Source organism: Halobacillus halophilus, assembly GCF_020171985.1.
GTDB lineage: Bacteria > Bacillota > Bacilli > Bacillales > Halobacillaceae > Halobacillus > Halobacillus halophilus_A.
Genome location: NZ_JAIVAL010000007.1, coordinates 1 through 57,671, shown reverse-complemented (window position 1 = coordinate 57,671; position 57,671 = coordinate 1). Strand labels below are relative to the sequence as shown.

Below are 57,671 nucleotides of genomic sequence, written 5' to 3'. Positions count from 1 at the left end.
AATAGCCGGCAGGGACGGAAGATCTCTCCAGAAGCCTATATGATAGGCCCCGAGTACCGATCCGCCGATAAATCCAAGCAGCGTAATGAACATGGAAGATTTACCTCCGCCAACTGTATAGAGCGTACCAGATGCGCAGCCGGAGCCCATCTGCATGCCGATTCCAAACATGAAGGAACCAGCAACGACACTTAATCCAGCTGGAAAGACATACCCTTGCGGTGCAGCGCCTGTAAAGCTGAAGCCAGTTGCCAAAATGATGGCAAACAATGTAGTAGCAACGGCTAGCATAAGCATGTGAGCCTGAAGACCCTGCACATTTCCTACAGAAATTAACCGTCTAAAAGCGGAAGTAAAACCAAAACGTGCGTATAACAAGGCGAGACCAAAGGCTAACCCTATAACGAAAAGAACGCCCTGAGTCCAGGTTGTGACTTGTACAATGGTGATAAATAGTAGTGCAGATATAAGAACACCCAGCCATACGAACGGTTTTTGAACTGGTTCCAGTTCTCCTACAGCCGTGGAAGACTGCCGGTTTTCGTAGCTGGTTTGAGAAACGGCTTGAGCCATACGTTAAAACCTCCTAATTCCTATTTGTTTACTTTGTTTTAGAACTTTCATTATTGTAAGGGATTGTCCTTCTAAATGTAAATCGTTGTGCATAAAATGAGATAAGTAAAAAGAAATACAGTCTTAACGAAGACTTAACACTTTCAGTTTTGGACAAGTGGTACACTATGAGTGAAGACAGGACAGCTGATTAATAATAAAATTTGGAGGGATGTCTTATACCTGTCGCTTGCCTAACTTTCAGTCGTTGGTTTTTCCTTGGGTCCATTAAATCAAGTCGAAGAACTTCCTGGCGAACATCTGGCGCACCTCCCCCAACGTAATTACATATAAAGCCGTGTCCTTTAGAGGCACGGCTTCTTTTGCATATTTCACGATTAAAGCAGAAGTGGGGAGGGTAAAGAGTAAATATCTTACATAAAGGAGTGGTACGATGGCAAGTAAGAAAGAATGGCAGGTAGTCTTTTTACTCGATAGTAAACGAGTCATTACTCATGATTTGGATTTAAGTGAGGCGATGGATCAGAGGGAAGCTTCTGAATTCATTGTGAAACAATTGGACCGCGGTTCCTGGTGGTTCCTTGAGGACGGAGTCGTGCTGCATACGAACGCTGTCGAAGGCTTCTATTTAGAAGAAGGTGCCGACCGAACTGATTTTTCCAGAGAATAAGGAAAGCCCAGCTTCATAACAAATGGAGTTGGGCTTTTTTTAAAAAAAATTATATGGGGAGAATAAGCGACCATACATAGACTGTGATTTACAAGAATTATACGATTCAATAGTTTACAGAAAAAAATGCCCCCTGGTTTTCTAACCAGGGGGTTGTTAAATACTATGGTAAGCTTTCTATGATTGAAGAATTTCTACCTGAACGTCGCGGCGTCCAAAATCGAACGCTTCGTCTTTTTCAGGAAGGAAAACATCGATACGGCGTCCTTCGATGTCAGCCCCAATATCGCCGGCAATGGCTACGCCGTAACCCGGCACTCTTACCTTAGATCCCAGGGGAATCACGTCTGGATCGACGGCAATCACTTTTTTGTCCGGATTCTCACGAAGATCAATTCCTGTAGACGTTTTGCCGCTGCATCCGTCACAAAAGGCTGTATAAGCGGTAGCCTCTACGGTCACGGTACGTTTTACTTCGGACTTGGTTTTCTTTTCTTCAGCTTTTGAGTTGGAGGATTTCTTTTCTTCTTTTTCAAATCGTTTATGAGTAGTAGATTTATTATTTAGTGCAGATGATTTCTTATTAACTTCCTGCGCTGTCTCGGCTGGCTTGTCCAGTTCTTCGGCAGCAATCGTTGATGGGGAATGAGGACTGAAACTTAAGATTCCTAAGGTGTAAAAAGCAATAGAAAAAAGTAGAATCCAGGATTTTTTCATGACAATACTCCCCTTCCAAAAGTTTTACTGTTTGGAGTATAGCAGTTGGAAGGATGTATATACAAGACAATTAGTGAGACATTTGTATTACATTTATGTAACAGAAAAATAGAGATTTTATCAGTCAAATGGAAGAGCCGCATCTCACCGTTGCGACTCTCAATATGATTATTTGGACGTGCCTCTTCTTTTCTTTCCGCAACAGGAAGGACGTGAGGGTTTTCTTTTTGGCTGATTGTTGTCAGGTCGATTACTCATACAATCACTCCTCTCGCTTATGAGATACTTTTAGTCTATGCAGCACCCCTATGGTCTGGCCGTGCTCCTCTCACGATTCTTTTTGTGCAGGGAATAATTTTAGGGGTGCCCACATGAAATAATAGTAGACCATGTTAGGGAAAGGTGGACTCCATACATGAACAGTCTTTCTTATCAGGGACTGATGCGGGATCATCAGGAAGGGCGCACCATTACGGTCCACGGAACGGGGCAGGTACTCACGCGGCCGGACGCAGCCAGTGCACAAATAGGGTTTGTTAATCAGGATACGGATATTAGGAAGGCTCAAGGGTTAAACAGTTCGACGATCCAGAAGATTACCAATGCGCTTATCCAGGCAGGTATTCCACAGGAGAATATTCAAACGGCTGAGTATTCCGTAACCCCTCAGTATGAGTATATTGACGGGAAGCAAGTATTCAGAGGATATGAAGTGAGTCATATTCTGGCTGTGACGATCGATGATGTAGATCAAACCGGTTATGTGATCGATACGGCTGTATCGCAGGGAGCGAATCGGATTAACAGGATCCAGTTCACGCTTAAGCGGCCACAGGCTGCTTATCAGAAAGCTTTGCAAATAGCCCTTGGGAACGCTTTGGCAAGTGCTCAGACGATCGCTAACTCGATGAATCTTAAGCTGGACCAAACCCCGGTTCGGATCATAGAAAAAAATGGAGGAAGGGCCGTTCCGCGTTCATTTGCTCAAGCCGAAATGGTAAGCAGTGGAGCTGCTCCCATTGAACCGGGAGAATTAAAGACATCGGCGCAGGTAGAGGTAAAGTTTCAATATTATTCATAATGCTTTTTATTAACAATAACTTAATTATGTAAACCCAGGGCGAACCTTGTCCTGGTTTTTTTATGTAGAGCAGGTTAGTTGACACACGGGCATCCCATCCTTACTATGAACAATGTGAACTGGACAGTTTTAATAATACTATTCAGTTTTATTTAAGGGGGTGCTTCTATGGATGAAAAACGGGTGAAAATACTGGAATCAGCCGCTCAGTTGTTCTCCAAGAATGGCTATGAAGCTACTTCCGTTCAAGATGTAGCAGAGGTCTGCGGGATGTCGAAAGCCACGCTTTATAAATATTTCTCATCCAAACAGACGCTTCTTATCGAAGTGATTGAATATAACCATCAGCGAATGTCTCAGCGTACGGAAGAGGTCAAAGACGATGAGTCTCTTGGGCCGCTGGAAGCTCTGGAACAGAAAGTGGTTGTCCTGCTGGAAGAGTTTAAGGAAAATCATTATTTTATTCAGCTTCTTTTCAGATCAATGCCTGAAAAAGAAGACAAACAGGTCCGGCAGCTGATGGATCGTGGATATCGGCGAATGTTCTTATGGCACAAACAGAGTCTGAGGGATGCGTTTAGGATAAGTGATGAAACCAGAATGAACGACCTTGTTCTATTATTCCAGGGCATGATGAAGGAATACTTGTTTATCCTTTCAGAAAAGAATGATGAACTGTTTCTGCCATCCATTGCCTCTTACATCAGACAAGTCCTGCAAATGGTCATAGAAAATAAAGGGGAATTGACTCATGTCCTTCCGGAAGACTGGGTTGCGGAGGTCAACATAGAGGACGATGTAACGCCACTCTCAAGGGAAGAAAGAATGGAACGTCTGCTCCATGAAATGAAAATGAGACTGCAGGCTATAGGACTTAGCAAGCACCATGATACTTTTCAAGTTCTTGAGGCCGTGGAAGAGGAATGCGGAAGAAGTCCTGTAAGGCAAGCAGTAGTAACAGCTCTTCTGCCCGTATTAAAGAAAGAACAAAGCATTGCTACAAAAGCTGATGCGTTAGAAAGACTATTGATCAAGAATCCATGAGGAAAGGAGCGAGCTTATGACCTCACATGATCAGGACGGAAAACCGATCAATCGGACATCGATTGTTGCGATACTTATAGTCGGTGCTTTCGTAGCTATTTTAAACCAGACGCTTTTAGCGACAGCCTTGCCGCACATTATGGCCGATCTCGATTTAACGGCGAATACGGTACAATGGCTGACAACTGTATTTATGCTCGTGAACGGAATTATGATTCCAATTACAGCTTTTTTAATCGAAACATTTACCACCCGGCGTCTCTTTCTGGGCGCGATGGGGATATTTGTTATAGGTACCCTCACGGCTGGCCTCGCTCCGAATTTCCCGATCCTCATGGCAGGACGAGTTATTCAGGCAGGAGGAGCCGGCATTATGATGCCCCTGATGCAGACCGTCTTTCTGGTTATCTTTCCAGTTGAGAAAAGAGGTTCCATCATGGGACTGGTCGGGCTGGTCATCTCCTTCGCTCCAGCCATCGGACCAACCTTATCAGGCTATTTAATCGGGCACTTTCCATGGCGATCGTTATTTTTCGTCGTATTGCCCATTGCCTTGATCGATATGATTATTGCGTATTTCTTACTTAAGAATGTGACCAATCGTACTTTTCCAAAAGTGGACGTTTCGTCTATTATCCTTTCTTCCTTCGGTTTCGGAGGCTTGCTGTACGGATTCAGTGTAGCCGGAGCAGGTGGATGGGGAAGCTTAGAAGTTATAGGATCTATTCTCATCGGGATAGTGATGCTGACTCTGTTCATTGTAAGGCAGTTCCGCTTGAAACAGCCGATCCTAGAGTTTAGAGTTTTCAAATCAAAAATCTTCACCCTTTCCACGATTATAGCGATGCTTGTATTCGCTGCTATGATTGGGGCCGAAACGATTCTTCCGTTATATATGCAGAACATGTTAGGATTCAGCGCACTTGAATCTGGTCTCGTGCTGTTGCCGGGAGCGGTGGTCATGGGTATTATGTCGCCAATTACCGGCCGGATTTTTGACAAAGTCGGTGCCCGCTGGCTGTCTGTGATCGGTCTTTCAATCGTTACCATCACTACAATATTCTTTACTCAGTTATCGACGGCCACTTCGTTTACGTTCTTAGCGGTGGTTTATGGAATTCGCATGTTCGGCGTATCGATGGTTATGATGCCTGTACAAACGGCAGGATTGAACCAGTTAAGTTTAAAAATGATTCCGCATGGAACAGCTATGGGAAGCACAATGAGGCAGATTTCAGGCTCGATCGGAACCGCGATTCTCGTTACGATTATGACGAACGCCGCGGTTTCAAGTTCTACGAGTGGACAAATCGAAGGTGTAAATACAGCCTTCTGGGCAGCAACCATTATGGCATTCATCGGCGCCATCCTATCCTTCTTCATTACAAATTCAAAACCAGAACAATCGTAAATTAGAGCAAAGCACAGTCCACTGAGGCTGTGCTTTATTTTTATTTTATGGAACCAGTTCGAGCTAGGCGAATAATGTACATCAGAAGAAAGATAATTAAAGTATCATTTTTTAAATAGGCACATAAAATATTACTACAACTAAAAAAGTTGCATTAAGGAAAAACTTGATTTACAATGATTCTAGATTAGACAGAGAAGAAAGGGAGAGAGAAATGGAAAATTTATTATTAGCCTTTGGATTAACCCTGCTTGCCGGGTTAGCCACTGGTATCGGAAGCGTACTAGCGTTTTTTACCAAAACGACTAATACTAGATTTCTTTCATTGGCACTTGGATTCTCAGCAGGAGTCATGATTTACGTATCGATGGTAGAAATCTTTTTTAAAGCACAGGATTCTCTTGTTAATGCCATGGGGGAAGTACCTGGTAAGTGGATTACGGTTGCCGGTTTCTTCGGTGGCATGGTTGTCATTGCTATTATTGATCGATTGATACCAAAAGCCGGAAATCCGCATGAAGTGAAAAAAGTAGAGGATATGTCCACGTCTGAGCCAGCTGTCGATCAATCCCATTTATTGAAAATGGGAACGTTCACAGCACTTGCAATTGCGATTCACAACTTCCCAGAAGGAATTGCGACCTTTACAGCGGCACTCAACGACCCAAGCCTCGGGATTGCGATTGCAGCGGCAATTGCCATTCATAACATCCCGGAAGGAATCGCTGTATCCGTACCGGTCTATTTTGCGACAGGGGATAAGAAAAAAGCCTTCAAGCTTTCTTTCCTTAGTGGACTTTCCGAGCCGGTCGGCGCTTTGCTTGCGTATTTAGTCCTGATGCCATTCTTGAATGACGTAATGTTCGGGGTTTTATTCGCAGGAGTGGCCGGAATCATGGTGTTTATTTCACTGGATGAACTGCTTCCGGCCTCCCGCCGTTATGGCGAAGCTCATTTATCCATCTATGGAGTAGTAGCCGGTATGGCGGTCATGGCATTGAGTTTACTTCTATTTATCTAAATATAAATTACGCTGCTGTTAAATGTGAGGACCGGGGTCTGTTGGCCCGATTAAGATGGAGCACGGCCCAATATTAAGGTCGATTATGCCCAATTGAGGCATTTAATCGGATGGAATTCGATCCACCATTTTTTCCGAAAAAGCATCGAAGCCGAGTCTTCCAAAATAAAATTCTAAAGAAACCGTCCAGTCGATAGTTGATTGGACGGTTTTTCGTATGCTCTATTAGGTAAAGCTTCTTCCTTTTCAATCCCCCCAATTCCAGAGAGACCGTCATAGTGTCAATTTGGTCGGATATTCATTTGACATTTCGTCCATTGATGTTGGAATTTTCTGAATTTATAATAAATCTGAGCAAATTAGAACAGAATCTACCAATTGAGGTGAAAAGATGGAGACAACTTTCTCGAAGTCGAATCAGGTGGTCATTCAGAATTTTATTAATGGAGAATGGGTTTCGTCTGAAAGTGGGCAAGTGGAGAATGTGCCTAACCCTGCTACAGGAGAAATCATCGCAAGTGTTCCTATTTCATCAAAAGAGGACGTAAATAAAGCCGTACAATCGGCAAGACAGGCATTTAACAGCTGGAAAAAGACGCCTGTTCCTAAGCGGGCCCGTATTATGTTCAAATACCAGCAGCTTCTCACGGAAAATCGAGATGAGCTAGCCAAAGTGCTCACCCAGGAAAACGGAAAAACGAAAAAAGATGCGACGGGTGAAGTTCAGCGGGGCATCGAGTGTGTAGAATTCGCTGCCGGAGCGCCGAGTTTAATGATGGGGGATGTGCTGCCAGATATTGCGGAAGGCATTGATTCCGGGATGTACCGATATCCAGTTGGTGTAGTCGGAGGCATTACTCCTTTTAACTTCCCGATGATGGTTCCTTTATGGATGTTCCCACTTGCACTGGTGTGCGGCAACACTTTTGTGCTGAAGCCTTCCGAGCGTACTCCGATTCTTGCAAAAATGCTAGTCGAGCTTATGCATGAAGCGGGTCTTCCAAAAGGAGTCCTGAACCTGGTGAATGGGGCTCATGATGTCGTGAATGGTCTGCTTGAGCATGAAGAGATTGATGCGATATCTTTTGTCGGATCTCAGCCCGTAGCGGAATACGTATATAAAACGGCTGCGAATCATGGTAAACGCGTGCAGGCTCTTGCCGGTGCCAAGAATCACTCCATCGTACTTCCGGACTGCAATCTTGATAAGTCTGTCGAAGGAATTGTGAATGCAGCTTTCGGGAGCGCAGGGGAACGCTGTATGGCGTGTTCTGTAGTCGTAGCGGTCGGCGATGTTGCTGATCCACTGGTCGCCAAATTGAAAGAGGCTGCCGATCAGTTAAATGTAGGAGATGGATTAGCTGAGGAAACGAATTTAGGACCGTTAATTCGTGAGTCGCATAGAGACCGGGTGCTTGGTTATATTGAAGCCGGAGAAGAAGAAAACGCGAAGCTTGTTCGTGACGGCCGGGTAGAACTCCGGGAAAATGAATTAGGCTATTTCTTAGGAGCGACGATTTTCGACTATGTGACCGAGGATATGAAAATTTGGAAAGATGAAATCTTCGCACCGGTTCTAAGCATTGTTCGCGCCGATACGCTGGATGAAGCCATCGATACGGCTAATAAATCCGAATTTGCGAATGGCGCTGTTATCTATACGTCAAGCGGTAAGGCTGTGCAGCAGTTCAGAGAAGAAATGGACGCGGGCATGCTTGGCGTCAATGTAAACGTTCCTGCCCCTATGGCTTTCTTTCCTTTTTCCGGTAATAAAAAATCATTCTACGGAGATCTTCATGCCAATGGAAAAGACGGGCTGAATTTCTATACGAAGCGGAAGATGCTGACTCAGCGCTGGTATTAATGGACTCAAAAAGCGGAAGACGTAAAGACTTCCGCTTTTTTCAATTTCTTTTGATTTTCTTAATTAATCCTTTCTTTAAATAGATCCTTATCTGCATCTATCCCACCCTTTATTTTTACAAAACGCAACGTTGACCCAAAATAACATTTTACAGTATGTATAATGGCAAATTTATAAACTTACGGTAAAGTATATTTAAATTACAAAATATTCAGTAAATAAAGAAAAATTAAAATGATTTTAGGGAGGTGAAGCAGCGCGGAGCTTAACAAGGAAGGTTTCGACGGCTGAAAGCATTTAAAAAATGAGGGATCTTATTACATAAGGAGGAATTTACGTGTCCGATAAAGTCCAAATTGGATTAATACAAGCTTCTCATGATGTTGATGGAAATGAACCTGTGGAAGTTCACAAACAGGAGTCAATCGAAAAACATATTAAATTGGTTCGGGAAGCGGCAGAAAAAGGAGCGCAGATCATTTGTCTGCAGGAAATTTTCTATGGTCCTTATTTCTGCTCAGAACAAAACTCCAAGTGGTACGATGCAGCAGAAGAGATTCCAAATGGTCCGACAACCGTTCAATTTCAGGAGCTTGCTAAAGAACTTGGAGTCGTTATTATTCTTCCCATCTATGAACGAGAAGGGATTGCGACGTACTACAATACCGCGGCTGTCATCGATGCAGATGGCTCGTATCTAGGTAAGTACCGCAAACATCACATTCCACAGGTGGGGGTAGGGGACAAAGGATATGGATTCTGGGAGAAGTATTACTTCAAGCCTGGAAACCTGGGGTATCCTGTGTTCGATACGGCCTTTGCTAAAGTCGGCGTCTATATTTGCTATGATCGCCATTTCCCTGAAGGGGCAAGAGTGCTTGGCTTAAATGGGGCGGAAGTCGTTTTTAACCCGTCAGCTACGGTCGCTGGATTGTCCGAATATTTATGGAAGCTGGAGCAGCCGGCTCATGCGGTGGCAAATGGTTATTACTTAGGAGCTATTAACCGTGTCGGTTATGAAGGTCCGTGGAATATGGGCGAATTTTATGGTCAGTCCTACCTTGTGGATCCAAGAGGAGAATTTGTCGCGACCGGCAGCCGTGATCAGGATGAAGTCATCATTGGTGAAATGAATAAGAAATTTATTCGGGAAGTTCGAGATACGTGGCAGTTTTACCGGGATCGTCGTCCAGAGACGTACGAGAAGATGGGACAGCTTCTGCCGTAACAGAGAATTCCAGAACCCTAGAAGAAGTTCTTCATAGAGCACAGGAAAATAGATCACTTTTCCCTATGTAGAACTTCTTTTGTTTAACCATGCATCTGAATTAGATGGCAAGTATCTATAAAAGGAGGTTCATTGCATTGACTCAGTTAAAAAGCAAAGGAATATCTCTAGAGAACTTGAAATCAAATTTCGAGGAAGTTCACCAAGGTCTCAACAATCAGGAGGCCATGGAGGAAGCGAATCGCTGCTTATACTGCTATGATGCTCCCTGTATTAAGGCGTGTCCGACAAGCATTGATATTCCGAAGTTTATCAAAAAGATTGCTTCCGGGAATCTAAAGGGCTCGGCTACAACGATCATGTCCTCGAATCCTGTCGGTGCTACGTGTGCTCGCGTCTGCCCGACCGAAGAGCTTTGTGAAGGAGCGTGTGTATTAAATCATTCCACGCAGCCGATTTTGATTGGTGATCTGCAGCGGTTTGCGACCGACTGGGCCATCAAGAACGAACAACTTTTATTCAAACCCGGCGAAAAGAACGGCATGAAGGTGGCTGTTGTCGGAGGAGGACCAGCTGGTTTATCGGCAGCCCGGGAACTTGCTCGTTTTGGCTATGAGGTTACGATCTTTGAAGCGGAAGCTGAGGCAGGAGGACTGGATACATACGGCATTGTGTCATTCCGGCTGCCGCAGGATATTTCCCGCTGGGAAGTCGATCAGGTCAGGCAAATGGATGTTGAAATCAGGACGAACACAAGAGTCGGAACCGATGTCACATTTCAGGAACTATCCGATCAATACGATTCCATTGTCCTGACCATCGGTATGGGGAATGTTCCTATGCTTGGAATTGAAGGGGAAGACTTAAACGGCGTTCATGACGCCATTGAATTTGTGAAAAGTACAAAATCAGGCCCCGTAACGGAGGAACTGCTTGGTAAAAACGTTGTAGTGATCGGGGCAGGCAACACGGCGATTGATGCGGCCACTTGTGCAGCTCGAAAAGGGGCGGCAGATGTGAAAATTGTGTACCGCCGTACCGTGAAAGAAATGACCGCTTATGATTTTGAGTACGATTTTGCCAAACAGGATAATGTGGAATTCAACTGGCTTACGCAGCCCATCGAAATCATCGGGGATGAGACGAATCAGGTGACGCACCTGAAATGTGTAAAAATGGCGCTGGGCGAACCGGACGCGGATGGTCGAAGAAGGCCGGCTCCTGTTGAAGGTTCAGAATTTGTCATGGAAGCTGATGCCGTTATTAAGGCAATCGGGCAGACACGCTATTCCGATTTAATTGAGAACTTCGGTCTGGATCATGAAGACGGAGTCGTGAAAGTTAACCCTGAATCCCTGCAAACGTCCAATCCTAAGGTATTCGCCGCAGGAGACGTGATTTTTGCAAAAGGACAAGGAGAAGCCATGGTGGTTACAGCCGCCCAGCAGGGCAAAGAAGTAGCTATGGCCATTCATAAACAGTTAGCTCCCGCACCCACAGCCGCGATGTAAAACTACTATTCAGGAGGCGTAATGATATGGCTGATTTGAGTTTAAATCTTGCAGGAATAAAATCTCCCAATCCCTTTTGGCTGGCTTCGGCACCGCCGACCAACTCTGGGTACCAGGTGCAGCGTGCATTCGAAGCCGGGTGGGGTGGAGCCGTTTGGAAAACGTTAGGGGAACCGATCCTGAACGTTACGTCACGCTTCGCTGCTGTCGGTTTTAACGGGCAGAAAGTAGCAGGATTCAACAATATTGAATTGATTACCGATCGACCGCTTGAAGTGAATCTACGGGAAATCTATGAAACGAAAAAAAGGTTTCCGAATCATGCGATCATTGCTTCGCTAATGGTCGAACCTACTCAGGAAAAATGGCATGAAATTGTGAAGCGTGTGGAAGAAGTCGGCGTAGACGGCCTGGAGCTGAACTTCGGATGTCCGCATGGAATGGCAGAACGGGGGATGGGAGCGGCTTCCGGTCAGGTACCTGAGCTCGTGGAGAAACAAACGATGTGGGCGAAAGAAGTAGCTGAAACCCCGGTTATTGTAAAGCTCACTCCTAATATTACGGATATTACCTTTACAGCACAGGCGGCCGTGAATGGCGGGGCTGATGCGGTCAGTATGATCAACACCATTAACAGTCTTGCCGGCGTGGATATTGATACGTGGGATACGATTCCAAACGTAGCCGGTAAAGGGGCTCATGGAGGCTACTGCGGTCCAGCCGTGAAGCCGATTGCGCTGAATATGGTAGCGGAGTGCGCACGCCATCCGAAAATCAACGTTCCGATTTCCGGGATGGGCGGGGTTTCAAGCTGGCGGGAAGCCGTCGAGTTTATGCTTATGGGAGCGACAGGCGTACAGGTTTGCACAGCCGCCATGCACCATGGCTTCAGTATTGTCGAGGATATGAAAGACGGGTTGAACAACTACCTGGATGAAAAAGGTATCGATTCAGTGATGGACCTTGTAGGTAAGTCGGTAGAGAAGTACTCCGACTGGGGCAACTTGGATTTGAACCACCAGATTGTTGCCAAAATCAATAATGATGTGTGCATCAACTGTAATAAGTGCCATATCGCCTGTGAAGACACTTCCCACCAGTGTATAGACATGCTGAAAGATGAGAATGGCAACGACATCCTCAGGGTGCGCGAGGAAGATTGTGTTGGCTGTAACTTGTGTTCGATCGTCTGCCCGGTTGATGGGGCAATCGATATGATGGATTATGCAAATGGTAAACCGCCGATGACTTGGAATGAAAGGCAGGCAGCAATTGGCGCAGCCTCATCCTGTGAAGTGGATTTGATTAAATAAACATAATGGAGGGTTACGATGAAGAAAATTATTAAGAATGGAATCATTGTCACGGCAGCCGATACGTATAAAGCGGACATTATGGTGGAAAATGAAAAAATCGTACTGATTGGACAGGATCTGTCCGATTCTTCAGCAGAAGTAATTGATGCGAAAGGCAACTACGTCTTTCCAGGAGGGGTGGATCCTCATACCCATTTAGAAATGCCGTTTGGCGGCACGGTCAGTAAGGATGATTTTGAGACCGGGACGATTGCGGCCGCCCATGGCGGCACAACGACCGTAATTGATTTCTGCCTGACGAATAAAGGAAAGCCGCTTCAGGATTCGATTGATCAATGGCACGCCAAATCACGCGATAAATCCGTGATTGATTACAGCTTCCATTTAATGATCAGTGAAATGAATGACAGCGTCCTGGAGCAGCTTCCAAGTGTTATTGAGGATGAAGGGATTACTTCTTTTAAAGTATTCATGGCTTACAAAAACGTCTTCCAGGCCGATGACGAGACATTATTCCGCACACTGGAAGAAGCAAAAAGACTAGGCGCGCTCGTGATGGTGCATGCCGAGAACGGGGATGTCATCGATCACTTAGTTAAAAAAGCCCTTGAGAAAGGACAGACCGACCCCATCTATCATGCACTAACCCGTCCACCTGAAGCAGAAGGAGAAGCGACTGGACGTGCTGCTCAACTAACCGGTCTCGCGAACTCGCAGCTTTATGTGGTACACGTCTCGTGTGAAAACGCGGTCGAAGAAATTTCAAAAGCGAGGAAGAAAGGCTATCAGGTAATTGGAGAAACGTGTCCACAGTACTTAGTGCTCGACCAAAGCTACTTAGAAAAACCAAATTTTGAAGGAGCCAAATACGTATGGTCTCCGCCTTTACGTGAGAAGAAGCACCAGGACGTGCTATGGAATGCTTTGAAGACAGGTGAACTGCAGACATTAGGATCCGATCAGTGCTCCTTTGATTTCAAAGGGCAGAAGGATTTAGGGAAAGGTGACTTTACGAAGATTCCAAACGGCGGGCCTATTATTGAAGACCGGGTCAGCCTGCTGTTCTCTGAAGGGGTGAAGAAAGGAAGAATCAGTTTAAACCAGTTTGTAGACATAACTTCCACGCGCATTGCGAAGACATTCGGGCTCTTCCCTCAGAAAGGAACGATCAGTGTGGGAGCCGATGCAGACCTGGTCATCTTTGATCCGAATATCGAACGTACGATATCGGTTGAAACGAGTCACATGGCCGCTGATTACAATCCTTTTGAAGGTATAAAAGTAACCGGTCAGCCAATCAGCGTGCTTTCACGGGGAGAGTTCGTTATTCGGGATAAGGAATTTGTCGGAAAAATCGGATCCGGCAACTACCTGAAGCGTGCCCGATTCGGCGAACTCAAACAGTCCCAGGAAGAACTCTACCAAAACTAGTCCCGCCTTCCCGATAACAAGAATCAAGCGACCCGACTTTCAACTATTAGACTTTGTTAAACCTGATTACTGATCTTACAGAAAAGCTTCCTATACAGGAAGCCTCGATTTCGAGATATTGGTTTGTGATGAAGGTCCTACGGGGGACGATTTCGCTTTCCGTGGGCATGTGCTGAGCCTCCTCAGGCTAAAGCCTTCCGGGGTCTCACCGATCATGTTTATCCCACAGGAGTCTTCACCGTCCCCCTGCGTACCTTGCGAAATAGGGAGCTCGAAATCATGTTCGAAACGCCCTGGTTTATGACGGAGATAGAACCATGAATGGTTCCATATGGGTCCATCACCGCTATAGAAGCATTTGGCACGGATCAAGCATCCCCTATCGTTTATAGAAGGGTCCGTTATTCTCATGAGGCTGGGGTGGCGAAGGAAACGACGAGACTCCCACGGGAGAAGGAGCTAGGCGAGACCCCACAGGGAGTGAAACGACTGAGGAGGCTTGCCAGTTCCCCCGTAGGAAAGCGAGTTGTTTCCGTAGCCAGCCTCTCTCTTTATAAGCAACGGACCAAAGATATCTCGAAACTACGTCTTCCACTATAAAGCCGGGTGGCTGCTTTACAATTTCCATGTATCATTATAGGAGGATTCCATATCTATGGATAAAAAAGATAATCATTTAAAGTCTCCGGACCTCATGCCTATTCCTCACCATGAAAAGAAAATCGGTACCCTCGGATTTACGTTTATGTGGATCGGGATGGCTGTGGTATTAGCCGCCTTTGCCATTGGCGGAGCAGGTGTTCAATCCATTTCCCTCATCTGGGTGGTACTCGGAACGCTGCTTGGGACCCTGTTAATAGGGTTCGCGATCACGCTGACCGCAGATATCGGCATTGAACACGGTATATCCTTTCCAGTCTACATGAGAGCTCCTTTTGGAACACTTGGAACTCACTTCCCTTCCGTAGTCCGAGGACTGGCTGCATCGATGTGGTTTGGGATCAACACGTTTTTTGGATCAACAGCTATTAATGGAATCTTAAATATTTTAACAGGCTTTGATAATTGGTTTGTCTGTTACGTCCTTTTTGCCTTATTTCAATTATTTAATACAGCGCTTGGAATTAAAGCCGTAGAGAAGTTCGCCGATCTGGCGGCTCCAATTATTATTCTGATTGGTGTCTGGATGTATTTTAATCTGGCTGGTGAAGCTTCAGCTCAGAACAAGGATATCTGGGGGTGGGTCGAGAGCCCTGTTACAGGTAGTGCAGCCTTCACGGCTTTTGTCGTGGTTGTTGTGAGTAACATGGGATACTGGGCAACACTTGCGGCCGATATTTCATCCATTTCCCGGTTTATTAAAGCGCCCAAGCATGAAAGAAACTGGGTGAAACGAAACAAGGGAGCTCTGGTTGGAAGTCTGGTGGGGCTTCCGCTGACACAGACCTTCATTGTCGTTCTTGGTGCCGTATCGTATATCGCCGTATCGAACTTCGATCCGGTTGTTGCCCTTCAGGAGTCGGCCAGCGGCCTAGTTCTCGGAATACTGCTTTTAATGATAGTCCTGGCTCAGTGGTCTACGAACGTATCGGCTAATATCGTGCCAGCGGCCACTATCTTCTCCAACGTTGGCGGACCGAAGCTTCCTTTCTGGGCCGGTGTGTTTATTGCCGGTTTGATTGGAACAGTCATTCAGCCGTGGAGTGTATTCAATCTGCTGATTCCGGTCTTGCTTATTGCGGCTGCTATCTTATCGGTGATCGTCGGAATTATTTTCGCCGATTATTATCTTTTGAGAAAACGGAGAATGAATGTCCACGATTTATATAAGAGTGGAGGGCAGTACCGCTACGATGGAGGCATTAATTGGGCGGGCGTCATTTCCTGGGCAATAGGCAGTGCAGCTGCTTACACGTTCAGTACCTATTCCTTCTTTGTAGGGTTCGGAGTTGGGGCTCTTCTTTATTACTTGCTTGCTAAACACTGGTATTTCAAAAAACATCCACAGGCAGAGATTGAAAACCCGAGTGATGAAGAATACCTGGGCATAACGGTCGGACGGGACTGGAATGTCGGGGGAGGCTTTGCGGAAGAGAAAATTGGCCGGAAAACAGGCACAGAAGCAGCTCCGGCTAAAGTCGATGTTTAAGGAGGAGGAGAAGGATGTCTACTTATCAGGAGTTTGAGATCGAGCGTGAGAAAATAGATTTTTTATTGGAGAAAGGTTACACCATTAAAGGTGTGACAGAGAATTTGAGCGGTGCATTTGTAGAGTTTGAGTACAAGGGAAACGATCCGGAAAAAAGTGAAAAAGAGCGGCTGCATATTCTTCATCCAGACGCACGTAAATACTTTTCTACTATTTTAGTTCAGCAGCAACGACAAAAAGAAGTTCAATAGAAGGACTGTTAGAGGATAAGCTTAGGCTTATCCTCTTATATTTGTTAAATTTTCTCACAATTAGTTAGATTTTTCTGGTGCTTTGTAGTACGTTTGAAGAGGGGTATTTCTATGAAGTATCGCGTATCACTAGAGAACATATTGGATCGAAAACTGTTTGCTTCAGCGAAAGTTGTGGCTGGTCAAAAGGGGATGGACCGGCTAGTGAAGTGGGTTCACGTGTTTGAAATGATCGAAGTCCGTGGCAATTTAAAGGGCGGCGAATTAGTGTTAGCAACGGGATTTGGGTGGAAAGATGATGAAAGCCTGTTTCTGAAATTATTGGAACAAATGATTCAGCGGAATGTAGCGGGGATCTGCATCGAACTGGGAAGCTTTATCGATCACATACCGGAAGAAGCGATTCAGCTTGCTGATGAGAACAACTTTCCGATTATTATTTTTGAAGAGGAAGTTTCATTCGTGGACATTACCCAGGACATTCATGCGCACCTGATTAATCAGCAGTATGAATTAATTACAAACTTAGAAGATTACTCTCAACGCTTAAATAAGCGTCTGTTAAAGATTGATAACTATTTCGAAATACTAAAAAACTTACAGCAGTATGTGAACTGCCAGTTAATTTACATCGCTAAGGATCACAGGGTCGTTACAATTCCAGCAATGAGAGAAAAAGAAAGAGAGGCAATGCTTGCCCGTATCCATGATACCTCATCGAAGCAATTGGTCAAACAGCCCGTGCAAGTATTTGAACGGGAGTTTGCGACCATTTATTTAGTTTCCAGTTGCCGGGAATTCACCGAATTTGAATCGCTTCTCCTGGATCGTACAGCAACGGCTTTAGCTCAGTATTTGTTGCGGGAACTCTATACAGAGGAAAAACGGAAGGCCAGGGAAACCGAATGGCTTCTTGAATGGCTGCAAGGCGAGCATAGTCCTGAAGAGATTAAAGACCACTTATCCTTTTACAAAATCCATCAGCCGGTCTCAGGAGCCGTCGTCCTGACGGTAAAATTAAAAATGGCCGAGGGCCGTGACAATAATTTAGACCTGGCGTACTTGAATATGCTGATTCATAACATCTTCGATCAGAATGGATATTTCGTGTTTGCCGTCGAAAAACGTCATTTATTAACCTTTATTCTGCTCAATAAAAAAGGGGAAGAAGATTGGAAGATTAGAATTAAACGAGGAATTGAGCGATTGAAGAAAATCAGTCTTCTTAATGATGCAAGCATTGCTTCGTTTCAAATAGCCGGAGGCAAATTTGTAAGGCAATTAAACCTTCTGCATGAAAGTTTCCAAACGGCTCAGGAAACCTTGTCGATTCAGGATAAAATGCCGGCCGGCCATTTTAAATATTTTTATGAAGATATGCACATGTATCGGCTCATCTCGCTCGTACATAAACATAGCAACTTGAACGGACTGGTGGAGGAGTATTTAGAGCCGATTATTCAATATGATGAGAAACACAATGCGAACTTATTAGAAACGTTAAGGGTGTATTTATCCTGCAATGGGTCCAAAAAAGAAACAGCGGACCGAGTTTTTGTGGTGCGACAAACCTTATACCACAGACTTGAGAAATTGGAGAAACTGCTAGGCTCTGACTTCATGGAATCGGAAAAGAGACAGGTCCTTGAGTTCGCACTGCTCGCAAATGAGTATCAAAAAACCATTTCCAGCTGACTACTTCATGTAGCCAAGCCTATAGACAGTTCACTTATTCTGACATGGAATAAGTGTTTTTTTATGGACAAAAACGTGAGTGGAGAGGGATAAAGCCACTATATAATAGAAGAAACTCGGTTTACTCCGATGTGTAGTCAATGTGTGAAAGGATCGTTTTAACCATTTGACACTATGTCTAATGAAAGTTCTTTGTATATGTTAGATAATTAAGACAATTCAAAATATTACCTTATATTTCTAATTCAAGGGGGTTCCTCCGTTGACAAAAGCTGATGTGAAGAGCGATTTGCTGGCCAAAGACGAAAAATATGTATGGCATTCAATGAAACCTTATAAACCTGAAGATACGATGGTAGCCAAGAGTGCGAAAGGATCCTGGATTACGGATGTTGAAGGGAACCGTTATCTGGACGCTATGTCGGGGTTGTGGTGCGTCAATATAGGATATGGAAGAGAAGAATTAGCTCAGGCTGCTTTCGAGCAAATGAAAGAATTATCCTATATGCCAATGACCCAGAGCCATGAATCCGCGATTAAATTAGGAGAGAAGATTAATCAGCTCTTAGGTGATGACTATGTAATTTTCTTTTCCAACAGCGGGTCGGAAGCGAATGAAGCGGCTTTTAAAATGGTCAGACAGTACCACCAGCAAAAAGGGGATTATTACCGGACTAAATTTATATCGAGATACCGGGCGTATCATGGCAACTCTACCAGCTCGCTCGCCGCGACAGGTCAGGCTCAGCGCAAGTATAAGTATGAGCCGCTGGGTCCCGGATTCCTGCATGTAGCACCGCCTGACGAATATCGAAATGATCATAGCGAGAAGGATCAGTGGGGAGCACAGGATATCGACCGGGTGATGACGTGGGAACATAGTGAATCGATCGCCGGAGTCATTATGGAACCGATTATTACAGGTGGAGGCGTAATCGTGCCGCCAGAGCAATATATGAAAGAAGTAAAAGCTGTTTGTGAACGGCACGGTGCCTTAATGATCGTGGATGAAGTCATCTGCGGGTTCGGCCGGACAGGCAAGCCATTTGGATTTATGAATTATGACGTCAAACCGGATATCATCACGATGGCTAAAGGAATAACAAGTGCATACCTGCCCCTTTCGGCAACTGCCGTTAAAAGAGAGGTTTATGAAGCTTTTTGCGGAAGCGAACCGTATGATTTTTTCCGTCATATTAATACCTTTGGCGGTCATCCGGCATCCTGCGCCGTTGCGCTTAAAAATATCGAGATCATGGAAAAAGAGAATCTGTTCGACCGATCAAGAGCACTTGGAGAAGCGGCAAAAAATGAGCTGCGTCACCGTCTGGGCACTCATAAGTATGTAGGAGATATCCGCGGCAAAGGGCTTCTAATAGGGATTGAACTCGTGGAGGATAAAGAAACGAAAGAGCCGCTTGAAGTGAGCAAAGTGAACCAGGTGATTGGCTATTGCAAAGACCAGGGTATATTAATAGGTAAGAACGGGATGACGGTGGCCGGTTATAATAATGTTCTCACTCTGTCGCCCCCGCTCACCATCGAGGAAGAAGATATGCAATTACTGCTTAACACGCTGGTCGATGCACTCCATCAGCTCTAGATAGAAAAGGAGAGAGACCGGATGAAGATTGGGATTCCAAGAGAATTAAAGAATCATGAAAATCGGGTGGCCATGACTCCTGCGGGGACTGCGAATCTCGTAAAGGAAGGTCACGAAGTAGTGCTTGAAAAAGGCGCTGGGGAAGGCTCGGGTTTTACGGATCATGATTACTCTCAAGCAGGCGCGACTATTGTAGATACAGCGGCTGAAGCCTGGACGTCTGCCATGGTGATGAAAGTGAAAGAACCAATTCCAGAAGAGTATCACTACTTTTTTGAAGGGTTGATCCTATTTACCTTTCTTCACCTGGCGGCTGACGAGAAGCTTACGCGAGCCCTAAGCGATAAAAAGGTCGCAGCCATCGCTTATGAGACAGTTCAACTAACCGACGGCACGCTGCCCCTTTTGACTCCCATGAGTGAAGTAGCTGGACGCATGGCGACGCAAAAAGGCGCTCAATATTTAGAGAAGCCAAGCAGCGGTAAAGGCATCCTGCTGGGGAGTGTTCCGGGAGTAAGAAGAGGTAAGGTGACGATTATTGGCGGTGGAGTCGTAGGAACCAATGCTGCTAAAATTGCAGTCGGCTTAGGGGCCGATGTAACCATGATTGACCTAAGTCCAGAGCGGCTCCGTCAGCTGGATGATTTGTTTGGTTCTTCAATCAATACATTAATGTCCAATCCATTAAACATAGAGGAAGCGGTTCAAGAAGCAGACCTGGTCGTCGGCGCGGTCCTGCTTCCCGGTGCAAAGGCCCCGCGCCTTGTTACAAAAGAGATGGTGCAAGCGATGAGAGCTGGTTCCGTAATCGTGGATGTAGCCGTAGATCAAGGAGGAATCGTTGAGACGGTGGATCACGTAACCACGCATGATGATCCGATATATATAAAGCATGGAGTGGTACACTATGCGGTCGGCAATATGCCGGGGGCTGTTCCCCGGACTTCAACATTGGCACTTACGAATGTGACGATTCCTTATGCGATCCAGATTGCAAATAAGGGTCACGAGCGGGCATGTCTTGAAAATGAAGCTTTGTTAAAAGGGCTGAATGTGGTGAATGGCTATGTAACGTATAAAGAAGTGGCTGAAGTCCACCAGCTTCGTTTTATGGATGCAGCGAATGCGTTGAGGGCGGAAACGTATGCATAGATCTATACTTGGAGCGATTATAGCTTGCAGGAAACCATTTGGTTTTCTGCAAGCTATTTTAATGCATGTAAATAGTCTGCTATCAGCTTATTCGTGCAGGTAAGGATCATTCTAATATTCAAATGATTATTTGAATATTAAGGTTGACTATTTACTTGTATAGAGCATACACTATAAACAAACATTCAAACAATTATTAGAATGAAGGTGAACGTTGTGAGTGAAAAGATAGTAAAAAAAGTTGAGAAAGATACATGCGATACGTTTTGTTACGATGAGGAACTCGTTGAACGCGTTCAGCCCAAAATGGATGAAGTGTTGGGCGTCGAACTTATATTCAAAGCTTTATCCGATTCAACGCGGTTAAAAATTGCTTACGCGTTAACGCTGGAAGAAGAATTGTGTGTATGCGATGTAGCCAACATTATCCGTTCCACAAATGCTACCGCCTCGCACCATTTGCGTTTACTACGAAACATGGGTTTAGCGAAATATCGAAAAGAAGGGAAGCTGGTCTTTTATTCGTTAGCCGATGAACATGTGCATCAGCTTGTCAATATTGCGATGATTCACGCCCATGAAAAGTAAGGAAAGAATGTAACAGACAATAAGAACGGAGGCAGCTATATGAGCCATATTAAAAAACAGCAAGAAAGCAGCTGCTGTTCGAACGAGAACACCTCGCTTGTAAACGGGCAAAGCCGAACAGCTGTTAAGTCAACGGAAACCTCAACATGCTGTAGCAAAGAAAGTGATACAGCTGTTAAGTCAACGGAAACTTCAACGTGCTGTAGTAAAGAAGAAGATGTGGATGTGGAAGAAGCAGGAACATCTTCATGCTGCAGCAAAGAAAATAATAAAGCAATTCAATCAACGGAAACCTCCTCTTGCTGCAGTAACGAAAGTAACGCAGCTAACGAAGAAGAAACATCAGAAACGTCCAGCTGCTGCAGTAATAGTACTTCTACGGGCGAAAGGCAGAAAACAGTAGAGTCATCCCTTTCGCGTTCCTCCGGAGTAACGGTTTTCAACGTTTCTGGAATGGACTGTCCTTCCTGTGCCGCCACTATCGAAAAAAGTCTGGGGCAGCAGGCTGGTTTTCAAACCGTGGAGGTTCACTATGGAACAGGGAAGCTCAAGGTGGAGGCAAGAGACGAGGAAACTCTGCAGGAAGTTCCCAGACTTGTTCGGAGGTTAGGCTTTGAAGCTGAAAGAGAATCCGATAAGAAGAAGAATACACAAACCTATCTTATTGAAGGGATGGATTGTGGTTCCTGCGCTAAAACGATTGAAAAGCATCTTGGCAGTCAGCCTAAGGTAAATGAAGTTACGGTGAATTTTTCTACGGGCAAGATGCAGATTGATCATAATACTTCATCAGAAGAAATCATTCAGGAAGTAGGGAAATCAGGTTTTACAGCTTCTCTGGAAACCTCAAGAAAAACAGAAGGTAATGAAACTAAGAAGAAACCAAAAGATACAAGAACCACTTTTTCAGGTATTTTACTGGCCCTAGGTTTTATAGGTTCTTTTACAAATCTTCCAGCCTTACTGATCACCCTGCTCTATGCAGCTTCCATCGCAATTGGAGGATATAAGCCGGCCAGAAGTGCTTTTTATTCCATCAGAAGCCGCTCGTTGGATATGAACGTTCTAATGGCTTCTGCTGCTATAGGTGCTGCCCTAATCGGAGAGTGGTTTGAAGGTGCAATGGTTGTATGGCTGTTTGCTCTTGGAAACACGCTGCAAAATAGATCCATTGAGCGAACAAGGGATTCGATTCGTAGCCTCATTAATCTTGCCCCGTCTGAAGCTACTGTGAAAGTAGGAAACGAGTGGGTAAGGAAACCTGTTGAGGATATTTCCATACAGGACAGAATTCTCGTTAAACCAGGAGAGAAGCTGCCTCTTGATGGGGAAGTCGTATCAGGTTCTTCCAGCATCAATCAGGCCCCGATTACAGGGGAGTCTCTTCCAGTTGATAAAATGGAAGGCGATACCGTTTTTGCAGGAACGATTAATGAGCATGGCTCTCTTGAGATCCGCGTAACAAAGCTGGTGGAAGATACAACGATTGCAGGCATTATTCATCTCGTAGAAGAGGCTCAGGAGAAAAAAGCTCCAACTCAAGCATTCGTAGATCGTTTCGCCCGGGTCTACACACCAATTGTTTTCAGTATGGCGCTGCTTGTGATGGTGCTTCCGCCTCTTACCGGCTTCGGCAGTTTTGGCGAATGGGTGTATAAAGGTCTTGCCTTACTCGTAGTTGCGTGTCCATGTGCTCTTGTCATATCTACGCCCGTCGCGATTGTGTCGGCGATTGGAAATGCAGCCAAAAACGGAGTGTTAATTAAGGGAGGAACTTTCCTTGAGAAAGCAGGCGCTGTTCAGGCGATTGCTTTTGATAAAACCGGTACCTTAACAGAAGGAAAACCGAGAGTATCTCAAGTATTTGCGCTGAATGGCAAGCCTGACGAACTGATCCGTATCGCTCATACAATCGAAGCTCATTCGACACATCCCATTGCTAAAGCGATTACGGATTATGCAAGGGAAAGGGAGATTGGTGTAAGAGACGGCTTGAATTACCAGGCGATTGCAGGAAAAGGAGCACAAGCCACGGTGGATGGAGTCGATTACTTTGCCGGTAACCCTAAACTATTTGAAGAACTGGACATCTCCGTTGAAAAAATTCGTGACCAAATTCATTCTATCCAGGGCGACGGGGGATCTCTCGTCATCGTGGGCACTCGCACCGAAATACTAGGAGTGATAGGCGTAGCGGACACCATACGAGAGATCACGATCGACTCTATTCAAGCACTGAAAAGCACGGGGCTTAAGGAAATGGTTATGCTGACCGGGGATAATGAAGGTACCGCTAAAAAGGTGGCCGATTCAGCAGGGGTAGACCGCTACTTCTCCGACTTGATGCCTGAAGAAAAAGTAACGGCCGTCAAAAAGCTGCAGGCAGAAGGAAAACGTGTAGCGATGGTCGGAGATGGTATTAACGATGCACCTGCGCTCGCGACAGCCGATCTCGGTATTGCCATGGGAGGTGCAGGTGCAGATACAGCCATGGAAACGGCCGATATTGTATTAATGGCTGATAACTTAGAAAAACTTCCCTATACCATCAAGTTAAGCAGGCGGTCCTTAAAGATTATTAAACAGAATGTCTGGTTTTCCTTAATTACAAAACTTGCAGCATTGCTGTTGATTTTCCCGGGTTTCCTGACATTATGGATGGCCGTTTTAAGTGATACAGGAGCGGCTCTGGTCGTTATTTTAAACAGCATGAGATTATTAAGACAAAAATAGAGAGGTGCGCCTCTCTATTTTTTTACGATATGATTGAGTAACATGAGGAAGCTAGTTACAGTCCTGAACCCAGGCAAGAAAATGTGTCTTTAACAAAACTTCCCGCGTAATAAGACTCTTGTATTAGATGAGAGTCTGGAAAGAATAGCTTGCATGAACTCTCTGGAAGAAATTACGTTCAAGAAGGAACATACCTTTTTTTGTTGAAAAAATAATGGAATGGATATTTAGAAAAGAAGAGGTGGTTTTGTGAGAGAGTACATTTACGTGTTAAAGCTTATTCCCCGGCTATACGAAGAAAAAAATTGGACCGAACATGACGAAGGTCTGGTTAGACAGCACTTTGCCAGATTGAAAGGCTGCTGTGAGGATGGCAAAGTAATCACAGCTGGTAAAACAGAGAGAGATGATGATAAGGGTTTTGGGATTGTTATTTTTGAGGAAGAAAACGATGAAAAGGCAGAAATGTTTATGAATGAAGACCCTGTGATTAAACATGGGATTATGTCAGGTGAAGTTTTCTCCTATAGAACTGCTCTAAAAAGGAAAGAGCATAATAGGAAATAACGGAGAAGGTTAACCGTATATCGAATTCCATTCTGCAGGAAAAGGGATCGTTTATTGAGAACGATTCTATTTTACAGTGGAGGATCAGATGGTTCACTTTTCTATACTCAAGTCGAATGGATAAGGGAGAATTGTAATGGAAATCAAATCATTGCTTCATAGCTCTATCGAAGACGCTCTAACTGCCATGAATGAAGGATTTCAGGATTATTCGGTAGAGATACAAATGACGGCTGATACGTTTATTCAGACCCTTGCCTCGAAGAAACTATCGCCAGAATATTCGTTCGTGGTCTACGATGGCGCAAAACCAGTCGGAATCATACTGAACAGTATTCAGCCAATCGATGGCAAGTTAACCGCTTATAACGGTGGCACGGCTGTACATCCTGATTATAGAGGAAGAGGTGTGGGGCGTGAACTTATTCAGATGTCAGAGGACCTGTTTAAGGAGAAAAAGGTGGAGGTCTCCACTCTTGAAGCCATTTCTGATAATAAAGGAGCCATCCGTTTATATGAAAAATACGGGTATGTTGTGTATGACCGATTATCGACGATGAGAATGATGTTTGAAAAGAGTGGAGGAGCTCCGTATACGGTGAAGCTGGTTTCCCTTTATGATTGGATGGAGCTTGGTGTTATCAAAGAGCCGGTCCCCTGGCAGAATAAGATTGCATTTGTAGATCGTCGAGAAATTTATGCTATTAAAGATGAAGGTGACACGCTTGGATATGTAGTCCTGAATCAACAGTCGAAACATACGCTGACCTTATTTCAATTACAAGCGATTGATGGGAAAGCTTCCTATGACTTATTGCTTTCAAGTGTCGAGCAACATTTTTCCGGCTACCGGGTCGTCGCTTTTAACGTCCCCCACAAGCATCCAGTGTATGAGGTGTATAAGAGCAGAGCCCCTCAGCAAATGATCGAGCAGGTGTGGATGAAGAAATAAACTATACGCGCTTCTTTTACCCCATTGGAGGCTTTCATAGACAAAGCCCCCGGACAGGCTATTTTTAAGGGGATTCAAGCTATCCGAAATGTGAAGGGCAATCAAACGCTGCCTTTTCATATTATGTTTTTCAATACATTGTATATATTCATAAAGCTTGCAGAGACAGTTTGTCGCTCTGCAAGCTTTATGAATTCCTATCGATCAGGAATTTAACAGGTTTCTTCATCAATTAGCTTCTGGATGTTCTCTTTTATGGATTCTTTAGGCTGTTGAATCAATCGCCAATTCAATACGATCGCATCCCGGTCCTTCTTACCTAAGCGGGCGGCATCTTCCTCAGGGGAAATGGATCTGGAATGAAGGTCGGAGAATTTTTTCTCAGACTTCTCCCTTAACCACTCTTTCGCAAGTGCGATCAGCTTTTTATTAGCCTGGTCCTCTTTTTCATCCTCGGGATAGGTGAAAAGGAATTTACCTTTGTTGAAGGAAAAAGCGTAGTCATGGCCTTCGTTTAGAATTAATTGATAAGAGCGGCCTAGGTAATTGATTTTCTGCCCCTCTTCCATGGAAAGGCGATCAACATGGTACAGCTCGGCGTGATGCTTTTCCCATGTTTCTTTCATCCAGGCAGCCTTCTTCTTAAGAAATGCTTCGATTAATTCAGGCTTTCTTTTCTCTGGAGCGGTAACTTGAGCTCCATTCAATTCATCCATATAAATCTTTACGTAATAAATCGTAGGTTTGGTATGTAAATCATAGTGGATCTTATAATCCTCATGAGTTAACTCCGGCATAGGGACGCCCCTTTCCTTGTGTTCTCTACTATTTTAATAGAGTGGGGCAGAAGCGTCAAAAAAACTTGTCGATAGAAGCTTTACAGTCTAGTAATTACAGGGACTACAAGTTTTTTCTCTCTGAATGATCTTCAGGCAGAAGATGGTTATCGTTTTTGAAAAAGGTTGACTTTCGGAAAATGATTGAGGGGCTTTCCATATACAATCAAATAACCTTCTTATAACTTTTTCGATTCGATGGACTTCTGTTATGTATCGATGAATCAAATTATAGAGGTAGTGTACGTACTTATCGTACAGATCGCTTAAGGCTTTCTTATCTCTGGAGGTAATCTTAGATAGTAATAGGATATCTTGGTTCATAGGATTTACTCCTTGGGTATTTTTGCTTATTACTTATGATACCCTTTCAAATTAATCTGAAACCATTTAACTGGTCAATCGTACTAAGGTTAAGGAATGTATTTCCTGAACAGAAGGTTGGAAGGAGGATGGGATGCCGGATTGGTTTAATATTGAAATACAAGACAGATTCGAATTTTTATCACCGAGTCACCTGATTATGCTCGCTATTCTTTTTTCCGGAATGGCTTTGCTGCTGATTTTTCACCGTTCGTTACGAAAAAATAATAAGCTGCAGAAATGGGTAAGATGGAGTTTATTTGCTCTATTGCTCGGTTGTGAAATTGGGCAGACGTTCTGGGGGCTTGCGAACAATAACTGGAATATGGAAGATCATGCACCGCTTCACTTGTGCGGAATCGCATCTTTTCTTGGAATGGGTGCGCTCCTTTTTTATCGGCACAAAGTCATACAGATTGTATATTTCATTGGGATTATTCCGCCAGTCGTAACGTTATTAACGCCGGAGGTATTTTACTCGTTTCCGCATTTTCGATTTTTGAAATTTTTCCTGCACCATATGGCTTTGGCCTGGACTGGCATTTTTTTAATTCTGATTAGTTCTGCACGTATCACGTTCCGTTCACTTTTAATGATGTTTGGTTATTTGAATCTTTATGCTGTTTTTATCTTTTTCCTTAACCGGAGAATCGGTACGAACTACTTGTTTCTGGCCGGTACCCCTGATGTGAGTACTCCGCTTGATGCGCTTGGGGAAGGGGTATGGTACTACGTCAATTTAGAAATCTTCTGCTTTGGCATATTTCTTGGCATGTATGGGTTATATCGCTTTATTTCACTCATGCGAATTTGGAAAAAGAGCACCGGGTTAAAAGATGAAAAGTATCATTATCTATAGGAACAGATTGAAAAATTACATAAAAAAAGAAGCCGCATCTAAGGCCGGAGCCTGAATGCGGCTTCTTTATTAATGCTGTGCTTCCGTTTCCTTCAGTTCGTACAAAGGAACTTCCTGAAAAATATTCGGCTGATCGACGGGATGGATTCTTGCGGTTTCACTTCTTTCAATCACTTCTTCGATGTAAACCGGTCTGTCCTCATGGGTAACCGCAATCATTTCGGGGGAATGGAAAATTTCTTTAGCGCGTTCTTTGTTCATAAGCAGTATCCTCCTTTTTTCATATCTCTAATGTTTGCTTCAAAGGTCAGAGCTATTCTCTAAAGAGAGGTTTTCCTGCGTAACTATCGTAATATTTCTTGAAGCATCGGGTCCTGATCCAGAAAATCCAGTGCTTTACGCTGGTATTTCTTATCATGCAAATACGTATAGCGGTGCGGCTTGATGTCTGGACTGTTTTCAATAGCCATTTTGAAATCGGCTTTCTTCACTTCCAGCGTTTTTATATAATCAAAAAAGCCTGTCCGTTTAAACACTTTTTGCATCCGTTCGGCACGATGTTCCTGAACATTTGCCATAATATACGTCGCGATTCCCACCTGAATCCCGTGCATGTGAGGATGTTCAGCGTATTTATCAAGCGCATGGGAAATCAGATGCTCGGAGCCGCTGATGGGGGAGCTGTTTCCGCTGATAATGGTGGCCACTCCGCCCATCGTTAATGAACTGACGAGCTCTTTTAAAAAAGTAGGATCCTGAATGTCCTGCATAGGCGTTCGAACAAAGCTGTTTACCGCTTTTTTACTAAGCATGGACGCAAACGCATTTACCTGGCTTATCCCCTGACGATCTTCGAATTCCCAGTCATACAGGGCTGTAATATTGGACATCAGGTCTCCTACGCCAGCTAAGATAAAGGGGGAAGGTGCGTTTTGTATAATATCAAGATCGGCAATGATGCCATACGGGACTTTAGCAGGAACCGTTGTTTTCTTCCCATCAATCATTAATGAGCAATTACTGCTTGCAAATCCATCGTTAGAGGCTGACGTTGGAATGCTGATAAAAGGAGTCTGGCGGGAAAAGGCCATATATTTACCGCAGTCAATCACGGCTCCTCCGCCCACCGCAACGATCGCATCATACATTTGTAAGGAAAAAGCTTGCTTAATCAGATCATGAACCTCGGCATGAGGCTGCATAAGGACTGTATCCACTTTGGTAGTGGACAGAGAATCTTTGATGTTTGACTCCCATTGATCCATCGTAAATGAATCAAACAGCATGAGGATATTTTCAAATCCATGACGATCAAAAATCTCCTGAAGATGGTAGATGATGCCGCTCTTAATTTCCAGAATAGCTGGAATCGGAATGTTTGTAATGGGATTAGTCATGTGACAAAAACCCTTTTTTCTCTAAATCAGTCTGGATATCTCTAAACGTTTTCACAGGAGTATAGGGTACATTCTTCTCGCTTAGAATCTTCTGCAGAGCATCTTTAGCAAAGGTGGCATCGGCATAAACAGCTGGGTGCGAATCGGGCTCGCTGTCGCCGGCAAAATGCACGGTTTCGTATTCCTGTTTCAGCTCCTGTACCACTTTGGATTTGTCGATTCCGTAACGTTCCGAATGATGCCGGTGGGAAGGATCAATATTTAAATGAACATTGAGGTTCTCGTAATATCCTTCATTAGAATAAACGGTCACATTTTGAATGTTGTATTCTTTTAAAATGTGGTGTATGTAGTAATCTGTACCGGCACTTAGAATATAAAAGTCTCCTCCATTGTTCTGTACGTGCTGAATAAAAGACGGGACATACTCATCGATCGGGATATTGAGGATATCCTTGATAATCTGCTCCTCATGCTGGTTGATGGATGTGAAGATCGAGCGTAAAAATTCGATGTCCTTCATATGACCTGCCTTCCACTTCTTAAAAAGGTCTCGGCCTTCCGGATAGTATTTCTCAATGATAACCCAGTAAAAATCTTTAGTCGAGATCGTACCATCAAAATCTGAAACGAATGCCCATTTTTTCATCGTTCATCCCTCCGCTGCCATTTTCTATATTGTAACAAATTTCTTTTGAAACGAGTGGAAGTGACGTCCTTCATATTAAGTGGCGGTGAAATAAGGCGTGTACCTGGGTAATAAATGCTGATGGGCTTTCAACGTTCAGGGGCCAGTCATTTGCTGCAGAAAAGATTCATACGCCAGTATAGAAACGCCGTTCCGACTCTTATGATGTTCTCGTAATATATGGAGAGAGGAGGTGTAAGAATGCCTGTTACATCAAGAAAAGGGCTGATCTACACGGTCAAATCTGGTGACACGCTATTTGCGATTGCCAGTCGTTTCGGCAGTACGACTACCGGTATTGAAAGGGCGAACCATCTGTACCCGCCTGTGACCGATCGGGGATTAATTTATCCTGATGATGTTCTGATCGTACCTACCTCGACACTCGATCCGATCATGACCCATATCGTGACGAACGGAGATACCTTAACGGCTATCGCTCAAACGTTTGGTACTCACGTTGATCTTTTGGCGGGAGTGAACAATATTCCCGATCCCAACATCATTGGAGTAGGCCAGAGGCTGCTTGTTCCAGCGTTTACTTATAAAATTACTACAGGGGATACCCTGTATTCAATTGCAAGACGATTTGGGGTACGTGTTACGGACCTGGAAGAAGCTAATGCCGATCGGCCTGGTTTCCAAAGAGATGTAATCTGGCCGGGTTATCATCTTATTATTCCGATTCCGACTTCAAGGAATATTTTCGTGACCCGCCCTCTGCCAGGTTCGACCATAAATAGTGGAGACATGGTAGAAGGATACGCGAGAGTATTCGAAGCGGTCGTCAATTACCAGCTGAGGGACAGTAATGGTGTCGTGGTGTCCAACGAACGTTACGCTATGACGGACAAAGGTGCTCCGGAATACGGATTTTTCAGCAGTGCCATTCCATTCGATCGCCAGCCTACAGCCGATTCGGGAGAACTGTGGGTTTACAGTCGAAGTGCTAAAGATGGCAGTATTCAGGACCTTGTGAAAATCAAGGTATACTTCTAATAAACAGTCAGCCTTCTCAAAAGGGAGGGAGGCTGTTTTCTTGTGCAGAAGAAATTCTTTCTTTGCTGAGGAGTATAAGGTATATTTTTAATAATATATCAATAGCACTTGCGAGTTTGGTGAAAACATGAACTTGCACAGACTTTATGGAAGCTGAAATATTTCTCATCCGCTGCCATTTCTTAAATTTTTATAGTGAGAGGAGCAAGGATTATGAAAAAAGCGGTATGGATTGTATTGCTTGCTTTGATTCTCGGAGGGGCAGGAACATTGATCTCATTTCAGAATACGAAGTCCTCAGAAAATGAAAAGCGAGAGGTACATAAGCAAGAAGCCTTTACGGCGGGTGAAATTCAAGGCATCAATGTAGATACTTCAACGACTGGTATCCAATTCATCAAAGGGGAAAGCAATCAAATTCAAGTCACGCTGAGCGGATATGCCCGGAATTGGAAAAAGTATTCGTATCAAGTGGAAGAGATGGACGGGGAATTAAGAGTAAAGCTTGAAAAGAATAAAGGGCTCGGACTTTCATTTGGTTTTATCCGAGGCGATGACTTGAAATTAATCGTTGAAGTACCCAGGAAGAAACTGGAATTCGTAAAAATTAACACCTCGTCATCCGAAGTCAGCCTTCATGAACTGCAAGTCAATCACCTGATTGCTTCCTCAAGTTCCGGGGACATAGAAGTATCTAATCTGCAAATGGAGGAAAAGCTGAACATCCATTCTTCCAGTGGAGATGTAATGCTGAAAAACGTAAATGGTTCAGACGCTGAGGTCGAATTGGAAACAAGCAGTGGAGATATAGAAGGAAACGGACTACTAGTTCATGAAATGAAGGCTGAATCTTCCTCGGGCAAAGTGGATGTATCGCACAAGCGTCTGGCGGGAAATTTAACAGCCAATACGTCGAGCGGTGATGTTACTTTTTCGTTTGAAGAAGAACCTACATCGTTTATGCTGAGTTATCGATCAAGTTCAGGAGACGAACACATTCAACTGGATGGCATTCATTATGAGAGAAGAGAGGAGCATGAGGTAAAAGGTCATAAAGGAGATCAGACGTATCAGATCGTAGTGAAAACGAGTTCTGGAGATTTTACATTGGACTAAATGGTCCTGTCAAAGCGATGACTTTAGCTAGTGAATAAATGATGTAACCAGGGACTTCCTCTTGACGAAAGTCCCTGGTTTTATTAGTTAAAAGTGACGTTTTGCGCCTAAATATTTGGTTTTCCAATAAGAGCTGGAAAGCTTTTGCGTTCTGACGCCTTGAGAGGTAGCGGCAATAAACTCACCGGACCCTGTGTATATGCCCACAAATGAAACGTTGCCTTTTCCTGCTGTATCAAAGAATACGAGATCCCCAAACTTCAAGTCGGATTGTTTCTTAACGACTTTTCCTTGCTTATATTGCTCAGCACTTGTGCGAGCGATTTGCTTTTTAGCAGCAGAATAGGAATAGATGTATTGAGTAAATCCGCTTGCGTCAAAACCTTTAGGCGTCGTTCCTCCCCATTTAAACGGGGCCCCTGCATACCTCTCCGCCACGGCAGAAACTTCCTCGCCATAGTTAATTGTAGCTTCTGCTTTTGAGAAAGGGGTGAAGACAAAAGCAGCAACTAATGAAAAAATGACCGCAGCATACACCCAGCACCTTGACTTCCTAACAGCAACATTCATCCTTTTGACCTCCTGAAGTTAAATTCGCCAAACAATAATTATCGTATTGTTGCTATTTTTTGTTTATTCCACCGACGAATATGAAAAGTTTTCGACATAGATTTCAGTGGAAAGGTGCTTTGGCAACTAGAGAAGGAATATCGTCATTTTGATAGATGGGCATAGGAAAGAAAGTAGAGGCTGGTTATCTTCTACTAGATTTAACTGATTGGGTTTGACCACGGCCCAATCGAGGAGGCGCACGGCCCAATCCGAAGATACGCGCGGTCCAGGCTATACCGCACCTCCAACTCTTCCAAAATCAAATTTCTTCTCATGAATCGATCAACTTCCTATCATTCACAAGTCATTCCTCTGTTAAATAAATATCAACCAGACGATTTCGAGTAACAGTGCCCAGGCCTTCGTCATACCTTGATTGGGAAAGTGTCTTTTATTGTAAAAGAGCGTTTCCTGATCAGGAGTAAATCTGAATAACGATGGAGGTTCCCCATATGAATCAGTTTCAAAATGAACTTCAGCATTTAGATGTCGGAGAATTTCATGCCCAGCAGTTAGTGCCGAGTGAGCAAGCTCACGACTATGGCAATAACTCCAGGTTATGTGTAGGTTTTGGATTTGTATGCTTTGGCTGCTTCGGCTGTTTCCGCTGTGCTGGCTGTGGCGGTTGCGGAGGATGCGGAGGTTGTGCGCGCTGCGCAGGCTGTGGTGGCTGTGCGGGTTGTGCAAGATGTGCACGTTGTGCCGGCTGCGGTCGCTGCGGACGTTAAGTATTCTACATTTATATATACTTTCTTCCTTTCCCCTGCAGAAACACTCTGCAGGGGTACTTCTATTGATGAAGTCATATGAGACAAAGGGAAGTACATAGAATCGTAGAAGGAAGTCACCCCAGTTGGTAAGGAGGAGTGTCATAGTGAACGTAAAACCTTCAATGCGTTTAAAGGTAAAGAAGGGTACTTTTTTCATGCCGGAACCGGACGGGAGTGTTTATTTCCGAAACAATGCAGGCTCATTTCGGATGGAAGGAAAGGCTATTCATCAATGGGTTGAAAAATTGCTGCCTATGCTCAATGGAGAACATTCATTAGCTGATTTAACAGAAGGGTTATCGCATCCCTACCATGCGCGTGTTTACGAGATAACGGACGTTCTATATAACAATGGATTTCTTCGGGATATGAGTGCAGATCATCCTCATGAGCTGCATCCGCAGGTGGCGGAGAAGTTCGCTTCTCAAATAGAGTTCCTGGAGAGTTTCGGTGATTCTGCCAGCTTCCGCTTCCAAAAGTATCGTCGGCAAAAAGTAATTGCTGCTGGAGAGGGAAACATGCTGCTCGGAGCAGTGTCAGCGCTGCTTGCCTCTGGGCTGCCTGGATGTCATGTGATTTTAACCGATGAGAACGAAAGCAGCCGCCGTAGAGTGAGGGAGCTTGAAGCCTGGGCGAGGGAAACGGATCCTGAAGTTCGCCTCACCATAGCTCTGGAAAATCCTTTTTCCTGGGAGCAAGAAATCGAACCGTATGATGCTGTTTTTTACGCTTCTCATCAAGACTATTATGAAGAACGGACATCTCTGCTTACTGCCTGTCAAAAGAAACATAAATGGTTTATTCCCATCCTATGCAGTAGAACAGAAGGGTTTGCGGGACCTGCGGAAATACCGGGGCCGGATTCCCGTTTTGAATCGGCGTGGCGCAGTCTTCCCAGAAAGGAAGCAGACGAGGAGCAGAGTGGTTTTATTTCGTCACCAGCTGCAGCGATGCTTACAAATGTGGCTGTGTTTGAATGGTTTAAGAAGATGACCGGGGTGCCGGATGTTCATCCTTCGAACCACATGTTTGTGCTTACAGATGAAACGCTGGAGGGGAAATGGCATCCTTTTAAACCTCATCCACTTGTTACAGGTCACATCGTGGCCGAAAGGGTGGAAGACGTATTAGAGAAAACGAAAGATCAAGAAGCGGATCCGGAAAAAGAGTGGTTCTTTTACTTTAATGAGTTGGCGTCCGGGCCTTTAGGGATTTTTCAACGTTATGAAGAAGGAGATCTGCCCCAGCTGCCTTTATCTCAATGCGAAGTGCAGGTGGCAGATCTTCACTCCGGGCATCCGCATCCAGGCAGGATCTGTGCAGCTATGACCCATGAAGAAGCGAGACGGGAAGCAGGACTTGCCGGAATGGAGCAATACCTTTCCCCTCTGAAAAAAGATATTTTAAATAGTTTAGATTCTGTGAACGATCGTTCAGCCAGTCTTTATCTAGGAGCAGGGGAAACCGGTACGCGAACAGCCATCAGCCGGGCACTTACCAACTTACTTGAAGAACGCCTGCAAGAAACTGGGGTGGAATGGACCCCAGCGAAGCTTGAGTTAAACAGAATGGAAGATGACCAATGCCGCTTCTATTACCAGGCCTTACAAACCCTGAAGAAAGAAGTGGAGCTCGGGCTCGGGGAAGATGCTTATGGATTTCCGGTCGTTTGGACGAAAGCTGGGAAACAGAAGTGGTACGGAAGTGTGGGGTTCACCCGTACACTCGCTCTGCGACAAGCATTACGCCGTGCTTTGATGGAGGAGCAAAACCCTGACCGCACGTTCGTACCTGACGCTTGCATTGCTAAGGTGAACGATAAGGAGGGAGTTGTCCATTCTCTTGATATCCCCTCCTGTCAGTCAGATGACCCTGAGGTTCTTAGCTCTGCCATTCAGCAACTGAAACGCAGCCACCAGGATCTTTTCTTTATCAAAGTAACCATGGACCCTTTTAAAGACGATGCAATTATGGATCTCTTCGGTGTGGTTGTGAGAGAGGAGGAGACTGGATGAATCCCATTATTGCACTGGTCGGAAAAGGAAGACTGGTTCAGCTGACAGCGGAAGAGCTGAGTCCCCGGTGGGAAATTGTCCGGCTGCCTGATTTTAACGAGCCTATACCTGAGGGCACGAGAATGATGATTGTGCTCCATGATACCTGGGATCCATCGATTTATCTTCAGGCGGAAGCCGCGGCCATGAGCTGTGGTGTGGAGTGGATTCCTGGATTCGTCTCCTTTGGGGCAGGGGTGGCAGGTCCGCTTGTAACGCCCGGAAGTGCAGGCTGTTCTCAATGTGCGGAGTCCCGGAGATTGATGGCAGCTGCGGATCGACAGGATCTATGGAAGATGCATAAGGCTCTTCTTGAAAATCAGATCAGTCGTCAGGATGAATGGGGCTCCGAAACAGCCTTCAGGCAAATGGCCTGCCTGATTAAAAATGAAGTCGAGCAGGTGTGTCAAGAGCGACCGACGTTATTCAAAGAATCGATTTATCGGATCGATCTTAGAACCCTTGAAACCTCACGCCATGCTATTCTTCCGGATTCCTTATGCCCGGTTTGCGGTGGTCGACAGAAGGATTCAGCTTTGGCTGCCGAAATCAAGCTTGAGCCAAGTATGAAAGTCCATAAAGACAGCTTTCGGTGCCGGTCTAAAGAAGAGTTAAGCAGTGTCCTTTCAAAAGATTATCTCGACCCCAGGACTGGATTGTTAAACAATAAGTTACAGGATTTTGAAACTCCGTTTGCCGATGTTATTGTCAACCTTCCTATAATGGGCGGGGATGAAGGCACAGCCGGACGAACAAACTCGTACGCGGAAAGTGAAATGACCGCCATCCTTGAAGGATTGGAACGATCTTGCGGAATGGAACCGCGGGGAAAACGAACGGCTGTCTTTGACAGCTACAACAACCTGGATTCTGCTATCCACCCCCTTCAGGTAGGGGTTCATTCGAAAAAGCAGTACGCTCAGCCCCATTTTCCCTTTACCGCTTTCCACCCGGATCGAAAAATGAATTGGGTTTGGGGCTACTCTCTTCAGAAAGAAGCACCCGTTCTGGTTCCGGAGCGGCTCGCTTATTACAGTATGGGCTGCGGAAATGGATTCGTGTTTGAAACTTCCAATGGATGTGCGCTCGGTGGAAGTCTCGAGGAAGCCATTTTCCATGGAATACTTGAAGTACTGGAACGGGATTCATTTCTGATGACGTGGTACGCCAGGCTCCCGCTGCCGCGTATTGATCCATACACTTGTGAAGATAAAGAACTGCTGTTAATGATCGACCGCATGCGTGAGGAAGCAGGCTATGATCTATATTTGTACAATGCCACTATGGAACATGGCATTCCGTGTATATTCACGATTATCAAAAAACGTGACCCCGCCCAGGCCGGATTGAACCTTATTTGCGCAGCCGGTGCCCATCTTGATCCGGTAAGAGCGGTTAAAAGCGCCATTGTAGAAAGTATTGGCATGGTTAAACCGTTGAATAAAGAATTCGAACAGAATAGAGACAAATATGCCGCAATGCTGGATGATTCGTCACTCGTACAGAAAATGGATGATCACGGGATGCTGTATGGCCTTCCGGAAGCAGAAGAGCGGCTCGACTTTTTGTTGAAAAATGAGGAGAAGCAGCAATCATTTGCGGAGGCGTTTAACAGGAAACGGAGCCATCCTGATCTGACGGATGACATTCGGGATCTTCTGAAGGTCTTCAGTCAGCTGGACCTCGATGTGATCGTCGTAGATCAAACCACACCCGAGATTCGAAGAAATGATCTTCACTGCGTAAAAGTCTTAATCCCGGGGATGCTGCCCATGACATTTGGCCACCACCTCACTCGTGTTATAGGACTTAACCGAGTATTAAATGTGCCAAATAAATTAGGCTATGTCAGCCGGCCGCTGACGTTAGAAGACCTTAATCCTTATCCACACCCATTTCCTTAACGGGGTCAAGGAGGTTCGTCATGGATCTTGACTTGTTCTTACATCAACTGCACTTTCATAGTGACCAAGTAAATCCGGGTGACTGGGAAATCGACTGGGAAGACGGACCGCTTCCTTTTAAAGTTTACCGCGGGTTACCGGAGTTTCCGCTGCCTCATAGGGTCCCGCTTTCTTCTAAAGGGGAGTCGGGATCCTGCACAACGAATCTTTCTGCCCTGGGTGCTTTTCTCTGGTGCAGCTATGGATTGACGCAGTTCAGTCAAACCGCACTGACAGCGGGCGAAGAATCCGTGGAAACGATTCAATCTCTGCGGCGCTTCGCTCCCTCAGGCGGCGGTCTTTACCCAAATGAATTGTACATCTACTTGAAAGTGGAGGAGCTGCCGGACGGTATTTATCATTATGATGCTGCCCATCATCGTCTTCTCTTACTTCGCGAAGGAAATTTCGATTCCTATTTGAATCGCGCTCTCGGGAATCGTGCCAATCTTTCGGACGGTTTTGGTGCTATTATGATTACCACGATGTTCTGGAAGAATTTCTTTAAATATCATAATTTCTCTTATCGTTTGCAGGGACTTGACGCAGGGGCTCTTATCGCTCAGATACTTGAGGCAGGACGCTCCTTAGGTTACCAACCCCGTGTTCATTTTCAATTTCTGGATCGTGCGGTCAACCACCTGCTCGGACTTGATGACGGGGAAGAAAGTATCTATGCGGTGGTTCCTCTGTCCAGGAAAAAAGAACTCCCTATCGAAAGGGGAGTCGTGGTAAAACAAAGCGCAGAAGATCTGTGCGCTGAACTTCCAGCCCTTAAAACCAGCTATGTTCAACGCTCCGAAAACGTAAAGGAATACCCTCAAATTATAGAGGTAAACCAAAGTTCGATGATGGAGTCAACCGAAACATTCAGTACTCTCAAAAAAGGTCAGCGGAAGAAGGAGAACAGGCCGGGAATAACTCTGCCTGAAGGAGAAAAACTGAACACAAGCAACTATGAGGTATTCCGGAACCGGCATTCCCCCGAGATGGATTTTATACCGGAAAAGATCAACGCAGAGAAGCTGGCAGCACTTCTTCAGCATGCCTGTGGTTCCTTTACATGCCCGACGGGCCTTGAGGAAGCGGGTGATCCAGCCTCCCGCCTCTCTGTCTGCGGATGTTTTTATCAGGTGGAAGGGATCGATGATGGAGCGTATCGTTATGATCACCTATCTCATTCCTTAGTAAAAGTGAAAGCGGGGGACTTTCGTGCGGATCTGCAGGCAGGAATGAACATGGATTACGTTCATTTTCACCAGATCCCTATCTGTCTGCACATAGCCGGTGACCGATCTTTTTATAGAAAGGAATTCAGGCATAGAGGGTACCGGATGCTGCATATGGAAGCGGGGATGCTGATGCAGCGATTATTGCTTTCAGCAAGTGCCCTTGGGATGAACGGGCACCCCTTACTTGGATTTGATGTGAATTACTGCGACTCCCTCTATAACTTGAAAGCAACCGATCAGACCACGCTTATTCAGATACCTGTTGGATGCTATCGCCCGAAAAGCCGTCTCACGGGCGGCATGCATATGTAAACATCACTACGATGTTTCTCTCATAGGAGAAGGGTTCTGCCGGTTAAACTGAATGTTCCGCTTGATGGAGAAAAGGACAGCAGCTGCCCAGCCGGCTATAAGGACGGTATAGATCACCGCCAGCACATCTCCGCTCACAGAAAGAGACAGAAGGACCGTACGCAGATTCACTAAAATAATAAATCCGCCGGCCAGCACGCCTAGAATCACAGCCGGAATAATCCGGACCAGCCAGGCGGCAAGTGGAGCGGCCAGGACCCCGCCGATGACAAAAGCCGCCACCCACAGCCAGTTGAACTGTTCGATACCTAAGAACAGGAGAAAACCGAGGGTGGCTGAAGTGGTCACGGCAAACTCGGTCGTATCGACTGTACCGATCACTTTTCTTGGTGTTGCTCCTTTTTGTGAAAGGAGGACGGGGGTGTTGATAGGTCCCCAGCCACCGCCGCCAATGGAATCAAAGAATCCAGCCAGGAAGCCAAGTGGATATAGAAAACGTTTTTTGAGCGGCATTCTCTTCCTGTTCTCATTTGACGGGCGCAGGAAAAGAAAGCGCGCGATGATATAAACCCCGAGTAAAAGTAAGAAAGAAGAGATGAAAGGCTTAATCATATCTCCAGGCAGACTGCTTAGAAAAGCAGCTCCCAAAAAGGCGCTGACCGCTCCCGGAACGATTAAGGTCAGGGCTAATTTTTTGTCCAGATTCCCGAACTTATAATGGGAAAACCCTGAAACAGCGGTTGTGGCGATTTCAGACATATGGATGGACGAGGAGGCAATCGCGGGAGCCACTCCGTAAGCGAGCAAAAGAGAGGAAGAGCTGAGTCCAAAAGCCATTCCCAGGGCACCGTCGATCAGCTGGGCAAAAAAACCGACGAACGAAAAAATAAGTAATCTTCTCAAGTTTCATCACTCCTGTTTTTAATAATTTATTATTCTGATTGATTTACTAGGTTTTAAGTGTAAAAAAATTTAGCGGTTATGTATATTTTTATCTATAATTCCAGTAAATAGGCTATGAAAAAACCTCTTCCCTGAGGAAAGAGGTGAAAAGCTGGATAGCTTAACCTTATCTCTCAGACAATGTCTGCTGGACTGAGCACCTTCTCCAACAAGGAGAGGTTGCTGCGGGATCAACGGACCAGATTCCTTCCCCGGCTCTTTATAAGGAGTATTAAATTGTAAAATTAAGATACTATTCAATCTAAATGGGGAAGGCATGTCCTGTCAAGAATGATTTTTTAAAATACAGAATATTTAAATTAAGCATTGACATATAGTGAAAAGGGGCATAAGATTTTAATCAATCACATTTCAAAAAATTCAATCATCGTTTTCTTATCTCGAGAGGTGGAGGGACTGGCCCTTTGAAGCCTCGGCAACGGGTCGACAGACGCTGTGCCAATTCCAGCAAGCTATTACTTGAAAGATGAGAAGATGAGACGCTGGCTTATTCATGCTGTACGCCTCTCTTCTTTTTTTTCAAGAAGAGAGGTTTTTGATTTTTAGTGTGTTGTTTTGTGGGAAGGGAGGAGACAAATGACTAATCCAGCCATAACTTATGAAGCGTTCACAGGTGATCCGTTTGAAAACCTCGGCCCTGAAGGGGAAACCAAGGGAGCACTTGAGGTGCTGCAATGGGCATATGATACGTATGGTTCTTCCATAACCTACGCCTGCAGCTTCGGAGCAGAAGGGATTGTGCTCATTGATTTAATTGCAAAAGTAAAAAAAGATGCCCACATCGTATTTCTTGATACGGAAATTCACTTTCAGGAAACATACGATTTAATCGATAAGGTCAAGAAGAATTATCCTGACTTAAATATTGAAATGAAAAAACCAGAACTAACACTGGAAGAGCAGGCTGAAAAACACGGCTCAGCCTTATGGAAACGAGAGCCGGACCAATGCTGCTTTATCCGCAAAATTAAACCGCTTGAAGAAGCATTGAGCGGAGCCACCGCCTGGGTATCCGGACTGCGGCGCGAACAGTCGGTAAGCCGGAGCCACACGAATTTTATAAATAAAGATGACCGATTTGAATCCATAAAGGTATGTCCCCTTATTTACTGGACATGGGACGACGTATGGCAATATATCCGAGTAAACGACTTGGATTACAATGATTTGCACGATCAAGGATTTCCAAGTATCGGCTGTGTGCCATGTACATTTGCAGCCGACAGCGATGACCGCTCCGGACGGTGGAAAGGCTTTAACAAGACCGAATGCGGACTGCATACCACAGGAAATAACGAAAGTGAATAAAAGGAGGAAATGACATGTCTACTATTATCGCTCCCCACGGCGGGACGCTAGTCAATCAAATTAACGAAGGGGCTGATACTTCAGCCCTCTCCACAAAAATTGAGCTCGATGCCATGGCATTAAGTGATTTAGAGCTGATCGGAAACGGGGCCTATAGTCCCTTAACTGGATTTCTGAACGAGGAAGATTACCATTCGGTCGTTGAGAATATGAGACTGAAAGATGGAACACCGTGGAGCATCCCCATTACACTGCCCGTGAATAAAGATCAGGCCGATGAACTGCAGCCGGGCGAAAAGGCCGCGCTCGTGCAAAACGGAACGACTTACGGAACCATTACAATCAATGAAGTCTATCTATCTGATAAAGAAAAAGAAGCTAAGAATGTGTACTTAACGAAAGAGTCTGCGCACCCAGGTGTAAATAAACTATACGGCCGTCCGGACTATTATGTTGCCGGTGAAATTGAACTGACAAAGCGGGCGGAGAAGGAACATGAAGAGAAATTCTACCTGGACCCTGCCCAGTCGAGAGATTTATTTAAAGACCTGGGATGGAGTAAAGTGGTTGGTTTCCAAACCCGGAATCCGGTTCACCGGGCTCATGAATACATCCAGAAAGCATCCCTGGAAACCGTAGATGGGCTGTTCTTGAACCCGCTTGTCGGAGAAACGAAAAGCGACGATATTCCGAGTGATGTAAGGATGAAGAGCTACCAGGTGCTGCTTGAAAATTATTACCCGGCCAACCGCGTTGTGCTTGCTGTCTTTAGTGCGGCTATGCGTTATGCGGGTCCAAGGGAAGCCATTTTCCACAGCCTTGTCCGTAAGAACTTCGGCTGCTCACACTTCATAGTCGGCCGTGACCATGCTGGAGTAGGCGATTACTACGGAACGTATGACGCTCAGAAAATCTTCCGTCACTTTACAGAAGATGAACTGGGCATCACGCCGATGTTCTTTGAGCACAGCTTCTACTGCCAGGCGTGTGAAGCGATGGCTTCTCACAAGACGTGCCCGCATGATGCCGAACACCACGTCATCCTCTCCGGTACAAAAGTACGTGAACTGCTCAGAAATGGTGAGAAACCGCCAAAAACATTCAGTCGTCCCGAGGTCGTCGAGACACTTATTGAAGGACTTAGAGATAAACAAACAATCGATTCATAACGGAAAGGATGATGGAGATGGGCTCCAATCTAACGTGGCATGACGCATCAGTAAATGTTAATGATTACCGAAAGAAGAACGGACACCATAGCGGAGTCCTCTGGTTGACCGGTTTATCCGGATCTGGTAAATCGACAATCGCCAACTTGGTTAATCAGCAGTTGTTTCAGAAAGGACTTCAAACCTATTTATTAGACGGGGATAACATCCGTCAGGGATTGAATGGAGATCTTGGTTTTTCAGCCGAAGACCGAAAAGAAAACATACGCCGGATCGGCGAGGTCGCGAAGCTTTTTGCAGATAGTGGAACAATCGTATTGACGGCTTTTATCTCTCCTTATCAGGAAGACCGTGATCAAGTGAGGGCATTGTTTAACGAAGATGAATTCCTCGAAGTCCACGTGGATTGTCCGGTGGATGAATGTGAGAAGCGTGATCCTAAAGGGTTGTACGAGAAAGCCAGAAAAGGGGAGATCAAAGGATTTACCGGCGTAGATGCTCCGTATGAAGCACCCGTTGCCCCTGAGGTCACCCTGGAATCCGGCCAGCTCGATGAACAGGCATGCGCAGACCATCTTGTTGCTTTCTTAATTGAAAAGGGGTGGATTAAAGGATGAGCAAAGTATTTATCGTGGGGGCAGGTCCAGGAGACGTGGATCTAATTACCGTCAAAGGGTTAAAAGCCATTCAGCAGGCCGATGTCATCCTTTATGACCGTCTCGTCAATCAGGAACTCCTGGATGAAGCGGGGGAACGGGCTGAGCTTGTGTACTGCGGAAAAAGCCCGAATAATCACTCCCTTAGTCAAACGAGCATTAACGGTCTGTTATGCAAATTTGCCCTGCAGGGAAAAACAGTGACTCGTCTGAAAGGAGGAGATCCTTTCGTCTTCGGTCGGGGCGGCGAAGAGGCAGAGGCCTTATCCAAGCGCGGCATTCCATATGAAATAGTGCCTGGCATCACTTCAGGAATAGCTGCACCAGCCTATGCAGGCATCCCGGTCACTCACCGTGATCACAGTTCTTCGGTCGCTTTTATCTCGGGCGTCAGTAAGCTTGGAATCGACGAAGAAGACTATTGGGAAAGCGTTGTGAAAAGCATGGATACCCTGTGCATCTATATGGGCGTCAAAAAACTGCCTGATATTTGTGAAAGACTAATCCGTCATGGACGTTCAGCGGACACACCGATTGCGCTTGTGCAGTGGGGCACCACGGAACACCAGCAAACGGTGACGGGTACCGTTTCCACAATTGTAGAACGAGCGAAAGATATAGCCAATCCATCCATGATCGTCGTAGGGGAAGTGGTGAAACTTCGCGAGTCGCTGCAATGGTTCGAATCCCTTCCACAGCAGGAAGAAAGTCCGTTTCATCAAGTAGTGGGGTAAGAAGGAGGAAAAGTATGCAGGCCGTATTATATGTAAGCCATGGAAGCCGTGTCGAGGAAACCAGAAGCGAAGCGGTAGCCTGTATCGAAAAAGCACAGGCACATGTGAACGTTCCCTTATCCCAGATCTGTTACCTGGAGATTGCTTCTCCTAACGTCGCGGACGGAGTAAAGGAACTGGTGCAAAAAGGGGCTACTGAGATTGCGGTTATTCCTGTACTTCTTCTGTCAGCGGGTCATTATTATAAGGACCTTCCAGAGGAAATCAAACAGATGCAGGAGCGTTTTCCATCCGTGACTTTTACGTATGGAAAACCACTGGGCGTTCAGGAGCGGCTGGTGGATGTGCTGGTAGACCGGTTGAAAGCTGTAACCGACACAGAACCAACCTCATTAAATCTGCTTTTAGTAGGCCGGGGCAGCCGGAGTCCGGAAACGAAGCGGGATATTGAATCCATTGCCCACATGCTGAAAAGTAAAACCAACGCTTCAAACGTTGATGTCTGCTATTTAGCCGCATGCGGTCCCACGTTTGAAGAAGGGTTAACAACTTCCCTAAGTCGTGAAGGAGAAGGAACGGTGGTCGTTCCCTACTTATGGTTTACAGGGCTATTAATCCACTCCATGCAGGATAGAATGGAGGAACTTAAGAGAGAAGGATATTCGATTGAAATGACACACTATTTGCAGGACCACCCTGGGATAGTGGAGGCGCTCGCCGGCCGGGTAAAGGAAGCACTTCAGAACAAGGAATCGTTTCCTGTCCGGTCTTAAAGAAAGGAGTGAGGGGTATGGCATTCGCACCGCTCATGGTCCAGCTGGAAAATCGCAGGGCCGTCATTATTGGAGGGGGAAAGGTGGCTTGTAAACGAGCCCGCACATTAATTGAAAGCGGGGCGCAGGTTACGATTGTGAGCCCTCACTTAACTTCAGAACTGCGTGCCATGGTTGAGGATGCTGAAGTCGTCTGGAAGAAGAAAACCTTCCAGCCTAAGGATATAAGAGAAGCTTACATAGTGGTGATTGCAACTGATAACGAACGCGTGAACGAACAGGTATGGCAATCTTCCTCAAGCATTCCGCTCGTTAATGTCACCGGACAGGCGGAACGAGGCAACCTTCAGTTTCCAGGTCATATTAAACGCGGCAGACTATCGATCGCGGTTTCGACGGGAGGAGCGAGCCCAAAGCTTTCGGCCCGAATGAAAGAGGAACTCGAGCATAAGTATGATCATACTTATGAGGACTATGTTGACTTCTTGTACACATGCCGCTTGTACATTAAACGATCCCGTCTTTCGAGTGAAGAGAAACAGGAAATCCTTAAACAGCTCGTAGAGGAAGATTATGGGAATGAAGCGAAGCAGCAGCACATGCTGAAATGGCTTAAGCAGACAGAAGGAGGGGATCGCGATGAGTGAACTGCAAGGAAAGCGGGTGGCCGTAGCCGCTGATCGAAGAGCGGAAGAAATCGGAACGCTGATCCGGAATTTCGGCGGTGAACCAGTCGTTTATTCCATTCAGGGAAAAATGAACCTGGATGAATCCACAAGTGCAGGCAACGTCCGCGATTTGATCTCAGGTTCCTTTGATTGGGTGATCTTAACGACAGGAATCGGAGCCAGAACGCTTGCCGACTCGGCTCTAAAGAACGAGGTGCATGAGGATTTTATAGAAAAATTAAGAACCAGTCGTCTGGCCATACGAGGCAAGAAAACAACGGACTGGATGAAAGAACATCAACTGCAGCCGGACCGACTGGCTGCTGATGGTACGATGGCTGAGCTGATGAAGGAACTGAGTGGGGAGCCGGAGCGGGGAACCGTATTTCTTCAAGCATATAACCTTGACGATGCGAAGTGGAAATTGACCCTGGAAGAAATGGGTTATGAGGTTTATCTCTCTCAGCCTTACTCATTTGAACCACCGAAAACAGCCAATCTTCAGGAATTAAAAATGGAGATTTTTGATCAATCCGCTCAGGCGGTTATATTTACAAGTAAAACACAAGTGAAAAATTTATTTGAGGATAAGGAAGATCAGGAAACCTTAATTCGCAAGTTTAATGACCAGGTACTGGCGGTTGCGGTTGGGAAAGTAACAGCGAAAGAGCTGGAAGATCAGGGAATTACTGAAGTTCTCCAGCCGGAAAATCAGAAGATGGGGGCCATGGTGGTTAAACTGAATCAATACTTTAAACAGCTGACCCAAAGTTATTAATCGATTTTTTACAGGAGGTGGATTTTTTGCCATTAGAGGTTATGAACAGCCCATTTAATCAGGATCAAGCGGATCTGTTAAACCGTTTACTGCCGACGTTGAATGAAAAGCAGAAGATATGGCTGAGCGGTTATTTATCCAGTGCAGCCACTGAAGCTGATACGGCGGTTCAAGTCCCGGAAGCGGGCGGACAGATCCAGGAAACAACAGTGGAAGCGACGAGAGAAATTACAATCTTATTCGGATCTCATACTGGCAATTGTCAGGCGCTAGCTGATGAATATGCAGCTAAATTAAAAGAGCAGGACTATCAAGTTACGGTATCATCGATGGATGATTTCAAACCGAAAGCGCTCAAGAAAGTAGAAGATCTGCTGGTACTTACGAGCACACATGGAGATGGGGATCCACCGGATAATGCCCTTTCTTTCTACGATTTTCTATTCAGCAAACGTGCTCCGAAACTGGACGGTGTGCGATTCTCTGTTCTTTCTTTAGGGGACAGTTCGTATGAATTCTTCTGTCAAACAGGTAAAGATATTGATCAGAAGCTTGAGGAACTCGGAGCAGAGCGGATTTATCCTAGAGTCGACTGTGACCTTGACTTTGAAGAACCGGCCGGTGAATGGTTTGATGGCGTACTCGCTTTATTAAATGAGCAGAAGTCGGCAGGTGGCAGCCAGACTCCAACTGGCAATACCCAGACAGTTCAAGCGGATGATACGCCGGTTTATTCCCGTGCCCATCCTTTTCAGGCGGAGATTCTGGAAAACATAAATTTAAATGGACGCGGGTCCAATAAAGAAACGCGTCATCTGGAGCTTGATTTGGAAGGCTCAAACCTTTCTTATGAACCAGGAGACAGTTTGGCGATTTTCCCGGAAAATGATGAAGCGCTTGTCGATCAACTGATTAAGGAAATGGACTGGAATCCAGAGGAATCCGTGCCGATCAATAAGGACGGGGAAATCCGTTCCTTAAGAGAAGCGCTCCTTTCGACGTATGAAACGACTTGTTTAACAAAACCTTTACTTGAAAAAGCACAGACACTGACGGATAACGAACAGCTGAAGGAGCTGCTTGAGGATTCTGAGCAGTGGAAAGCCTATATTTATGGGCGGGATCTGCTTGATTTTGTTCAGGATTTTGGTCCGTGGAAAGGGACCGTGCAGGACTTCATCGGTATCCTCCGTAAAATTCCTGTCCGCCTGTATTCCATTGCGAGCAGTCAGGCCGCAAATCCTGAGGAGGTTCATCTGACCATTGGTGCTCTGCGATATGAGGCCCACGGTCGCAACCGGTTAGGTGTCTGCTCCATTCAGTGCGCTGAGCGCGCGAATCACGGCGATCAGCTGTCTGTTTTTGTCCAGAAAAATCCGAACTTCAAACTTCCGGAAAATCCTGAGGCACCGGTGCTTATGATTGGAGCCGGCACAGGGGTCGCCCCGTACCGTTCCTTCCTTGAAGAACGAGAGGAAATGGAAGCACCCGGAAAGAACTGGCTGTTCTTCGGCGAACAGCATTTCGTGAGCGATTTTCTATACCAGGTCGAGTGGCAGCGCTGGTTAAATGAAGGCGTCTTAACGAACATGGATGTTGCTTTTTCACGTGATAACGAAGAAAAAGTTTACGTGCAGCACCGCCTCCTTGAGAAAAGCGCAGAAGTCTATCAATGGCTCCAGGACGGGACGTATGTGTATGTATGCGGTGATGAAAAGTATATGGCGAAGGATGTTCATGAAGCTTTAATCACGATTGCTGAAAAAGAAGGTAACATGTCCCGTGAAGATGCGGAATCTTATATCGATAAATTAAGAAAAGAAAAACGCTATCAGCGCGATGTTTATTAATAGAGAAGGGAAAGGAGCGATAGGATGAGTAAAGAAAGAGACAGTCAGCAGCATGGTCCTCCTAGTGAAATGGAAGGGATTAAGAAAGAAAGCCGGTATTTACGGGGCTCGCTTGTCGAGAGTCTGCAAAATCCAATTACCGGCAGTGTGCCGGATTCAGATACAAAACTGATGAAGTTCCACGGCAGTTATATGCAGGATGACCGGGATGTGAGGCAGGAGCGTAAGCAGCAGAAGCTTGAGCCTGCTTATCAATTTATGACGCGTGTCCGCTTACCGGGCGGAGTGGCGACGCCGGAGCAGTGGCTCGTGATGGATGAGATTGCCAACACGTATGGCCATCATACACTGAAGCTGACCACCCGGCAGACGTTCCAAACGCACGGCGTGTTGAAATGGAATATGAAAAAGCAGATTCAAATGATCAACGATTCGCTGATGGATACGATTGCTGCCTGCGGCGATGTAAACCGAAATGTCATGTGTAATGCGAATCCTTATCAATCGGATATTCATGGCGAAATATTTGAATGGTCGAAAAAGGTAAGTGAACACTTGCTCCCGCGCACGCAGGCGTATCATGAGATTTGGCTGGATGGAGAAAAAGTGGAAGACAGCAAGGACGAATACGAGGTCGAACCTATTTACGGATCGCTTTATCTGCCGCGTAAATTCAAAATCGGAATCGCCGTACCGCCTTCCAATGACATTGATGTCTATTCCCAGGATCTTGGTTTTATTGCGATCGTGGAAAACAATGAGCTGAAAGGCTTTAATGTGGCTGTCGGCGGCGGTATGGGGATGACACACGGCGACACGAATACGTATCCGCAAGTGTCACGTGTGATCGGATTCTGCGAGCCTGAAAAAATTGTCGATGTGGCTGAGAAAATATTAACGATCCAGCGTGACTACGGAAATCGGTCGGAAAGAAAAAATGCCCGGTTCAAATATACGGTGGATCGCCATGGACTTGACTGGGTGCGTCAGGAACTTCATGACCGCCTCGGCTGGGAACTTGAAGAAGAGCGTTCTTATACGTTCGACCATAATGGCGACCGCTATGGATGGGTTGAAGGCGATGGTCTATGGCATCTTACGTTATTTATCCAAAACGGACGTATCAAGGATTCCGAGGACAATCAGGTTATGGCGGGTCTTCGCGAAATTGCGAAAGTTCATGACGGCGAATTCCGTCTCACTCCGAACCAGAACGTGATCATTGCGCGCGTGGAAGAAGAGAAAAAGCAGGAAATAGATGAGCTGGCAGAACAGTACGGCCTGACTGACGGCCGCTACAACTCAGCCCTGCGCAGAAATTCGATGGCTTGTGTCGCTTTTCCAACGTGCGGACTTGCGATGGCGGAATCAGAACGCTACCTGCCATCCTTAATTGATAAAATGGATGATGTGATTGATGAAGCGGGTCTTCAGGATGAGGAAATTGTGATCCGAATGAGCGGCTGCCCTAACGGCTGTTCACGACCGGCGCTCAGTGAGATCGGTTTTATTGGAAAAGGACCTGGCAAGTATAATATGTATTTAGGCGGAGGTTTCACAGGAAATCGTCTGAATAAGCTGTATAAAGAAAACATTGGCGAAGAAGAGATTCTAGGAACGATCAAACCGATGCTGTTCGAATACGCGAAAGAGCGACAGGAGAATGAGCATTTCGGGGATTATGTCATTCGCGCCGGCTACATTGAAGAAGTGCAGTCCGGTCTGGATTTTCATCCTTAATATAGAGCAATAATAGCAATCAAGCTGGATCCGGTGGGAGCCAGCTTGATTGTTTATTATCAGAGTAATTAAATTAGACCGTGAACACGTGCGTGATTTTCGCTTTAGGGTTTTTAGCTAAATAGGTTTTTTTAGCGGTTTCCCGATGAGGCGCGTAGATGGTTGCTTTTTTTATAACGCCGCCGGTTACCTGGTGATAAATAATGTATTTTCCGTTCATATAACTCCATCCCATCTCAGAGAATTTTTATTCGTATCTAGTATGGGTAGATCGGACTGAATTTATAACTAAGGTTTATTATAGGGTAATCCAACAGTAAAGCTCCCGTTACTTGATGACTCAGTTTAGAGATATTTGGGTTGAGAGGACAGTCCTGCGGGGGATGATTTCGCTTTCCGTGGGCATGTGGTAAGCTTCCTCAGGCTTCGCCTTCCGGGATCTTACCGATCATGTTTATCCCACAGGAGTCTCCATCATCCCCCTCCGGACTTGCCAAATCAGAAACTCGAAATCCTGCAAAAATGCATCCTATAATTAACCGGAGAACAAAAGAACATCTAGCTTATTTAAGTGTACAATCCCTGATATATAAGGGTTTTAGACTTATCCAGAACGATCACCTCACTTATAGAAGTGTCCGTTTCAATCCGTTGATGAGCGGCTTATGTCTCGAGTGTCTGGGTGATGGAACTAGACGAGTTGTTTCCACATCCATCCCTCCTCTATATGAAGTAAAGGACCAAAAACATCTCGAAGTCGATTCTTCAACTATCCGGCCCTATTGTGTAATAAGTCTTCGATATAACCGTCCATGACTTTTACAGAGGCTATAGGTATGTAAGGAGTTGAATTGTCTGATGATAGGCCGGTGTAGGGGTTTGAACGGTTCTTCCGATGGGAACATATCTGTGAATTTAAAAAGGAGTGGAATAAAATGGGTAAATTTATACAAGTAGAACAGAATGTTAACGTATTTGTAGAAGATATAGGCGAAGGACAGCCAATCGTTTTTATCCACGGCTGGCCATTGAATCACAAAATGTTTGAATACCAGATGAACGAGCTGCCAAAGCAAGGCTACCGCTTCATTGGCATAGACCTGAGAGGGTATGGCCAATCGGACAAACCCGCATCTGGTTACGATTACGATACCTTTGCTCACGACATTAAAGTCGTAGTTGAGGAATTGAAGCTCGAGAACTTCTTCCTGTTAGGATTCTCCATGGGCGGACCAATCAGCATACGCTACGCTTCGAAGTATGCGAATGATCAGCTGGCTCAATTAATTCTGGCCGGAGCTGCAGCACCAAGCTTCACTCAGCGTGACGGTTATCCATATGGCATGAAAAAAGAAGACGTGAACGGACTCATTTATGCGATTCAAAATGACCGTCCTGCAGCCTTAACGGAATTCGGCAGCAACTTCTATTATTCCCAAATCTCAGAACCGCTTAAAGAATGGTTCCTTGGCCTGGCTCTTGAAGCTTCTTCCTATGGTACCATTGCAAGTGCTGAATCGCTTCGTGATGAAGATCTTCGCGATGAACTCAGCTCCATTAACGTTCCTACACTGCTGCTGCACGGGACCAATGACGAAATCTGTGATTATCAATTTTCCAAACAATTAGAGGAAGGGATCGATCAAGCAACGCTTGTTTCCTTTGAAAACAGTGGTCATGGTTTGATTTATGACCAGAAAGAGAAGTTTAATGAAGAACTGCTTAAATTAATTAAATAAGAAATGAAAAGGGCGATTTCTTACGCAGAAATCGTCTTTTTTAAAAATCCATATTCTGTCTTTCCAAAGTCATAGTTGATATACTCAATTTAACGACAAGGAGAAGGGAATGAAGTGATATGTCGAAACCAGTGATTGGCTTTATTGGAACAGGCGTAATGGGGAAAAGTATGGTACGCAATCTGATGAAAGCAGGTTTCCCAGTACAGATGTTTACACGGACGAAAGAGAAAGCTGAAGAATTGTTAAGTGAAGGGGCACAGTGGCAGGAAAATCCGGCTGCGCTTGCGAAAGAAGCAGAAATAATCATTACGATGGTAGGCTATCCAAGTGATGTGAAAGAAGTGTACTTCGGGGAAGATGGAATTATACATAATGCAAAAGAAGGAACGTACGTGGTCGATATGACCACCTCTTCTCCACAGCTGGCCGAAGAGATATACGAAAAAACAAGGGACCGCGGTCTTCATGCTTACGACGCTCCGGTTTCCGGGGGAGACACAGGGGCGAAGCAGGGAAAACTAACAATTATGGCAGGTGGAGAAGCTGACCATTTTGAGGAATTACTTCCCGTATTTCAAGTGATGGGAGAGAATGTGGTGCTTCAAGGGCCGGCAGGAGCGGGCCAGCATACGAAAATGTGCAACCAAATTGGCATTGCTTCCAATATGATGGGGGTGGTCGAAGCCATTACGTATGCTGAAAAAGCCGGATTAGATCCAAAAACGGTGCTGAAGTCAATTGAATTCGGAGCTGCGGGAAGCTGGTCGTTATCCAACTTGGGACCACGAATGATCAATGATGATTTTGACCCTGGCTTTTACGTAAAACACTTTATTAAAGATATGGAAATTGCCATTCAATCAGCGGATCAGATGGAGCTGCCGGTTCCCGGCCTTAAGCTTGCAAAATCGCTTTATGACGAACTGAGTAAAGCGGGCGGAAGCAACGATGGAACACAGGCGCTCTACAAATACTATAAAATGATGGCCGCGCAATAATGGAGTAAGGAGTCTCTGGAGATCCCAGAGACTCCTTTTTATAGGCCAAAAGTTTTTTAGCTGGTTTTTTGTGGAATTCGGAGGATATTGGGTAAAAAGGAGAGAGGGGATTGTATGTTATTTGATGGGTGGAACGGTGTGATACGAATCATCATCATGGCGCTTACCGTTTATCCTGCGTTAATTTTTATGCTGAGAATATCAGGTAAACGAACATTATCAAAAATGAATATGTTCGATATGGTCATTACGGTAGCGATTGGTTCGGTGGTCGCATCCGTCATGTTATCGAACAAAATGACGATTGTAGAGGGGCTTACTGGACTGGGCATGCTGATTGTACTTCAATTTGCCGTAACATGGCTTGAAGTACGGTCTGAAGGATTTACATCTCTTATCAAAGGAGAACCTCAGCTTCTTCTGTATCATGGGCAGTACATGGAGAAGGTCCTTAAGAAAGAACGCGTAAAGAAAGATGAAGTAAGGCAGGCCATTAGAGCAGGTGGTCTGGCATCCGTAGAAGAAGCAGAAGCTGTTGTACTTGAGACGGATGGAACATTTTCCGTGATTAAACACAAACATCAGAACGGCCAAAGTTCCCTGAAAGACGTTGAGGGATGGAGTAGAAATAGTGAATAAGGAAAAAAAACCCACCTCAGGTCATCCAGATTCTGGATGACCTGAGGTGGGTTTTTTTGGTTATTACTCAATTTGTATTCGAGCTGAAACTTTTGGAGATTCGCGTGGTAATGGGATCATATTTTTCTTTTTGGCTATCAGGATAGGTGATCGTAAGGCTATTAAGTTGGCTTTCACCAAGATAGAACTTAGAGTAAGTTATTTGGTCTCCCGATTTATAAGATAAAACAAACCAGTCATCTGTCTTTTTCTGATAAGCGATATTTTTAAGTTCAGCAGTAGCCTCATTATAATAATCGTCAATATCTTTCGAGGGGTCCAAGACGTGAGCTCCATAAGCGGTCAACTCGAGACCATCATTGCTATAGAGCTCTACACCATCTCCATTTGTAGGAGGAGGAGCCATCGATAGAAAGTCTGGGTATTCAAATGAGAAACCAAAACGCTCATTGCTATAAGTGGTGTAAGTCATATCTGGTTCTTTCTCCTGTTCTTTTTCTGTTTCTTCTTCATTAGAAGGTTCAGAGGCGTCGTTCTCCTCATAAGACTCCTCTTGTTTTGCTGACTCTTCCTGGTCTGGAGAGGTTTCTTGTTTAATTTCTTTATCATTCTCTGTTTCTGACTCTTGGGCAGATTCCTTTGCACTCTCCTCAGCTTCTGAAGCCTCTGGTTCAGGTTCTTTTGTTAGTTGGGAATCTTTACTTTCTTCCAGAAGACTTTCCAGCTCGTTTTGTAAATGACTTAGCTGCGACTGGTAACTTTGAAGAGAAGGGTGCTTCTCCAGTTTACCTTTCAGCTTCTCATAAGTTTGTTTGGCGTTCTCCGTGTTGCCTTTCTCGATATCCTGCTCCAATTTATGCAAATAATTTTCCAAAGAAGCTGTTAATTCCCTTTCCTTTAGAATTTTTTCTTTCATTTTTTCAGCTTCTTTTTGAACGGTATCTAATCCCTGATTCACTTCCAATACCAGCTCCAAAGAAGTTAACGTCTGGTCATAGGCTTGCTGATTATAGGATTCATTGGCCTCGTCCATAGCAGTTGCCTGCTGATAATAAGCGTTTGCTTCCTTGTCATCCTCCTCCTGCTTAGCCCGTTCAAAGTAAACGGCAGCTTGATGATATTCTTCATTCCCAAGACTTTCGATGCCTTGATCCATCGCTTGATCATATTCCTCATTGGAACACGCTGATAATAGAAATAAGGTCAATAAGATGCTATGTAAATATTTCTTCATACAGGTTTTGGGCCCCCTTCCTTGGTTTTCCATTTTATCAGAAATAGAACTTTTGTACGATCACTTTTAGGGGATTTTATGGAATAACTTTCCACCTCAGGTCATCCATATTATGGATGACCTGAGGTGGAAGGTTATGGGGGAATTTAGTCGAGAATTTCTGTTGACCAATTCGGTCAATAGGAGTAAGATGTAATTGACCGAACTGGTCAACAGATGGGAGGGAAGGTATGGAACCAAAATTCCTTGCTTTAGAGCAAGAAAAACAGGATCGTATTTTAAATGCGGCTATGAAAGAATTTGCTCAAAATGGATATAAAAATACATCAACCAATAATATTGTAAAACAAGCTGGTATATCGAAAGGGCTTTTATTTCATTACTTTACCAATAAAAAAGAATTATATTTAACGTTGTATGACTACTTTGTTGAACTCTTTTTAAAGGAAATGCAGCTGAAAGTCGATTGGGAAGACAAAGATATTTTCAGCAGGCACCGGCAGATCGCTGCTTTAAAAATCAAGCTTTTTCATCAGTATGAGCATATATTTAACTTTCTTAATGCAGCTATGAGTGAGGATTCACGGGAGGTTAAAAGTGAACTGAACAGCCGCAAAGAAAAATTTATCAACCATAATTACCGTGAAATGCTCCAGGATATAGACAGGTCAAAATTCAAAGAAGACTTAGACGTATCCAGAACCATCGAAATCATCATCTGGTCAATTGAAGGATTTGCTTATAAGCAGCAGGCTAAATTTAAAGGCTTGAGTATTGAAGAAATAGATTTGAAAGAAACTTTGCGGGAGCTGGATCGTTATATTGAAGTTCTCAAGTATTCTTTTTATAAGTAAAACGCTTTTACAAAAAAGGAGGATGGATCATGTCTGTACTACGTACTAAAAAGCTCACCAAAAAATTCGGCGATTTCAAAGCGCTCGATGGAGTGAATATTGAGGTGAATAAAGGAGAGGTGTACGGTTTTATCGGTCCGAACGGAGCGGGTAAATCTACGACCATTCGTGTTCTGCTCGGTATGTTAAAAGCTACAGAAGGAGAAGCTGAAATCTTCGGAATGGATGCCTGGAAAGATGCTGTGGAGATTCATAAACGTCTGGCTTATGTTCCGGGAGATGTGAATCTATGGCCGAATTTAACAGGCGGAGAAGTCATTGACCTTTTTGTAAAACTGAGGGGTGGAAACCCATCGAACAGGAGAGATCAGCTGATCGAGAAGTTCGATCTGGATCCTTCTAAAAAGTGCGGAACTTACTCGAAAGGTAATCGTCAGAAGGTAGCCTTGATTGCAGCTTTGGCTTCTGAGGCGGATCTTTATATTCTCGATGAACCTACTTCCGGGCTCGATCCGCTTATGGAACGAGTCTTCCAGGAAAGCGTAGCGGAGCTTAAAAAGGAAGGAAAGAGTATTCTGTTATCGAGCCACATTCTCTCGGAAGTCGAAAAGTTATGCGACCGGATTGGTATTATTCGTCAGGGACAGATGATTGAAACGGGGTCCTTAAAAGAGATGCGTCATTTAACGAGAACTCATCTTCTGATTGAAACGAAACAGCCCATTCCTTCCTTAGAAGATTTCCCTGGCGTGCACGATGTGAAAGAAAAAGATCGTGCCCTTTCGTTCCAAGTGGATACCGAACAGCTGGACGAGGTGATCAAGCATATCAGCTCCTACGAGGTTGTGAAGCTTGAGAGCGCTCCCCCAACATTAGAGGACCTGTTTATGCGTCATTATGAATCCGGAGGCACAGGAGACGGAGGTGAAGCGTAATGTTTAAGCAAATGTCGAGTAAAACAGGGGTGCTCAGCCGCTTTCTACTGCGGCAGGACCGTTTCCGAATACCTATCTGGCTGCTGTCGCTTTCCGGAATTACCTTGCTGACGGCCCAGGCCTTCACGGGGTTATATGCTACTGAAGAAAATCGACAGACCATAGCCCAGACCATGGTTAATCCTGCGATGACCGCTATGGTTGGAAAAGGTTATGGCCTTGATGATTATACGTTCGGCGCTATGCTTGCCCATCAGATGCTGCTTTTCACTGCAGTTACCGTAGCCATTATGAGTATCTTACTCGTAGCTCGTCACACCCGTGCAGAAGAAGAGGATGGTCGTCTTGAATTAATCCGTTCCCTGCCTGCCGGACGCTTAGCGAGTCTGAATGCTACTTTAATTGTGGTGATCGGAGTCAACATCCTGCTTGCGCTTCTGACAGCTGCCGGCTTGTATGCATTAGGAATAGAAAGCATCGATTTAGCAGGCTCTTTCTTATATGGAGCAGCGTTAGGCGCTACAGGAATCATATTCTCTGCCATTACCGCTTTTTTCTCTCAGTTGTCCGAAAGCTCGCGTGGAACGATCGGCCTGTCGTTTGCAGCACTAGGCGCAGCTTACTTTATTCGGGCTATTGGAGATGTGAGTAATGAGACGCTTTCCTGGTTATCGCCTCTCGGCTGGGTTACAGGTACGGAAGTGTATGTCAATGATTACTGGTGGCCGGTACTGCTGACTCTTGGAGTATCTCTTATTCTTATTCTGGTGTCTTTGTATATCAATTCCATTCGCGACCTGGATGCAGGCTTTTTACCATCAAGACCTGGTAAAACCAGAGCCTCCGCTGCCCTGCAAAGCCCTATAGGACTTGCGCTTCGAATGCAGCGTACCGGAATTATCGCCTGGGCTGTCGGCGTGTTGTTAATTGGTGCTTCTTATGGATCAATCTTTGGTGATTTAGATACGTTTTTTGAAGATATGGAGATTATGAAAGATTTATTGAGTGGATTGGAAGGCGGCTCGTTAACGGAGCAGTTTATTGCAAAGCTGATGTCGATTATCGCTATGATCTGTACAATCCCTGCACTTATGGCTGTTTTTAAGCTGAGAGGGGAGGAGAAAAAAGGGCGAACGGAGCATTTATTAGGAAGAGCCGTTTCACGGAACCGGCTGCTTGCAAGCTACATGCTGATCTCCTTAATCGTTGGGTTTGTCATGTTATCCCTCGCAGCCCTTGGCCTCGGCTCAGCAGCTATGGCGGTATTGGAAGATGGACCTTCACTCGCCACCATCTATGGTGCTGCGATGGTTTATATGCCGGCTCTTGGGATATTCATTGGGCTCGCTGTTCTTTTGACAGGCTTACTGCCGAAATTTACCGGCATCACATGGCTGTACCTTGGCTATTCCTTTTTCGTAGTTTATTTAGGAGGAGTTTTTCAATTCGATGAATGGGTAGGGAATCTGACTCCGTTCGGACACGTCCCTGAAGTTCCCATTGAAGATGTAAATTCACTCGTGCTTATTGTGCTCACCATAATAGCTGCCGTCTTAATGATTGGCGGATTTATCAGCTATCGGCGTCGTGATATACAAGGGTAAAATGTCCATTTAAAAGACGCTTTTCTATATGAAAAGCGTCTTTTTTTTATTGACTCTTTAAAAGATTATGGGTGATTTTTCAGAAGAGACTTATTACACAATAGGGCCGATTAGTTGAAGACTCAGTTTCGAGATATTGTGTGGAGAAAGGGGCTCCAGGGAACGGCTAGCTTTCCGCGGGCATGTGCTGAGCTTCCTCGGGCTTAACAGCCCTGCGGGATCTCACCGATCATGTTCATCCCGCAGGAGTCTTCACCGTTCCCTTCCGCCCCTTTACGATTATGGGGA

At 45.1% G+C, this 57,671-nt stretch carries 51 protein-coding genes and 2 riboswitches (1 of these 53 running past the window's edge); of the genes, 41 read left to right on the top strand and 10 right to left on the bottom strand.

Annotated elements, in window-relative coordinates; translation table 11 throughout:
- Positions 1-573 carry the 5' portion of a YeeE/YedE family protein gene (locus LCM11_RS12550; RefSeq protein WP_224894633.1) on the bottom strand. Its footprint begins 672 nt before the window's first position, so only the first 573 of its 1,245 coding nucleotides appear in the window; it begins with the start codon at positions 571-573; the stop codon falls past the left edge of the window.
- Positions 574-1,006: 433 nt separating this feature from the next.
- Between LCM11_RS12550 and LCM11_RS12545 the strand changes: the two genes are divergently transcribed.
- Positions 1,007-1,243 carry a hypothetical protein gene (locus LCM11_RS12545; RefSeq protein ID WP_089751987.1) on the top strand — a complete coding sequence of 79 codons (237 nt, stop codon included), beginning with the start codon at positions 1,007-1,009 and terminating at the stop codon, positions 1,241-1,243.
- Positions 1,244-1,420: 177 nt separating this feature from the next.
- On the opposite strand, the gene LCM11_RS12540 is transcribed toward LCM11_RS12545, so the two are convergent.
- On the bottom strand, positions 1,421-1,960 hold the full coding sequence (locus tag LCM11_RS12540; RefSeq protein ID WP_224894632.1) for a 3D domain-containing protein: 540 nt from the start codon (positions 1,958-1,960) through the stop codon (positions 1,421-1,423).
- Positions 1,961-2,375: 415 nt separating this feature from the next.
- Between LCM11_RS12540 and LCM11_RS12535 the strand changes: the two genes are divergently transcribed.
- The 18 genes from LCM11_RS12535 (at position 2,376) to LCM11_RS12450 (ending at position 25,557) form a co-directional block, all read left to right on the top strand.
- On the top strand, positions 2,376-3,041 hold the full coding sequence (locus LCM11_RS12535) for an SIMPL domain-containing protein (protein ID WP_224894631.1): 666 nt from the start codon (positions 2,376-2,378) through the stop codon (positions 3,039-3,041).
- A 168-nt stretch (positions 3,042-3,209) separates the two neighbouring features.
- Positions 3,210-4,085, top strand: coding sequence for a TetR/AcrR family transcriptional regulator (locus LCM11_RS12530; protein WP_224894630.1), 876 nt, complete (start codon positions 3,210-3,212; stop codon positions 4,083-4,085).
- 16 nt (positions 4,086-4,101) lie between these two features.
- Positions 4,102-5,496 (top strand): MDR family MFS transporter, encoded by a 1,395-nt coding sequence (locus tag LCM11_RS12525; protein WP_224894629.1) that lies wholly within the window; start codon positions 4,102-4,104, stop codon positions 5,494-5,496.
- 214 nt (positions 5,497-5,710) lie between these two features.
- The gene (gene zupT / locus LCM11_RS12520) at positions 5,711-6,517 is read left to right on the top strand and encodes a zinc transporter ZupT (RefSeq protein ID WP_224894628.1); all 807 of its coding nucleotides are present in this window, start codon (positions 5,711-5,713) and stop codon (positions 6,515-6,517) included.
- 391 nt (positions 6,518-6,908) lie between these two features.
- Positions 6,909-8,381 (top strand): CoA-acylating methylmalonate-semialdehyde dehydrogenase, encoded by a 1,473-nt coding sequence (locus tag LCM11_RS12515; RefSeq protein WP_224894627.1) that lies wholly within the window; start codon positions 6,909-6,911, stop codon positions 8,379-8,381.
- A 337-nt stretch (positions 8,382-8,718) separates the two neighbouring features.
- A complete protein-coding gene (locus LCM11_RS12510) occupies positions 8,719-9,609 on the top strand; it encodes a nitrilase-related carbon-nitrogen hydrolase (protein ID WP_224894626.1) in 891 nt (296 codons plus the stop codon).
- 137 nt (positions 9,610-9,746) lie between these two features.
- On the top strand, positions 9,747-11,120 hold the full coding sequence (locus LCM11_RS12505; RefSeq protein ID WP_224894625.1) for an NAD(P)-dependent oxidoreductase: 1,374 nt from the start codon (positions 9,747-9,749) through the stop codon (positions 11,118-11,120).
- 26 nt (positions 11,121-11,146) lie between these two features.
- On the top strand, positions 11,147-12,433 hold the full coding sequence (preA, locus tag LCM11_RS12500) for an NAD-dependent dihydropyrimidine dehydrogenase subunit PreA (protein WP_224894624.1): 1,287 nt from the start codon (positions 11,147-11,149) through the stop codon (positions 12,431-12,433).
- Positions 12,434-12,451: 18 nt separating this feature from the next.
- On the top strand, positions 12,452-13,867 hold the full coding sequence (gene hydA, locus LCM11_RS12495; protein ID WP_224894623.1) for a dihydropyrimidinase: 1,416 nt from the start codon (positions 12,452-12,454) through the stop codon (positions 13,865-13,867).
- A 655-nt stretch (positions 13,868-14,522) separates the two neighbouring features.
- Positions 14,523-16,016 carry an NCS1 family transporter gene (locus LCM11_RS12490; protein ID WP_224894622.1) on the top strand — a complete coding sequence of 498 codons (1,494 nt, stop codon included), beginning with the start codon at positions 14,523-14,525 and terminating at the stop codon, positions 16,014-16,016.
- Positions 16,017-16,030: 14 nt separating this feature from the next.
- Positions 16,031-16,267 carry a hypothetical protein gene (locus LCM11_RS12485; RefSeq protein ID WP_224894621.1) on the top strand — a complete coding sequence of 79 codons (237 nt, stop codon included), beginning with the start codon at positions 16,031-16,033 and terminating at the stop codon, positions 16,265-16,267.
- A gap of 111 nt (positions 16,268-16,378) precedes the next feature.
- Positions 16,379-17,962 carry a PucR family transcriptional regulator gene (locus tag LCM11_RS12480; RefSeq protein ID WP_224894620.1) on the top strand — a complete coding sequence of 528 codons (1,584 nt, stop codon included), beginning with the start codon at positions 16,379-16,381 and terminating at the stop codon, positions 17,960-17,962.
- A 262-nt stretch (positions 17,963-18,224) separates the two neighbouring features.
- Positions 18,225-19,565, top strand: coding sequence for an aspartate aminotransferase family protein (locus LCM11_RS12475; protein ID WP_224894619.1), 1,341 nt, complete (start codon positions 18,225-18,227; stop codon positions 19,563-19,565).
- A gap of 21 nt (positions 19,566-19,586) precedes the next feature.
- Entirely contained in the window at positions 19,587-20,717 is a 1,131-nt protein-coding gene (gene ald / locus LCM11_RS12470) for an alanine dehydrogenase (protein ID WP_224894618.1), read from the top strand.
- Positions 20,718-20,933: 216 nt separating this feature from the next.
- Positions 20,934-21,305: a metalloregulator ArsR/SmtB family transcription factor gene (locus LCM11_RS12465; RefSeq protein WP_318246153.1), complete on the top strand. Its 372-nt coding sequence runs from the start codon at positions 20,934-20,936 to the stop codon at positions 21,303-21,305.
- 39 nt (positions 21,306-21,344) lie between these two features.
- Positions 21,345-24,038 (top strand): heavy metal translocating P-type ATPase, encoded by a 2,694-nt coding sequence (locus LCM11_RS12460; protein WP_224894616.1) that lies wholly within the window; start codon positions 21,345-21,347, stop codon positions 24,036-24,038.
- Positions 24,039-24,287: 249 nt separating this feature from the next.
- Positions 24,288-24,605: a YciI family protein gene (locus LCM11_RS12455; protein ID WP_224894615.1), complete on the top strand. Its 318-nt coding sequence runs from the start codon at positions 24,288-24,290 to the stop codon at positions 24,603-24,605.
- Between the two features lie 136 nt (positions 24,606-24,741).
- A complete protein-coding gene (locus tag LCM11_RS12450) occupies positions 24,742-25,557 on the top strand; it encodes a GNAT family N-acetyltransferase (protein WP_224894614.1) in 816 nt (271 codons plus the stop codon).
- 212 nt (positions 25,558-25,769) lie between these two features.
- On the opposite strand, the gene LCM11_RS12445 is transcribed toward LCM11_RS12450, so the two are convergent.
- Positions 25,770-26,354: a YgjP-like metallopeptidase domain-containing protein gene (locus tag LCM11_RS12445; protein ID WP_224894613.1), complete on the bottom strand. Its 585-nt coding sequence runs from the start codon at positions 26,352-26,354 to the stop codon at positions 25,770-25,772.
- Positions 26,355-26,850: 496 nt separating this feature from the next.
- Here LCM11_RS12445 and LCM11_RS12440 point away from each other — a divergent pair, with 496 nt between their 5' ends.
- Positions 26,851-27,615 carry a TIGR02206 family membrane protein gene (locus tag LCM11_RS12440; RefSeq protein ID WP_224894612.1) on the top strand — a complete coding sequence of 255 codons (765 nt, stop codon included), beginning with the start codon at positions 26,851-26,853 and terminating at the stop codon, positions 27,613-27,615.
- A gap of 69 nt (positions 27,616-27,684) precedes the next feature.
- Here the strand turns inward: LCM11_RS12440 and LCM11_RS12435 are convergent, their stop codons facing one another.
- From LCM11_RS12435 to LCM11_RS12425, 3 genes are all read right to left on the bottom strand, one after another.
- Positions 27,685-27,876, bottom strand: a complete 192-nt coding sequence (locus LCM11_RS12435) for an H-type small acid-soluble spore protein (protein ID WP_224894611.1) — start codon at positions 27,874-27,876, stop codon at positions 27,685-27,687.
- A gap of 83 nt (positions 27,877-27,959) precedes the next feature.
- Positions 27,960-29,012 (bottom strand): iron-containing alcohol dehydrogenase family protein, encoded by a 1,053-nt coding sequence (locus LCM11_RS12430; protein WP_224894610.1) that lies wholly within the window; start codon positions 29,010-29,012, stop codon positions 27,960-27,962.
- Entirely contained in the window at positions 29,005-29,661 is a 657-nt protein-coding gene (locus LCM11_RS12425; RefSeq protein ID WP_224894609.1) for an MtnX-like HAD-IB family phosphatase, read from the bottom strand. Before LCM11_RS12425 ends, LCM11_RS12430 begins: the two co-directional genes overlap by 8 nt.
- Positions 29,662-29,901: 240 nt before the next feature.
- Here LCM11_RS12425 and LCM11_RS12420 point away from each other — a divergent pair, with 240 nt between their 5' ends.
- Positions 29,902-30,699: a LysM peptidoglycan-binding domain-containing protein gene (locus LCM11_RS12420; RefSeq protein ID WP_224894608.1), complete on the top strand. Its 798-nt coding sequence runs from the start codon at positions 29,902-29,904 to the stop codon at positions 30,697-30,699.
- Positions 30,700-30,912: 213 nt separating this feature from the next.
- On the top strand, positions 30,913-31,815 hold the full coding sequence (locus LCM11_RS12415) for a DUF4097 family beta strand repeat-containing protein (RefSeq protein WP_224894607.1): 903 nt from the start codon (positions 30,913-30,915) through the stop codon (positions 31,813-31,815).
- Between the two features lie 87 nt (positions 31,816-31,902).
- On the opposite strand, the gene LCM11_RS12410 is transcribed toward LCM11_RS12415, so the two are convergent.
- Positions 31,903-32,385, bottom strand: a complete 483-nt coding sequence (locus LCM11_RS12410) for a C40 family peptidase (protein ID WP_224894606.1) — start codon at positions 32,383-32,385, stop codon at positions 31,903-31,905.
- A gap of 612 nt (positions 32,386-32,997) precedes the next feature.
- Between LCM11_RS12410 and LCM11_RS12405 the strand changes: the two genes are divergently transcribed.
- The 4 genes from LCM11_RS12405 to LCM11_RS12390 all read left to right on the top strand — a co-directional run bounded on the left by LCM11_RS12405 (position 32,998) and on the right by LCM11_RS12390 (position 38,738).
- Positions 32,998-33,237, top strand: a complete 240-nt coding sequence (locus tag LCM11_RS12405) for a hypothetical protein (RefSeq protein ID WP_224894605.1) — start codon at positions 32,998-33,000, stop codon at positions 33,235-33,237.
- 64 nt (positions 33,238-33,301) lie between these two features.
- Positions 33,302-35,212, top strand: a complete 1,911-nt coding sequence (locus LCM11_RS12400; protein ID WP_224894604.1) for a bacteriocin maturation protein — start codon at positions 33,302-33,304, stop codon at positions 35,210-35,212.
- Positions 35,209-37,155, top strand: coding sequence for a TOMM precursor leader peptide-binding protein (locus LCM11_RS12395; RefSeq protein ID WP_224894603.1), 1,947 nt, complete (start codon positions 35,209-35,211; stop codon positions 37,153-37,155). Before LCM11_RS12400 ends, LCM11_RS12395 begins: the two co-directional genes overlap by 4 nt.
- A gap of 20 nt (positions 37,156-37,175) precedes the next feature.
- Positions 37,176-38,738 (top strand): SagB family peptide dehydrogenase, encoded by a 1,563-nt coding sequence (locus tag LCM11_RS12390; RefSeq protein ID WP_224894602.1) that lies wholly within the window; start codon positions 37,176-37,178, stop codon positions 38,736-38,738.
- 6 nt (positions 38,739-38,744) lie between these two features.
- On the opposite strand, the gene LCM11_RS12385 is transcribed toward LCM11_RS12390, so the two are convergent.
- The gene (locus LCM11_RS12385; protein WP_224894601.1) at positions 38,745-39,641 is read right to left on the bottom strand and encodes a sulfite exporter TauE/SafE family protein; all 897 of its coding nucleotides are present in this window, start codon (positions 39,639-39,641) and stop codon (positions 38,745-38,747) included.
- A gap of 163 nt (positions 39,642-39,804) precedes the next feature.
- Positions 39,805-39,909: riboswitch (SAM riboswitch) on the bottom strand.
- A gap of 164 nt (positions 39,910-40,073) precedes the next feature.
- A riboswitch (SAM riboswitch) is annotated at positions 40,074-40,174 on the top strand.
- Between the two features lie 103 nt (positions 40,175-40,277).
- Between LCM11_RS12385 and LCM11_RS12380 the strand changes: the two genes are divergently transcribed.
- The 9 genes from LCM11_RS12380 to cysI are packed head-to-tail and all read left to right on the top strand — an operon-like array spanning position 40,278 to position 49,377.
- On the top strand, positions 40,278-41,009 hold the full coding sequence (locus tag LCM11_RS12380) for a phosphoadenylyl-sulfate reductase (RefSeq protein WP_224894600.1): 732 nt from the start codon (positions 40,278-40,280) through the stop codon (positions 41,007-41,009).
- A 14-nt stretch (positions 41,010-41,023) separates the two neighbouring features.
- Positions 41,024-42,178 (top strand): sulfate adenylyltransferase, encoded by a 1,155-nt coding sequence (sat, locus tag LCM11_RS12375; RefSeq protein ID WP_224894599.1) that lies wholly within the window; start codon positions 41,024-41,026, stop codon positions 42,176-42,178.
- 17 nt (positions 42,179-42,195) lie between these two features.
- Positions 42,196-42,795: an adenylyl-sulfate kinase gene (cysC, locus tag LCM11_RS12370; RefSeq protein WP_224894598.1), complete on the top strand. Its 600-nt coding sequence runs from the start codon at positions 42,196-42,198 to the stop codon at positions 42,793-42,795.
- On the top strand, positions 42,792-43,568 hold the full coding sequence (gene cobA / locus LCM11_RS12365) for a uroporphyrinogen-III C-methyltransferase (protein ID WP_224894597.1): 777 nt from the start codon (positions 42,792-42,794) through the stop codon (positions 43,566-43,568). Before cysC ends, cobA begins: the two co-directional genes overlap by 4 nt.
- Positions 43,511-44,341 (top strand): sirohydrochlorin chelatase, encoded by an 831-nt coding sequence (locus LCM11_RS12360; RefSeq protein WP_224894596.1) that lies wholly within the window; start codon positions 43,511-43,513, stop codon positions 44,339-44,341. Before cobA ends, LCM11_RS12360 begins: the two co-directional genes overlap by 58 nt.
- Positions 44,342-44,358: 17 nt before the next feature.
- Positions 44,359-44,988 (top strand): NAD(P)-binding protein, encoded by a 630-nt coding sequence (locus LCM11_RS12355; protein ID WP_224894595.1) that lies wholly within the window; start codon positions 44,359-44,361, stop codon positions 44,986-44,988.
- The gene (locus tag LCM11_RS12350) at positions 44,981-45,787 is read left to right on the top strand and encodes a uroporphyrinogen-III synthase (RefSeq protein ID WP_224894594.1); all 807 of its coding nucleotides are present in this window, start codon (positions 44,981-44,983) and stop codon (positions 45,785-45,787) included. Before LCM11_RS12355 ends, LCM11_RS12350 begins: the two co-directional genes overlap by 8 nt.
- 26 nt (positions 45,788-45,813) lie before the next feature.
- A complete protein-coding gene (locus tag LCM11_RS12345) occupies positions 45,814-47,637 on the top strand; it encodes an assimilatory sulfite reductase (NADPH) flavoprotein subunit (RefSeq protein ID WP_224894593.1) in 1,824 nt (607 codons plus the stop codon).
- A 24-nt stretch (positions 47,638-47,661) separates the two neighbouring features.
- The gene (gene cysI, locus LCM11_RS12340) at positions 47,662-49,377 is read left to right on the top strand and encodes an assimilatory sulfite reductase (NADPH) hemoprotein subunit (protein ID WP_224894592.1); all 1,716 of its coding nucleotides are present in this window, start codon (positions 47,662-47,664) and stop codon (positions 49,375-49,377) included.
- Positions 49,378-49,450: 73 nt separating this feature from the next.
- Here the strand turns inward: cysI and LCM11_RS12335 are convergent, their stop codons facing one another.
- Positions 49,451-49,597 carry a hypothetical protein gene (locus LCM11_RS12335; protein WP_175477859.1) on the bottom strand — a complete coding sequence of 49 codons (147 nt, stop codon included), beginning with the start codon at positions 49,595-49,597 and terminating at the stop codon, positions 49,451-49,453.
- A 715-nt stretch (positions 49,598-50,312) separates the two neighbouring features.
- Between LCM11_RS12335 and LCM11_RS12330 the strand changes: the two genes are divergently transcribed.
- The 3 genes from LCM11_RS12330 to LCM11_RS12320 all read left to right on the top strand — a co-directional run bounded on the left by LCM11_RS12330 (position 50,313) and on the right by LCM11_RS12320 (position 52,756).
- Positions 50,313-51,116: an alpha/beta fold hydrolase gene (locus LCM11_RS12330; RefSeq protein ID WP_224894591.1), complete on the top strand. Its 804-nt coding sequence runs from the start codon at positions 50,313-50,315 to the stop codon at positions 51,114-51,116.
- A 119-nt stretch (positions 51,117-51,235) separates the two neighbouring features.
- A complete protein-coding gene (locus LCM11_RS12325; protein ID WP_224894590.1) occupies positions 51,236-52,117 on the top strand; it encodes an NAD(P)-dependent oxidoreductase in 882 nt (293 codons plus the stop codon).
- 114 nt (positions 52,118-52,231) lie between these two features.
- A complete protein-coding gene (locus LCM11_RS12320; RefSeq protein ID WP_224894589.1) occupies positions 52,232-52,756 on the top strand; it encodes a DUF421 domain-containing protein in 525 nt (174 codons plus the stop codon).
- A gap of 67 nt (positions 52,757-52,823) precedes the next feature.
- On the opposite strand, the gene LCM11_RS12315 is transcribed toward LCM11_RS12320, so the two are convergent.
- Positions 52,824-53,990, bottom strand: coding sequence for a hypothetical protein (locus LCM11_RS12315; RefSeq protein ID WP_224894588.1), 1,167 nt, complete (start codon positions 53,988-53,990; stop codon positions 52,824-52,826).
- 230 nt (positions 53,991-54,220) lie between these two features.
- Between LCM11_RS12315 and LCM11_RS12310 the strand changes: the two genes are divergently transcribed.
- From LCM11_RS12310 to LCM11_RS12300, 3 genes are read left to right on the top strand one after another with little or no spacing between them, the layout of a single operon-like run.
- A complete protein-coding gene (locus LCM11_RS12310; protein WP_224894587.1) occupies positions 54,221-54,844 on the top strand; it encodes a TetR/AcrR family transcriptional regulator in 624 nt (207 codons plus the stop codon).
- Positions 54,845-54,873: 29 nt separating this feature from the next.
- Positions 54,874-55,779: an ABC transporter ATP-binding protein gene (locus tag LCM11_RS12305; protein ID WP_224894586.1), complete on the top strand. Its 906-nt coding sequence runs from the start codon at positions 54,874-54,876 to the stop codon at positions 55,777-55,779.
- Positions 55,779-57,383 (top strand): ABC transporter permease, encoded by a 1,605-nt coding sequence (locus LCM11_RS12300; protein WP_224894585.1) that lies wholly within the window; start codon positions 55,779-55,781, stop codon positions 57,381-57,383. The genes LCM11_RS12305 and LCM11_RS12300 overlap by 1 nt, the downstream gene beginning before the upstream one ends.
- Positions 57,384-57,671 lie beyond the last annotated feature (288 nt).

Excerpts from the sequence above, each read along its gene's own strand:
- LCM11_RS12485 (WP_224894621.1), top strand. The coding sequence starts at position 16,031 with ATGTCTACTTATCAGGAGTTTGAGATCGAGCGTGAGAAAATAGATTTT.
- LCM11_RS12300 (WP_224894585.1), top strand. The coding sequence starts at position 55,779 with ATGTTTAAGCAAATGTCGAGTAAAACAGGGGTGCTCAGCCGCTTTCTA.
- LCM11_RS12435 (WP_224894611.1), bottom strand. The coding sequence starts at position 27,876 with ATGAACAAAGAACGCGCTAAAGAAATTTTCCATTCCCCCGAAATGATT.
- LCM11_RS12525 (WP_224894629.1), top strand. The coding sequence starts at position 4,102 with ATGACCTCACATGATCAGGACGGAAAACCGATCAATCGGACATCGATT.
- LCM11_RS12535 (WP_224894631.1), top strand. The coding sequence starts at position 2,376 with ATGAACAGTCTTTCTTATCAGGGACTGATGCGGGATCATCAGGAAGGG.
- LCM11_RS12415 (WP_224894607.1), top strand. The coding sequence starts at position 30,913 with ATGAAAAAAGCGGTATGGATTGTATTGCTTGCTTTGATTCTCGGAGGG.
- LCM11_RS12450 (WP_224894614.1), top strand. The coding sequence starts at position 24,742 with ATGGAAATCAAATCATTGCTTCATAGCTCTATCGAAGACGCTCTAACT.
- LCM11_RS12425 (WP_224894609.1), bottom strand. The coding sequence starts at position 29,661 with ATGAAAAAATGGGCATTCGTTTCAGATTTTGATGGTACGATCTCGACT.
- cobA (WP_224894597.1), top strand. The coding sequence starts at position 42,792 with ATGAGCAAAGTATTTATCGTGGGGGCAGGTCCAGGAGACGTGGATCTA.
- sat (WP_224894599.1), top strand. The coding sequence starts at position 41,024 with ATGTCTACTATTATCGCTCCCCACGGCGGGACGCTAGTCAATCAAATT.
- LCM11_RS12355 (WP_224894595.1), top strand. The coding sequence starts at position 44,359 with ATGGCATTCGCACCGCTCATGGTCCAGCTGGAAAATCGCAGGGCCGTC.
- LCM11_RS12395 (WP_224894603.1), top strand. The coding sequence starts at position 35,209 with ATGAATCCCATTATTGCACTGGTCGGAAAAGGAAGACTGGTTCAGCTG.
- cysI (WP_224894592.1), top strand. The coding sequence starts at position 47,662 with ATGAGTAAAGAAAGAGACAGTCAGCAGCATGGTCCTCCTAGTGAAATG.
- LCM11_RS12360 (WP_224894596.1), top strand. The coding sequence starts at position 43,511 with ATGGTTCGAATCCCTTCCACAGCAGGAAGAAAGTCCGTTTCATCAAGT.
- LCM11_RS12335 (WP_175477859.1), bottom strand. The coding sequence starts at position 49,597 with ATGAACGGAAAATACATTATTTATCACCAGGTAACCGGCGGCGTTATA.
- preA (WP_224894624.1), top strand. The coding sequence starts at position 11,147 with ATGGCTGATTTGAGTTTAAATCTTGCAGGAATAAAATCTCCCAATCCC.
- LCM11_RS12515 (WP_224894627.1), top strand. The coding sequence starts at position 6,909 with ATGGAGACAACTTTCTCGAAGTCGAATCAGGTGGTCATTCAGAATTTT.
- LCM11_RS12430 (WP_224894610.1), bottom strand. The coding sequence starts at position 29,012 with ATGACTAATCCCATTACAAACATTCCGATTCCAGCTATTCTGGAAATT.
- zupT (WP_224894628.1), top strand. The coding sequence starts at position 5,711 with ATGGAAAATTTATTATTAGCCTTTGGATTAACCCTGCTTGCCGGGTTA.
- hydA (WP_224894623.1), top strand. The coding sequence starts at position 12,452 with ATGAAGAAAATTATTAAGAATGGAATCATTGTCACGGCAGCCGATACG.
- LCM11_RS12460 (WP_224894616.1), top strand. The coding sequence starts at position 21,345 with ATGAGCCATATTAAAAAACAGCAAGAAAGCAGCTGCTGTTCGAACGAG.
- LCM11_RS12530 (WP_224894630.1), top strand. The coding sequence starts at position 3,210 with ATGGATGAAAAACGGGTGAAAATACTGGAATCAGCCGCTCAGTTGTTC.
- LCM11_RS12490 (WP_224894622.1), top strand. The coding sequence starts at position 14,523 with ATGGATAAAAAAGATAATCATTTAAAGTCTCCGGACCTCATGCCTATT.
- LCM11_RS12320 (WP_224894589.1), top strand. The coding sequence starts at position 52,232 with ATGTTATTTGATGGGTGGAACGGTGTGATACGAATCATCATCATGGCG.
- LCM11_RS12330 (WP_224894591.1), top strand. The coding sequence starts at position 50,313 with ATGGGTAAATTTATACAAGTAGAACAGAATGTTAACGTATTTGTAGAA.
- LCM11_RS12350 (WP_224894594.1), top strand. The coding sequence starts at position 44,981 with ATGAGTGAACTGCAAGGAAAGCGGGTGGCCGTAGCCGCTGATCGAAGA.
- LCM11_RS12445 (WP_224894613.1), bottom strand. The coding sequence starts at position 26,354 with ATGCCGGAGTTAACTCATGAGGATTATAAGATCCACTATGATTTACAT.
- LCM11_RS12305 (WP_224894586.1), top strand. The coding sequence starts at position 54,874 with ATGTCTGTACTACGTACTAAAAAGCTCACCAAAAAATTCGGCGATTTC.
- LCM11_RS12380 (WP_224894600.1), top strand. The coding sequence starts at position 40,278 with ATGACTAATCCAGCCATAACTTATGAAGCGTTCACAGGTGATCCGTTT.
- LCM11_RS12410 (WP_224894606.1), bottom strand. The coding sequence starts at position 32,385 with ATGAATGTTGCTGTTAGGAAGTCAAGGTGCTGGGTGTATGCTGCGGTC.
- LCM11_RS12390 (WP_224894602.1), top strand. The coding sequence starts at position 37,176 with ATGGATCTTGACTTGTTCTTACATCAACTGCACTTTCATAGTGACCAA.
- cysC (WP_224894598.1), top strand. The coding sequence starts at position 42,196 with ATGGGCTCCAATCTAACGTGGCATGACGCATCAGTAAATGTTAATGAT.
- LCM11_RS12545 (WP_089751987.1), top strand. The coding sequence starts at position 1,007 with ATGGCAAGTAAGAAAGAATGGCAGGTAGTCTTTTTACTCGATAGTAAA.
- LCM11_RS12315 (WP_224894588.1), bottom strand. The coding sequence starts at position 53,990 with ATGAAGAAATATTTACATAGCATCTTATTGACCTTATTTCTATTATCA.
- LCM11_RS12480 (WP_224894620.1), top strand. The coding sequence starts at position 16,379 with ATGAAGTATCGCGTATCACTAGAGAACATATTGGATCGAAAACTGTTT.
- LCM11_RS12420 (WP_224894608.1), top strand. The coding sequence starts at position 29,902 with ATGCCTGTTACATCAAGAAAAGGGCTGATCTACACGGTCAAATCTGGT.
- LCM11_RS12325 (WP_224894590.1), top strand. The coding sequence starts at position 51,236 with ATGTCGAAACCAGTGATTGGCTTTATTGGAACAGGCGTAATGGGGAAA.
- ald (WP_224894618.1), top strand. The coding sequence starts at position 19,587 with ATGAAGATTGGGATTCCAAGAGAATTAAAGAATCATGAAAATCGGGTG.
- LCM11_RS12540 (WP_224894632.1), bottom strand. The coding sequence starts at position 1,960 with ATGAAAAAATCCTGGATTCTACTTTTTTCTATTGCTTTTTACACCTTA.
- LCM11_RS12310 (WP_224894587.1), top strand. The coding sequence starts at position 54,221 with ATGGAACCAAAATTCCTTGCTTTAGAGCAAGAAAAACAGGATCGTATT.
- LCM11_RS12440 (WP_224894612.1), top strand. The coding sequence starts at position 26,851 with ATGCCGGATTGGTTTAATATTGAAATACAAGACAGATTCGAATTTTTA.